The organism is Novosphingobium nitrogenifigens DSM 19370 (assembly GCF_000192575.1).
Lineage (GTDB): Bacteria > Pseudomonadota > Alphaproteobacteria > Sphingomonadales > Sphingomonadaceae > Novosphingobium > Novosphingobium nitrogenifigens.
The window spans coordinates 524,337-567,189 of record NZ_GL876926.1 but is presented as its reverse complement, the minus strand read 5'-3'; the positions used below and the strand labels follow the sequence as shown (position 1 = coordinate 567,189).

The window sequence follows — 42,853 nt, the reverse complement described above, 5'->3', positions numbered from 1 at the left end:
TGCGGTTCCCGAACCGGGCATGCTCGGCATGATGGGCCTCGGCTTCATCGGCATGGCGGTTGCCCGCCGTCGCCGTCGCTGAACCGGCGCCAGCCATCAGCGCCCCCATGCGGGGCATCATTCTCCAGGGACCGGCCGGCAGCTACGCGCTGTCGGCCGTTTTCCTGTCCGCGATCCGTTGCAGTCCGTTGCAGGTCGCTCAATTCATGGCACGCGCATAATCCGCCTTGAAAATCCGGTTCGACGGATCGAGCTCCAGCGCCTTGCGCATCAGGCTCTGCGCCATGTCGCGCTCGCGCCCGGCATTGAGCCGGACGAGCCCCGCCATATGCAGCATGTCGGGATTGCGCGGATCGAGCAAAAGAGCCTTGTCCGCAGTCGCAATCGCCTCGTCATGGCGCCCGAGACCGGTCTCGGCCTCAGCCATGCGCTTGAGCACTTCGGCATCATTGTCATAGCCGGGAATGGCACGATAAGCCTCGATCACCGCAGGCCAGTCACGACGGGCAAGGGCCGCCATGGCCCGCCCCGACAAAGCCGAATTGACGGCAAGCTGAGGCGAATGCAGCCGCGCCGCATAGGCACCCGCAACCGGATCGCTCGCCGCCTGCGCCGCCCGCACCGCCAGATCGAGTTCACGCTGCCCCGCCAGAACGCTGTCGGCGAGCGGACGCACCGTGCGCAGCGCATCGGCCGAAGCTCCGGCAGCCAATTGGGACTCGGCCAGCATCAGCCGGGCATAAGGGTTCTGCGGCGAGAGCAGCAAAGCCTTCGCATAGATCGCGCGGGCCTGTTCGGGCCGTCCGAGATTGAGCAATGCCTCGCCATAGGCCAGCCCTTCGAACGTGCGCACATCGAGCGAGTCTTCGCGAGGGGCAAGAATGTCGCGTACTTTCTGCCACTCGCCCTTTTCGGCCGCGACCCGCACCACCAGCGCCTCGACCTGTGGGTCGCCCGGCGCCCGCTCATTGGCCTTGGCCGCATATCCCGCCGCAACGTCGACATGCCCTTGCATGTCCGCAATGTCGGCCAGGGCCACGATGGGTTCCGGGCGTGTCCTGAAACGGTCTGCCGCCTGACGAAAAGCGGCTGAAGCCTGATCGAGCTGCCCCTTGTGCTGGGCGATCAGGCCCGCCGTCATCAGCGTGTCGAGCCGCCCCGGCCCTAGGCGCCGCATGATGGCCAAAACCCGGTCGGCCTCGTCGAGGTCACCTCCTTCGAGCAGGAAATGTGCATAGGCTGCCGCGAGCGCGTAATCGTCGCCCGCTTCCATCCCGTGGCGGAATGCCGCGAGTGCCCCTCCACTGTCGCCGTCTGCCTGGGCCACCGCCGCACGCAGACGCCATGCCTGAGGCCGCTGGTCACCAGCCAGAAGACGCAGGGCTTCGGGGCCCTGCCCCCGCAACAGCGCGGCTTCCGCAGTCATTTCGGTAAGGTCCTGCCCTTTTGCACCGGCATCGCGCAGGCGGCCGAGCGCCGTCTGCGCCCCATCGCCGTCATGAAGGGCAAGGTCCGTGCGAGCGAGCAAAAGCAACATGTCCCGATTGTTCTCATCGGCATCGAGCGCGGCCAGCACCGCCGTCCGGGCACGGCCGTAATCCTCGGCTGCGAAAGCCTGCCGGGCATCGGCGAAACGGGCGACCGGGTCGACGCGATGACATCCAGCGAGCGTCGACAGCGGCAGCGCCAGACACAGAACAAGGTTCACAGAGCGTTTCATCACGGGGCGGACAGTGTCAGCAAGCCTTGAACTTTCGATGAAGGAAGTCCGACCGGGCGGTTCAGGCGCCTGTCCCCCCTTGACCTCGGGGCAAAGGGACCCCATCGCGCGCCCAAAGTCAAACGGTCGCGCCCACCGGGCACAAGGCGACCCAGCAAGGATGAAACACTCATGGGTTTTCGCTGCGGGATCGTGGGCCTGCCCAATGTCGGCAAATCGACCCTGTTCAACGCGTTGACCGAAACGCAGGCGGCGCAGGCGGCCAATTACCCGTTCTGCACGATCGAACCGAACGTCGGCAACGTCGGCGTGCCCGACTCCCGGCTCGACAAGCTTGCCGAAATCGCGGGCAGCCAGAAGATCATTCCGACCCAGCTCGGCTTCGTCGACATCGCGGGTCTGGTACGCGGCGCGTCGAAGGGCGAAGGTCTGGGCAACCAGTTCCTCGGCAACATTCGCGAAGTGGACGCGATCGTCCACGTCCTGCGCTGCTTTGAAAACGACGACATCCAGCACGTCGACAATCGCGTCGACCCGATCTCGGACGCCGAAACCGTCGAGACCGAGCTGATGCTGGCCGATCTCGACAGCCTCGAAAAGCGCGTTCCGGCAGCCCAAAAGAAAGCGACCGGCGGCGACAAGGAAGCCAAGATCATGGCTTCCGTGCTGGGTCAGGCGCTCGAACTGCTCCGCGAAGGCAAGCCCGCGCGCCTGACCGAACCCAAGGACGAAGAAGAAGCGCGCGTGTTCCGTCAGGCCCAGCTGCTGACGGCAAAGCCCGTACTCTATGTCTGCAACGTCGAGGAAGAAAGCGCGTCGAACGGGAACGCCTTTTCCGCGCGCGTCTTTGAAAAGGCCAAGGCCGAAGGCGCCGAGGCCGTGATCGTCTCGGCCGCCATCGAAGCCGATCTCGTCGGCATGGACGGAGATGAACGCCTGGCTTTCCTCGAGGAAATGGGCCTTCACGAAACCGGTCTCAACCGCGTGATCCGCGCCGGTTACGAGTTGCTTCACCTGATCACGTTCTTCACCGTCGGCCCCAAGGAAGCGCGGGCCTGGACCGTACACAAGGGCGCGCGCGCGCCGCAGGCGGCGGGCGCGATCCACTCCGACTTTGAACGCGGCTTCATCCGCGCCGAAACCATCGCCTTTGACGACTACATCTCGCTCGGCGGCGAAACCGGCGCGCGCGACGCGGGCAAGTTGCGGCAGGAAGGCAAGGACTACGTCGTCAAGGACGGCGATGTCATGCATTTCAAGTTCAACGTTTAATCATCCAATTAAGATTCATTGACAGGGGTGTGTCCGCCGGGCACACCCCTTTCTCATGCAGTTCTACGAAGATCTGGTCGTGGGCGTCGTGTCCCATTTCGGCTCCTATCCGGTGACGCGGGAGGAAGTGGTCGCATTCGCGTCCAAATACGATCCCCAACCGTTTCACCTCGACGACGCCGCAGCCGCCCAGACCCATTTCGGACGCCTGTCGGCAAGCGGCTGGCACACTTGCGCCATGACCATGGCCATGCTGGTCGAGCAGCAGGAAAAGACCGGGCATCGCGGCCTTGGTTCGCCGGGAGTCGACGAACTTCGCTGGCACCGCCCGGTCTATCCCGGCGACACTCTTCGCGTCGAAACCGAGATCCTCGAAAAACGACGCAGCAAGACCAGGCCCGAACGCGGGATCTATCGCTCGACCACGCGCGTCTTCAATCAGGACGGGGTCATGGTCATGAGCATGACCAGCAATGCGATGGTGGAAACCCGCGACCCTACCGGTTCGGATTGACGCGGATCGGGCTCACTTTCGCCCGAACAGCTTCTCGATGTCGCCGTGGGCGAGCTTGACCCAGGTCGGGCGCCCGTGATTGCATTGCCCGGACCGCGGCGTCTCTTCCATCTCGCGCAGCAGAGCGTTCATTTCAGGGACCGACAACACGCGTCCGGCGCGCACCGAACCGTGGCAGGCCATCGTCGCCAGCACCAGATCAAGACGTTCGCCGACCAGCAGTGTCGCGCCGTTGCGGGCAAGATCGTCGGCAACGTCACGCACCAGAGCCTGCGGATCGCCCTTGCCCAGCATCGCGGGCACCGATCGGATGAGGACGGCACCGGGGCCAAAGCGTTCGAGAATGAGCCCGAACCGCGCGAGTTCATGCGCGGCTTCCTCCAGCCGGTCGCAATCGACCTCATCGAGTTCGACGACTTCGGGCAGCAGCAGCGCCTGCGCCGGTGCATCGCCCTCTCCGGCCCCCGCCGCGCGCAGGCGCTCGAGCACGAGTCGCTCGTGCGCGGCGTGCTGGTCGACGATAACCAGCCCGTCCGCCGCCTCAGCAACGATGTAGGTCTTGCCGATCTGCCCGCGCGCAACGCCCAGCGGATGTGCTTCGCCTTCGGGAACAGGCGCAGTTGCAGGCTCTGCACGCGCCTCGGGCAAGGCCATGACCTCGGCCTCATAGCCACGCCAGGCCACACCCGCCTCGCCCAGGCGCTGCGGCACATAAGCCGGACGAGAAGCGGGCCGTGCAAACAGGTTGCTCTGCACCGGGGGAACTGGGCTGAACACCGGTTCGGGCGCCGCGACGGGCTCGACCTGCCAAGCCTGCATCGCCGTCGCGTCCGGAGCCTGCGCCGAGCGGCGATCCCCTTCGGACAAGGCCTGTCGCAACCCGGAAACGATCATCCCCCGCACCAGCGCCGAATCGCGAAAGCGCACTTCGGTCTTGGCCGGGTGGACGTTGACGTCGACTTCCTCTGCCGGAAGCGTCAGGAACAGCGCGAGCACGGCATGGCGATCGCGCGCCAGCATGTCGGCATAGGCGCCGCGCACCGCCCCCAACAGCAGACGGTCCCGCACCGGACGGCCATTGACGAAAAGATACTGGTGATCGGCAACGCCGCGATTGTACGTCGGCAGGCCCGCAACCCCGATCAGGTGGTAATCGCCGCGTACCAGATCGACCGCAACCGAATTGGAAATCAGGTCACGCGAGACCAGTTGCGCGACGCGCATGTCGAGCCGTTCACCCGGCTGAACCTGCAAGGCCCGGCGGCCATCGTGTTCGAGCGTAAAACCGATGTCCGGTCGCGCCATCGCGAGGCGCCGCACCACGTCGAGCGCGGCGGCCCATTCCGACCGCGCCGAACGGAGAAACTTGCGCCGGGCCGGAACGCGCCCGAACAAGTCCTCCACCCGCACGCGAGTTCCGGGCGGCAAGGCAGCCGGACCGTCACCGACGAGATCGCCGTGATCGACCACCCGTTTCCACGCTTCACCCGTCTCGCGCGAACGGCTTTCGATCGTCAGCCGCGCGACGGACGCAATCGAGGGCAGTGCCTCGCCCCGGAACCCCAGCGTGATGACACGTTCGAGCGCACTTTCCTCGCCGATCAGGCTTTCGGGCAGCTTGGAGGTCGCATGGCGTTCGAGCGCAAGCGCCATTTCGTCGGCGCGCATGCCGCAACCGTCGTCCGTCACCTCGATCAGCGACAGCCCGCCTTCGGAAAGACGCACAGACACATGCGTGGCTCCCGCGTCGATAGCGTTTTCAACCAGTTCCTTGAGCGCGCTGGCGGGCCGTTCGACCACTTCACCCGCAGCGATGCGGTTAACCAGATGCTCGGGCAAACGGCGGATCAGGCGGGGTTCGCTGGCCATGAATTGACCCTAGCGATGAAACCCCTTGTTTTCGAGACGTATGGTGCAAGTTATCCCTGACGCAGTCGCACAATTCGGTGGGTTTTGCGCAAGGCTTGCGCTAATGAGCCGCCTTCGCTCCTGCATACCCTGTTTCGGGTGGGCGCGCCCTCGCGCGCAAACCCGCTGATTCGCGACGGATTTCCTGATGGCTTCGATGTTTTCCCGATTCTTCAAGTTCGGTTCCCAGAACATTGCGATCGACCTCGGCACGGCCAATACGCTGGTCTATGTCCAGGATCGCGGGATCGTGCTCAACGAACCCTCGGTCGTCGCCATCGAAACCATCAACGGGATCAAGAAAGTCAAGGCCGTCGGTGACGATGCCAAGATGATGATGGGCAAGACCCCGGACAACATCGAAGCGATCCGTCCGATGCGCGACGGCGTCATCGCCGACATCGAAGTCGCCGAGGAAATGATCAAGCACTTCATCCGCAAGGTGCAGGGTCGCAAGAGCGTGATGCGGTATCCCGAAATCGTGATCTGCGTGCCCTCGGGCTCCACCTCGGTCGAACGCCGCGCGATTCGCGACGCGGCCAGCAATGCCGGGGCCAGCCAGGTGTTCCTGATCCTCGAACCGATGGCCGCTGCAATCGGCGCCGACATGCCGGTGACCGAACCGGTCGGCTCGATGGTGGTCGACATCGGCGGCGGCACGACCGAAGTCGCCGTCCTCTCGCTGCGCGGCCTTGCCTATACGACCTCGGTCCGCGTCGGCGGGGACAAGATGGACGAAGCCATCGTCTCTTATGTCCGCCGCCACCATAACCTGCTGATCGGTGAAGCCACGGCCGAACGGATCAAGAAGGATTACGGCATCGCCACGATCCCGGCGGACGGGGGCGAAACGATCCACATCAAGGGTCGCGACCTCGTGAACGGCGTCCCCAAGGAAATCACGATTTCCCAGGCCAATGTCGCCGAAGCGCTGTCCGAACCGATCGGCGCGATCGTCGAAGGCGTGCGCATCGCGCTGGAAAACACCGCTCCCGAACTCGCCGCCGACATCGTTGACCAGGGCATCGTCCTGACCGGTGGCGGCGCGCTCATCCGTGGCCTTGACGAACACCTGCGCGAGGAAACCGGCCTGCCCGTTTCGGTGGCCGAAGATCCGCTGAGCTGCGTGGCGCTGGGCACCGGCCGTGCGATGGAAGACCCCATCTATCGCGGCGTGCTGATGACGGCCTGACCGAATACATGCGCCCTGATCCGACCGGCATTTCGGAACGGTCGGGCGCGCATTTTCGGCAGCATTTTTCCGTTCAGCAAGTTTTCATCGTCTCCGGCGCCTTGGACGATTAAGATCAGGCATCGGCAGCGATCAGAAAGGAAACGGTTTTATGGCGCGGTCGCGAGACTTGCGCCCGGGCTATTCGCGCAGGGCGCAGTACGGGATCTTCACCGGCTACGTAGTCGCCATCGTCGGCGTCGTGGCGGGACTGGTCGTGCTCGGCGTCTCGCTGATTCACCCGGAAGCCTTTTCCTTCCTGCGCAGCGCGGGCAGCGAGATCGCGGCTCCAGTTGGCGAAGCCTCTGCCACTGCACGGAATTCCGGGCGCGGCCTCCTTGCGACCATCGGCGCCTATTTCGACGCCGGGCACCAGAATCTGGAATTCACGCGTGAAATCGCGGCGGCCCGCGCGGATGCCGTCACCATGCGCGCCGTTCAGGAAGAAAACCGCCGCCTCAAGGCCCTGCTCGGCATCGTCGATCCGGCCGCTCCGCCGGTCGTGGCCGCTCGCCTGATCGGATCGACCGCCGCCAGCGCGCGCCGTTATGCGGTGCTCGACGCCGGTTCGGGCCATGGCGTTCACGAAGGGCAACCGGTGCGCGCAGCCGGAGGCCTTGTCGGGCGAGTCGTCGAAACCAGCCCCGACACCGCCCGCGTCCTGCTCATCAGCGACGCGGACAACGTGGTTCCGGTTCGCCGCGCGAGCGACGGCCTGCCCGGCTTCGTTCAAGGCAGCGCCAACGGCAAGATCGCGATCCGCCTGCTGACCATGGGGACCAACCCGCTCCACACGGGCGACATTTTCGTGACGTCCGGGTCCGGCGGGATCTATCCCCCCGGTATTCCGGTGGCGATCGTGTCCGTACCGCAGCGAGACGGTGCCGAAGGACGTCTCGCCGCCGACCCGGCAGCGACCGATTACGTGGTGGTCCTGCCCGTCTACAAGGCTCCGGCGGTCGCGGCGATGGCCGACAGCCTCAAGGCCGCCGGCCCGCCGCCCAAGGACGACAACTGAACCATGGCGCTTTCGCCGCGCATTTCCACGCAGCGCAATCCCGCCGGGACAGAGGCCGGTGCCAATGTCCCGATCAATCGCGCGCCGCTCCCCTGGCTTGCGAACGGATTGCCGTGGGCCTCAATCATGGCGATGTCGCTGGTCACGTTTTCGCCGGTCATCGCCTCGGCGCCGGTGATCCCGCCGCTTGCCTTCATGACCCTTCTGGCCTGGCGCATGTTGCGACCGAGCTTCCTGCCCGTCTGGGCCGGGCTCCCGCTCGGCGCATGGGACGACATGTTCAGCGGGCAGCCCTTCGGCTCGGCCATCGTGCTGTGGTCGGCGGCGATGCTCGCCATGGACGTGATCGACGAACGCTATCTCTGGCGCAGCTTCGTGCAGGACTGGCTCGTTGCTGTGGTTCTCGTTTCGGGCTATCTCCTGCTCCAGTCCGGGCTTGCCGGACTTGCTGCAGGCTACCCCCTTCCCCTGACCGTCGGGCCGCAATGGCTGCTCGCGATGGTCCTGTTCCCGGTGGTCAACAAGGCGGTCGCCATGGTCGATCGCGTCCGCCTGCTGCCGCTCAGAAGGCTTTGAGCCCGCCATGAAGCAGAAACTGCCCATGACTGCGGCTCGCCTGAGCCAGACGTTCGAGCGCCGCACGTTCATGCTCGGCGCAATTCAGGGGGGTGTCGGCCTCTTGCTGGCGACCCGGCTCGGCTATCTCGCTGTTGCCGAAAACGCCAAGTACAAGGCCGCCTCGGAAAGCAACCGGGTCAACCTGTCGCTGATCCCGCCCCGGCGCGGCTGGGTTCTCGACCGCAACGGCGCGGCACTCGCGTCCAATCGCGCCGATTTCCGCGTCGACCTCATCCCCGACCGCATCGTCGATGCGGATACGACGCTCGCAAAGCTTTCGGGACTGCTCGACCTGACGCCCGATCACATCGCGGACATCAAGGACAAGATCGGCAAGTCGCGCGGTTTCCAGCCGGTCGAAGTCGCGAGCAAGCTCGAATGGGACAAGTTCGCCGCAGTCAGCGTGCGCCTGCCCGAATTGCCCGGCGTGATCCCGCAGCGCGGCTATTCGCGCTTTTATCCTTCGGGCGCGGCAGTCGGGCATCTGGTAGGCTATGTCGGCCCGGCATCGGCCGACGACTATGTCCGCGAACACAATCCGCTCTTGATCACACCGGGCTTCAAGATCGGCAAGGACAGCCTTGAAAAGGCTTTCGAAGTTCGCCTGCGTGGCGTCCCCGGAGCCCGCCGGGTCGAAGCCACTGCAAGTGGTAAGGTGGTGCGCGATCTCGGCACCCGCGAGGACGTGCCCGGCCAGCCGATCCAGCTTACCATCCATGCCGGGCTGCAGGAATATGCCGCTCGCCGGATCGGCCTTGAAAGCGGCAGCGTCGTCGTCATGGACTGCCTTACCGGCGATCTTCTGGCGATGGTGTCGATGCCCTGTTTCGACCCCAATTCGTTTTCCGACGGCATCGGCCGTATCGAATGGAAAATGCTGTCCGAAGACGACCATGTTCCCTTGCGAAACAAGGTATTGCGCGGACTTTATCCGCCCGGATCGACGGTCAAGCCGATGGTTGCGCTCGCCTTTCTCGAGGCCGGGCTCGATCCCCATGCAGCCGTCAACTGCGCCGGCGGCCTGCGCGTCGGCAACCGCGTGTTCCACTGCTGGAACCATCATGGTCACGGCTCGACCGACATGATGAAGGGAATCTACCAGTCCTGCGACGTCTATTTCTATCACTTCGCGCAACAGATCGGCATGGACAAGATCGCCGCAATGATGCGGCGCATGGGCCTCGGACAGGAATTTCCGATGCCCTATCCGGGCCAGTCCTACGGCACGGTGCCCGACCCTGCATGGAAGCTGCGCAAGTACCACAAGGAATGGGCGGTCTATGACACCGTCAACGCGACGATCGGCCAGGGCTACATGCTGGTCAATCCGCTGCAGCAGGCAGTCTATGTCTCGCGCCTGGCGTCCGGGCTGAAACACATGCCGCGCCTCCTGCTCGACCGCCATGCACCACCGCCGCCCTCGATGGGATTCCGGCAAGAGCATCTCGACCTCATCCATGCGGCGATGAACGAAGTGGTCAACGGACGCGGCACTGCGGGCAAGGCACGCCTGCCCATTCCCGGCGTGCAGATGGCGGGCAAGACCGGCACCGCCCAGGTCGTCGGCCTCAACATCGGCAACGGCAAGGGCGGCCAGTGGAAGCACCGCGACCACGGCCACTTCATCTGCTTTGCCCCGTTCGACAAGCCGCGCTACGCCTGCGCGGTCGCGATCGAGCATGGTGGCGGCTCTCCGGCGGCCTATCCGATCGCCCGTGACGTCATGACCTATCTGTTCGACCAGACCAAGGCGATGGCGGCGCTCGACGAATACGAACGCCAGTGGGGCGGCAACCTGCAACAGCGCATGGCCGCCAAATATGCCGCCTATGCCGCGCAATACGGTGCCACGGCTCCCGCAGCCCCCGACGACGACGAGGCCAGCAAGGAAGTCGAGCAGGACAACAAGCCGGTTGCCGAGCCCGACAGCCCGGAAACCGACGCAGCCAGCCCCGCGCCCGAACCCGAGCCCGGCCCGGCACCGGCGCCGCCGTCGCCACCCCAACCGGCAGCCCAGCCGCAGACGCCGGGCGCTACCGCCAGCGGAGCCTCCGGCCAATGATGATGCCGCGCGCCTATGTCCCTCAGGCGCTTTCGCGCCAGCCGTGGCAAGTCATCATCCCTCTGACCCTGCTGACCCTGTTCGGCGGCGCAGTGCTCTATTCGGCCGCCGGGGGACGCTGGCAGCCGTGGGCGGCGATGCACATCATTCGCTTCTTCGGCTTTCTGACGATGGCCATGCTGATCGGGCGCGTGCCTCAGGAGTGGTTCAAGCGGATCGCCATGCCCGGCTATGTCGTGCTGTGCGTCCTGCTCGTTCTGGTCGAACTGATCGGCCGAATCGGCGGGGGGAGCCAGCGCTGGCTCAATCTCGGCTTCATGACGCTGCAGCCCTCGGAACTGATGAAGCCGGGAATCGTGCTCGTGCTGGCATGGTTCTATTCGATGCTGCCGCTCAACGAGATCCGGGCCTGGCGCGCGATCGTGCCACCGCTGGTCCTGCTCGGCATTCCGGCCGCACTCGTCATGCTGCAACCCGACCTCGGCACGGCCCTTGCGATCAGCTTCGGCGCGCTGGTCATGATGTTCCTTGCCGGACTGCCGATGTGGCTTTTCGTCGGCGGCGGACTTGCAGGCGCGATCGCTGCGCCGCTCGCGTTCTTTTTCCTCCTGCACGACTATCAGCGCAAACGGGTGCTCGTCTTCCTCGATCCGGAAAGCGATCCGCTCGGCTCGGGCTATCACATTACCCAATCGAAGATCGCGATCGGATCGGGCGGCTTTTTCGGCAAGGGCTTCGGCAACGGTTCGCAGAGCCACCTCGACTACCTGCCCGAATCGCACACCGACTTCGTCTTTGCCACGATGGCCGAGGAATGGGGCATGCTCGGCGGGCTGTTCGTGCTCGCCGTCTTTGCGGTCGTGTTCACCTGGGGCCTCAAAGTCGCGCTGCGGGCGCCGGATCGCTTTTCCCGCCTGCTCGCGGCCGGAATGGTGACGACGATCTTCTTTTACGTGTGCATCAACATGATGATGGTCATGGGACTTGCGCCGGTCGTGGGCATCCCCCTGCCCTTCCTCAGCCATGGCGGATCATCGATGATGACCAACATGATCTGCATCGGCACGATCATGGCGGTCGACCGCTGGTCGCGTCCCCAACGCGGCCGTCTTGCCTGAAACCCAGGCCTGACATCGATCTGAAATTTTTTATCCACAGCCGCAGATTCGGGCTTGGCAGGTCGTGAAAAATCGTTAGAGGGACGGCTCCCACGCTGATGAAGCGAAAGCGAAATCAGCCGGGTGATACAGTGGACGCATAGCTCAGTTGGTAGAGCAGCTGACTCTTAATCAGCGGGTCCTAGGTTCGAGCCCTAGTGCGTCCACCAATCACCACCTTGCCGCAAGGCATGTCGCCCACCGGCGATGGACGCATAGCTCAGTTGGTAGAGCAGCTGACTCTTAATCAGCGGGTCCTAGGTTCGAGCCCTAGTGCGTCCACCACCCTTTCCAAAATCGACATTCGAACCTGCCGTCACCCACATGACGTGATCGGCCCTTCCTCTTCGGATTCGATCGCCTCCGCAACCGTGCCTATGCCCTTGGTCAGTGCCGGAGGAACCTCGACGGCAAAGCCGCGCTCGACAAGGCCTTCGACGGCCCAGCGGACGCAATAGTCGGTGGCAACGCCCACGACCGTCACCGGGCCGATGCCGCGCTCGACCAGATCCTCGAAAAAGGCATCGCGATCGACCGTCACTGTCGCATCGGCAAACCGCGACAGGCGCGCATCGGGTTCCGCCCACATGTCGAATACCCCCTTTTCCAGCCGCCAGACCGGAATGGCCGGATTGATGACCGAGGGATCGAGCACACTGTCCCACCCCGTGCTTCCACGCACGCAATGGATCGGGAATTCTTCCGCTTCGGCCGAAGCCGGGTAGATTTCGGGATCATGGGTATCGAAGGTCATCAACACCCCGGCGACATGGGCCGGATCGAGTTCGGCCAGCCATTCCTGCATCGGCCTGACCAGGCTGTCCGCATCGGGTACCGACAAGGCACCGTCGGGCGCCACGAAATCGTACTGCATGTCGACCACGATCACGAAACCGATCATCCCGTTGTCTCCTGTGCCCCCGAATTCCACGCCGACGGCCTTCTACAAATGTCTGCTGTTGGCATGGACGGGACAAGACCATAAGCGGGAGAGGACGCGATTGCGATACCCGGCTCCGGTCAGCCGAGCCCGCCGGGACATCGCTTTCCACACCGTCACCGGCTGAACAGGGTCCCCATGGTCTTCACCGATATCGCCACGCGCACCTACAATCACAACTGGCGGCTCGACCCGATCGTACGCAGCCTGCTCGATACCGATTTCTACAAGCTGCTGATGTTGCAGATGGTCCGCCATCTCCATCCTGAAGTGCACGCCACGTTCAAGGTGATCAACCGCACCGCGTCGGTCCGTCTTGCCGACGTGATCGATGAGGCAGAACTGCGCGCCCAGCTCGACCATGCCCGCTCGCTGCGCTTCGGCAAGAAGGAACTGATCTGGCTCGCGGGCAACAGCTTCTATGGCCGGACCCAGATGTTCAGCCCGGACTTCATCGCCTGGCTCGCAGACTTCCGTCTGCCCGACTATGACTTGCGCAAGATCGACGGACAGTACGAACTGCTCTTCCACGGCCCATGGACCCACACGATGATGTGGGAAATCCCGGCACTGGCGATCATCAACGAATTGCGCTCGCGCGCCGCGATGAAGGGGCGCGCCCGTTTCGAACTCGACGTGCTCTATGCCCGCGCCAAGGCCAAGCTGTGGGACAAGGTCGAGCGACTGGCTCAATTGCCCGATCTCGTCATTTCCGATTTCGGTACGCGCCGCCGTCATGGCTTCCTGTGGCAACGCTGGTGCGTAGAGGCCCTCAAGGAAGGGCTGGGCCGCCGCTTCATCGGCTCGTCCAACGTGTTGCTCGCCATGGACGCCGATCTCGAGGCGATCGGCACCAATGCCCACGAATTGCCGATGGTCATGGCCGCCCTGGCACAGGACGACACCGACCTTGCGAGCGCGCCCTATCGCGTTCTTGAAGAGTGGCAGGGGCATTACGGCGGCAACCTGCGGATCGCCCTGCCCGATGCTTTCGGCACCGCCGCCTTCCTCAAGGACGCACCCGACTGGGTCGCGGACTGGACCGGCTTTCGCCCCGACAGCGCCCCGCCGATCGAGGCCGGGGAACAGATCATCGCCTGGTGGCAGGCCAGAGGCCGCGATCCCCGCAGCAAACTGCTGATCTTTTCCGACGGGATGGACGTCGACAGCATCGAGGCGACCTATCGCCATTTCCATGGCCGCGTCCGACTGAGCTTTGGCTGGGGCACAAATCTCACCAACGATTTCCGTGGCTGCGCCCCCTTCGACACCGACGGGCTCGATCCGATCTCTCTGGTGTGCAAGGTCATCGAGGCCAATGGGCGCCCGGCGGTCAAGCTGTCCGACAATCCTGCCAAGGCGACCGGTGATCCGACCGAGATCGAACGCTATCTGCGCGTATTCGGCACTTCGGGACGAAAGGCAACGCCGGTTTCGGTCTGACGCGGAAATCCGTGCATTCGTCGTCTTCGCGCGAAAGTACGTAGGCTTCTGAGGACGTCATGCAAACCACGATAAACTACCCCCTCGCGCCATAGAAACGGCGCGCATGCCCTTGCCCGCCTATAAAAGCGGTATGTCATGAAGGATCTTCTGCTTCACTCGATGGCCGAATTCCGCGACCTCATCGTCGAACTGCTCGAAGTGGCGGGCGCGCGGACCATCCTTGAAATCGGTGCGGAGCACGGTGGAACGACCCGTTTTCTCGCCGATTTCTGCACGCGCAAGGACGGCCAGCTCATCACGATCGAGCCGTCGCCCGGCCCCGAACTGCTCGCCTGGATCGACCGGACGCCACAAGTCCACCATGTCCCCGAACACAGCCTCGACGTCATCGACACGATCAGCGGCGTGGATGCCTGGCTGATCAACGGCGACCACAACTATTATACCGTTTTCAACGAACTGGCCGCTGCCGACGTCATCGCCCGACGGGACGGCAAGCCACTGCTGGTGATCCTGCACGATGTTGGCTGGCCGTGTTCCCGCCGGGACATGTACGATGTCCCCGAACGCATCCCCCGGGAATTCAGGCAGCCCTACAGCTTCAATGCGAGGGTCATGCTCGACGATCCCGGCCATCATATCGATCGCGGTTTTCGCCCCCCCCGCAACAGCGCTGTCGCCCTGCGGGCAGGCGGGCCCCGCAATGGGGTTCTGACGGCGATCGAGGACTTTATCAGCTTGTCCGAAGACGACGATCGCACCCTGCTCTATGCGCATGTGCCGGCGATCTTCGGCCTCGGCATCCTGTTCGACAGCAATGCCCCCTGGGCCGACGTCATGGCCGAGGTGGTCTCCCCCTTTCACGACAATCCGCTGCTCGAACGCATGGAACGCGACCGTCTCCACCACTATCAGCTCGCGACGGACCGGACATCGAACGCCCTGCGGCACTGAAGGAAAAAACGCCGGAGGCACAGGATGGCCTCCGGCGTTCCCTCTTGCCGGCCCGCAAGCGGACCGGCCCCCCAACGGGTCAGAACTTGAACCCGGCCGCGATTCCGTAGCGGCGCGGATCAAGCGTGAAGATATTGGTGTAATTCCCCGACGACTGATCCCCGACGTAGAGCCCGGTGATAGAATTGTTGTTGGTCAGGTTCTGCACGAAGGCGCGCAGGTACCACTTCTTGTCCGGGCCATCGAGCTGCACCTGGGCGTTGACCTGAATGTACGAGGGAATCTCGTTTACCGCCCCGTTGAACACGCTGCCCGTCGAATCCCCGGTCAGGGCAAAGTCGACGCGCGGCGTGATCGTGTACTTGCCGGAGAGGAACTCGTACTGGACCCCTGCCGCAACCTTGAACGTCGGGGCGCCGGGGAGCTGATTACCCCGCACATTGACCTTCACCCCATCGGTCAGGACGGTGATCCCGTTGGCGTCGAACGAGGTTCCTGACGCTGCGGCAACGCCCTGAAGCACGGCGCAAACGCTGTAGGCTCCGGTCGAGGCAATGCCGCTGCCACTGGGAAAAGCCGTGGTGTGCTGCAACCCTGCACCACCATTGACCCCCGACCCGGCAAACGATCCGGCATTGATCATATCATTGACCGTGTTGACGAAAGCATTGGCCCCCGCCGCATTGCCCGAGGTTCCGGGGACCACTGCGCAGTTCGACGCGTTGGTCAGGTCCTTGATGATGACCGCGTCCGACCGGCCGCCGCCAAAGTCACGCGGATTGGCAAGGTAGGTGTCGCTCGACACTTCGGTATGGAGGTAGCTGAACGAGACGTTGAGCGTGAGCGGTCGAACCGGCCGCACGATCGCTTCGGCCTCCACCCCATAGATATGGGCGCTGACGTTGTCGTTGACCGACGTGCGTGCAACGATCCGCGAGAGCTGGAGATCCTTGTAATCATAAAAGAAGCCGGTGAGGTTCAACTGAAGTTGGCCATGCCCGAAGGTGTTCTTGGAACCGATTTCGAAGGCATTGACGAACTCGGGCCGGAAGCTTTCGGGAACCGAGAAGACATTGGACAAAGGCGGATTTATCCCTCCCGACTTGTACCCCCGCGAATAGGAAAAATAGAGCAGGTTGTTGGGCGTGATCTGCCAATCGATCACCCCGCGCCCCGTCAGCGCACGATAGTGCCCGTCCCGCACCTGGTTCGCCTGATTGCCGGTACGCCCTGCGTCAGCGTCGAAAGAGCCGAAATAGGGTGAGCTATAGGCATTGGTCGATCCGAACGGCGTCAACCAGCTGAACACGGTCGTCCGCGCCGACAGCGTCTTGCGGTCGTCATTGTAGCGCAAACCGACCGTGAACTTCAGATTGTTCGTAGCCTTGTAGTAGGCTTCCCCGAAAATGCCGAAGGTCTTGAGCATCAAGTAGTTGGAATTGTTATCATAATAAGGCGTCGCAAGATAGGCAGGCGACAATCCCGCCCCCAGCGCCGAGAGCGTCCCGGCAATGCCCGAAAAGTAGTCGAGGCCAAACGTGTTGACGTAATAATCATTCACATTCAGCTTGTTACGACCATAAATTCCACCCAGAAGGAAGTTGAATCGACCATCGAACTTTGACGTCAGCACCGCCTCTGCGGTCCAGCTCACATTGGTCTGGCGCGAACGGTCGAACGCGAGCGGCGTGTCCGAACAGGCGCTGTGCCCACCAAAGACCCCCGTTCCACTTTCCTCCGGCAGCGAGGTGCAGATTGCGCCGGTCGGGCCATTGGGCATCAGTGCATTGGCGACCGGAGACAGATAAGTCGCAAGTCCCGCCCCTGCCGCACCGCTCGCCAGATAGGCAAGCGTGTTCAACGCAGGCTGGATCAGTGCGCGCGATTGCAGGGCATTGTTGTAATCCTGCATGGAATCGACGGTGACGCGCTCCCAGTTGCCCTCGACCCGCAGACTGAGCTTTTCGCCGATGTCCTGCTTGAGCGTGCCTTGCAGGATGACGTCGTTGGAATAGTATTTCGGCGTGAACGCGGTGTAGACCTGACGCGGATCGCTGGGATTGACCGCATTGGAATAGAGGTTGGCGCCATAGACGCTGCCCAGCGCCAAGGAGGTCGGTAACCCCTTGATCGCGAAAAGTTCCTTTGACGTCAAAACGCCGGCCAGCGTTGCATTGGCATTCGAGACCGAATTGTCGAGCCGCGAATTGAGACATCCGAGCACACCAGTCGGATCGGCCTGGCACAGCTGCTTCTGGATACGCATGCGGCTGTCGTTTTCATGAAAATACTGCACCATGAAATCGACCGTGGTGGTGGGCGACGGCTCCCACCGCAGTGAACCGCGCAGGCCGTACATGTTGCGCCCGTCGATCTTCGACCCGTCATAGAGATTGGTCGTGTACCCGTCGCGGCGGGTAAAGAACCCGGCGACACGCAGCCCGAGATTCTGCGTGACCGGCAGATTGAACATCCCCTTCACCTTGACCGAATTGTAATTCCCGTATTCGACGTCGCCTGACGCCTCGATCTTGTTGAGATTGGGAAGCGCTGTCCGGAAATTGATCACGCCCGACGTCGCGTTGCGCCCATAGAGCGTACCCTGCGGCCCGCGCAGCACTTCCACCTGGCGCAAGTCATAGAATTCGCCTTCGAACAGGCGAGTCTGGAACAGCGGCGCATCGTTGAGATGGATGGCGGTCGCGCTGTCGCAGCTCACCCCCACGCACAGGTCCCCGATCCCGCGAATGGTAAAGCTCGAAGAGGTGAAATTGGTCTTGGTGAACGTCACGCTGGGCAGTGACAGTTGCAGATCGCTTGCGGTCTTGATCTGCTGTCGCTCCAGCCCTTCGGCGGTGAAGGCGCTGACCGCGATCGGAACTTCCTGAAGGCGCTGCGACTGGCGCTGCGCGGTAACGATGATTTCCTGAACTCCCGTGGTTTCCGGTGCCCCTGCCGGTGTTGCGGATTGCGCATGGACAGGGTGTGACATGGCTGACGCGCACACGCCAACCATCAGGCAAAGCTTGCCCCTCATAGCCTCAGACCTCTCTCTCCAGCGGTGCCCGTCATTTTTCGCGCGAGCTACCGCGAGCACAGGACATAACGAGGCCGAATGTTTGTCAACCGATTATTTAAAACCCCAAGTGCCGAAATGGTTCTTGTTTGACGACTGTGTCTTCAAGGCCCACAAGAGTCCCCGACCAGCAAGCACGAAGCGCAAATTCACATCTCCATGTGATATTTCCACTTGCACATCACATCGCAGTGACATAGCCAACCCGCATGTCAACCGACCTCATCGATCGCATCCGCCGACTCGTCACCGAAGGCGGCATGTCCCGCTCCGGCCTCGCCCGCGCCGCAGGCCTTCACGCCAACACCCTGCGTGACCTGACCCAGGCGAACTGGAACCCCACCGCCGAAACGCTGGCAAAGCTCGAACGCGTCCTGAGCGAAAGCGACGAAACGCAGGTTCTGGTTCCCATCGAGGAAATCATCGACGAGGCCCGCAACGGCCGCATGTTCATTCTGGTCGATGACGAAGACCGCGAAAACGAAGGCGATCTGGTCATCCCGGCCCAGATGGCGACGCCCGATGCCATCAATTTCATGGCGACGCACGGGCGTGGCCTGATCTGCCTTACCCTGACCCGCGCGCGTTGCGAACAGCTCGGCCTCGAACTGATGAGCCGCAACAACCGCACCCGGCACGAAACCGCGTTCACCGTCTCGATCGAAGCCCGCGAAGGCGTCACCACCGGCATTTCGGCAGCCGATCGCGCGCGCACCGTGGCCGTCGCCATCGACGCTGCCAAGACGCAGGACGACATCGCCACCCCCGGCCATGTGTTCCCGCTGATTGCTCGCGACGGCGGCGCGCTGGTCCGCGCCGGACATACCGAAGCGGCCGTCGACATCTCGCGGCTTGCCGGGCTCAATCCGTCGGGCGTGATCTGCGAAATCATGCGCGAAGACGGCACCATGGCGCGCATGGACGACCTCATCCCCTTCGCCCGACGTCACAACCTCAAGATCGGGACGATCCGCGACCTCATCGAATATCGCCGCCGCCACGACAATCTGGTCGAATGCATTGCGCAGGAACCGTTCGAGTCCGATTATGGCGGTGACTGGACCATCCGCACCTATCGCAACAAGGTCGATGGATCGGTGCATCTCGTCCTGCAAAAGGGTGCCATCACGCCCGACGAGCCGACTCTGGTCCGGGTTCACACCATGTCGGTGATGTCCGACGTGCTCGGCCGCCCCGGCGACAGGAAGCGCGTGCTGCAGCGGGCCATGACCGAAGTCGGCAAGGCGGGCGCGGGCGTCATCGTCATGCTCATGCCCACCGACCCCGCCCAGCTCATCGCCGAAGTGGCGGGCAAGGGTGTGGCCGACATGGACTTGCGCAGCTATGGCATCGGCGCACAGATCCTCGCCGACCTCGGCATCCACGACATGATCCTGTTGACCAATTCACATCGCAATGTTGTCGCGATCGAGGGCTATGGCCTGAATATCGTCGGCGAACGTCCGATCACTGCGGAGTAAGCCCCTTGGCCCGGTTCCTGATTGTCGAAGCCCGTTTCTACGACCACCTCAACGACATGTTGATCAAGGGCGCGAAAGCCGCGCTCAAGGACGCAGGTCACAAGGCCGAGGTCATCACTGTCCCCGGCGCGCTGGAAATCCCGGCCGCCATCGCGCTGGCCGACCAGAGCGGCGAGTATGACGGCTATGTCGCCATCGGCGTCGTCATTCGCGGCGAAACCTATCACTTCGAAATCGTGGCGGGCGAAAGCGCGCGCGGCGTCATGGCACTGACCATGGATGGCCTTGCCATCGGCAACGGCATCCTGACGGTCGAAAACGAGGCGCAAGCCATCGTTCGCGCCGATCCCGAACAGAAGGACAAGGGCGGCGAAGCGGCCAAGGCAGCGATCGCCCTGCTCAAGCTCAAGGAGCGGTTCGCCTGACATTGCCGACGGCGCCCCTTTCGCCCTCGGCGCTCGCCGCGTTGATGATGGTGACATCGGGCGCCGCCCACGCGATCGTCAATGCGATCTTCAAGTCGGGCGGCGACAAGATGGCCGGACGCGCGATGATCGACGGATCGAGCGCGTGCCTCGTGCTGCCGCTCGCCTTTTTCGTCCCGCTTCCGGGGGCAGCGTGGCCTTGGCTCGCCGGATCACTCGCCACCCACCTCGTTTATCTCCTGTGCCTGATCCGGGCGTTCGAAGCCGCCGACATGAGCGCGGTTTACCCGGTCATGCGCGGCAGCGCCCCGGTCATCGCCGCTGTCGGCTCCGTCGCAGTACTGGGCGAACCAATGACATGGGCCATCGGCGCCGGGGTTCTGCTGGTCAGCCTCGGCACTTTGCTGGTCGCGCTACGCAATGCCCCGCCCCTGCACGCGCTGGGCTGGGCACTGCTCACCGGGGCCTCCATCGCGGCCTATACCGTCATCGACGCAAGCGGCGTTCGCGCCGCGCCCGAGACCTTGAGCTATATCGCGTGGAACTTCATGGCGACCGGGTTCGGTGTCGGTGGTTTCTTCGCCATCCGGCGCGGCTCGGCCTTCTTTCGCGAAGCGCGCGCCCAATGGCGTCCCGGCCTTGCCGCCGGATCGCTCTCGATCGTCTCCTATGGCTGCGCGCTCGGCGCCTATCGCCTCGGCAACGTCGCGCGCCTTGCGGGCCTTCGCGAAACCTCGATCGTCTTTGGCCTCGTCATCGCGGCCCTGTTCCTGCACGAACGCGTCAACCGCATGCGCGCCCTCGGCGGCGCCGTCATCGCGCTCGGCGCGGGTGTTCTCATCGTTCTTGGACAGTAGCGCCTCTCACCACCGACATCCCAGTCAAGGCACTTGGCCATTCCCTGCCGGCTTGATCGGGGCCGGAGGCATGACCATGACTGGCGGCTGGCCAGCCTTGGCCGGGCCTGCCGTCTTGGGCAGGGCGGCAAGATCCTTGAGCGCCAGTTGCACTTTTCCCATGCGATAATAGGCCGCTGCCCGTCCACGCAAGACAAGCGCATCGTTCGGCCGGTCACGCAGGATTTCAGTCAGAACTTCGACCAGTTCCGCATTCCGCCCGGCCTTTTCGAGCGCCCCCGCTTTGAAAAGCAGAACGGAGTATCGGCTCGGCCCATCGGCAGGTACGAAATTGATCTGACGCAGAGCCTCGTTCGCATTGCCCAGATGCAGCGCCGCTTCGGCAAGGCGTGCATGGATGAAAACCTCATCGGGTTCCCGCAACAGCGCCTGTTCATAGGCACGTTGCGTCCCTGCCCAATCGCCAGATACCCGCGCCAACTCGCCCCGTGTCTTGAAAGTCAGGCCCGCATTGGGATCGATCGCCTCACACCGCGCCAAGTCGGCGCGCGCGGCGATCTGATCATGCCTGTCCAATTGAGCCAGCGCGCGGTCACACCATGCAAAGGCATTATTGGAATCGAGCGCGATTGCCTTGTCGAGGTCCCTGATCGCCAGATCCGAAGCGCCACGTCGCAAGTTGACCGTTGCCCGGTTGACGTATTGATCGGCCGTGGTCGGTTCCGCCGCATTGACGCTCGCCACGTCTGCATTCGTCGACCGATAGGACAGCGGCATGTGCAGCACGGCATTGCGGACGGCCAGCGCACGTAGACGGGCCTGCGCCGCCACTGCGTCCGCAGCGGGAAATTCGGGCGAAACTGCACGCACCGTCTTTTCGATCGTGAACGTATCGCCCTGCAAAGCGGCGTGGCGATACAAGGCGAGACCGGCCACGGTCTCGTTCACTTCCATCTCGGTGCCGATATGGAATACGCCCAACCCCTTGGGCAACTGGATGGTTTCCTTGAATCCCCCATAGGCCGGATAAGGCACGGCATAGGGGATATTGGCGTCAGGCCCCGCATGGCGACTGAAATCGACATCGGCAAATCCGAATGAGGCCTGCTGCAGAGCGTATTCCCCGCCCTTACCCCAATCCATTTTGATGGCCCCCTGCATGGTCAGATGCAGGGACTCATCGGTCTGAACATAATGGGCTGCGGTCGATTTGACCTCGACGGTCGCTCCTAGCCGCTCTTTCCACAACTGCTCGAAAGCGCGTTGACGATTATCCCCGACCAGAGTGGCGATCGAGGCATTGGTAGACGCGCCGACGTCACCCGTCAGCACCAGTTCGGCTTCAACCGGAACGCTTGCCTGCACACCCGCAGATGCGTCGATGCGCACCGACATGTCATCCAGCTTCACCATGGACGGTGGAGGAACCATGCGGACAAGTGCATTGTTGCCGTCCACGAGCGGCAATCCCCACCCGAAATAGGGCACGTCGTCTGCCACCAGGCGATGGCGCGAACTGCGCGTCCCATCAAGCCAGTACACCTTGCCTGCGATCGTCGCACGCACCAGCACGTGATTGAACACGCCGACCATCGGCAGCCGCGCGTCCATCCCGTCCCCGGCCGCGACATTGACGATCACCGGCACAGCCTTGATGCCAAGACCGTGCAGCAACCCCAGCAGCAACGCGGTCTTCGCCTTGCAATCCCCGAACCGACGTGACCACGTCGTCGCGGCGTCGGCGGGAACATAGCCGCCGACGCCCATCTCGAGAGCCACATAACGCACCCGGTCCTGGACCAGTGCAAGGGCGGCTTCAGCACGGACATGGGCATCGGGCGATGCCGCCCTGATCTTTTCGAGTTCATCGTGCAAAGAGCCACTTACCGGCAAGGCCGACGCTGTCGCGTAAAGCGGTGCCATCAGATGAGCCAGATCCGCCCACCCGGCAAAATCGCTGAACTCGGCGACCCGTCCGAAACGGTACCGCACCGGCGCATAGGCAGGCACCACACCTGGATCGACATCGTCGATGGTCCATTCGACCACTTGCCTGCCGTCGGCATGAAACGGCTTGAACGGCGGCAAGGCCCCCATCTCGCGATAATGGACAGGAACGTCATCGGGCCAACTGACCCGCACATGGATCCGTGCCACCGGAGCGCCGTTCCAGGCCGACATCACGTCCTCGACATGCCCGTTCATGACCGGGTCGCGCGTCGCGATCGTATAGGCATATTCAACGACATCGCCCACTTGCAGCCCCTCAGGCTGAATATTGGCGGTGAGCACACCATCGAGCATGGCAAGGTCGAGATTTTGTTCCCGCCGCAAGACCGTGAAAGTCTGTCCTGACGCCAGAACGTCAATCGTGCGATCCCCCCGATGGATCACGATTTTATGCACGGTCAGGGACGAACGATCCGGACTCCATGCAAACGACAAGTTGCCGACGTTGAGACCTTCGGGAGTCAGGATGCGGAAAGCTACGTGCCGGAATTTATCGACTTCCCCGCGCTGGAAACGGATCTGCTCGTCCAAACCCAACAAGCGATAGGGCGCATCCGCCGTTCCCGAAGGAGGTGCTGCATCCTTGTATGCGGACGGTACGACCCAGGCAGGCACCGGAGCCATCAGAGGCGCGTCGGCCGCACGCACCGCCACCGGCGAAAACGCCGTCACCATCATCAACAGAAATTTACGCATTCGGCCCCCAACCGAAACACCTGCCCAGCCCGGACAATTGAGCGAGGATAGACCAAACGCGTCCCACGGCAAGCGTGCGGGCCCCTGTAATTCATTCCAAATACACAAAAAGGGACCGGATTTGATCCGATCCCTCTTTGCAATTTCGGAACCCGAGGCGATTGGACCTCAGGCATTTCCCGATGAGCTCTACTCATCGGGCTCCGTCATCAGACGCTCAGGCGGCCGAACGCGGCACGACCGGCGTACTTGGCCGAAGCGCCCAGTTCTTCCTCGATGCGGATGAGCTGGTTGTACTTGGCAAGCCGGTCCGAACGGGCGAGCGAGCCGGTCTTGATCTGGCCGCAGTTGGTCGCAACCGCGAGATCGGCAATCGTCGAGTCTTCGGTTTCGCCCGAACGGTGCGACATGACGGCGGTATAGCCGGCGCGCTGTGCGATGCTCACGGCTTCGAGCGTTTCAGTGAGCGTGCCGATCTGGTTCACCTTGACCAGCAGCGAGTTGGCAAGACCCTTGCCGATGCCCATGGTCAGGCGGCGCGGGTTGGTGACGAACAGGTCGTCGCCCACGAGCTGAACGCGGTTGCCGATCTTCGAGGTGAGCGCAGCCCAGCCTTCGAAGTCGTCTTCGCTCATGCCGTCCTCGATCGAAACGATCGGATAGGCTTCGGTCAGCGCGGCGAGATAGTCGGCAAAGGCTTCGGGGTTGAGCGAGAGCCCTTCACCGCTGATTTCGTACTTGCCGTTCTTGAAGAACTCGGTCGAAGCGCAGTCGAGCGCCAGGACGATGTCCTGCCCCGGCTTGAACCCGGCCTTTTCGACCGAAGCCAGGATGAAGTCGAGCGCGTCGCGAGTGCTCGAAAGATTGGGAGCAAAGCCGCCTTCGTCGCCGACCGCCGTCGCCAGACCCTTTTCATGCAGGCCCTTCTTCAGCGTGTGGAACACTTCCGCGCCCCAACGCACTGCTTCGGCCAATGTCGGCGCGCCGACCGGCATGATCATGAATTCCTGGAAATCGATCGGGTTGTCGGCGTGTTCGCCGCCGTTGATGATGTTCATCATCGGCACCGGCAGGACATGGGCCGAAACGCCGCCGACATAGCTGTAAAGCGGCAGGCCGCGCGCATCGGCAGCAGCCTTGGCCACCGCAAGGCTGGTACCCAGAATGGCGTTGGCGCCCAGACGAGCCTTGTTTTCGGTGCCGTCGAGCTCGATCAGGGCGAGGTCGATGTCGCGCTGGTCTTCTGCGTCAACGCCGACGAGCGCTTCGGCGATCTCGCTGTTGACGGCGGTCACCGCCTTCATCACGCCCTTGCCGAGATAACGGGCCTTGTCCCCGTCACGCAGTTCGACAGCCTCGTGCGCACCGGTCGAAGCGCCCGACGGCACAGCCGCGCGGCCGAACGAGCCGTCTTCGAGCAGGACATCGACCTCGACGGTCGGGTTGCCGCGGCTGTCGAGAATCTCGCGCGCGTGGATATCGATGATGGCGGTCATGGTCGGGCCTCTCCTCAACAAGAGCCTAATGAACAGGGCCGGCCAGCACCGGATAGGGCGCCGGCGGGAAAAACTGCATAAAGAAGCGCTGGACAACGCCCCGTGCGCGGCTCCTATCGGTTGAGTCGGAGACAGGCAAGCCCGGAACACCGCAAGTCGCGCCGCAAATCCAGCCACGGCTCCCATTCGTGCATGTGAAGCAGATCTTATCCCCACGATCCGAGGAAAGGCGATTTTTGCTCGCGCATTCGACGCAAGGCTGGGCTAGGATCACACGACACTTGCCGGATTCCCTCTCCGGCGCCACAGGAAGGGCCCACGCCCTTGTCCAAGGAGGATTTTGCCATGGCCGAAACCACGCCTGAACAGGACGTGCCACTGGCCGAGCCGACCGCCCTTCCCCTCGCGGATAGTGACGAGTCGCCATCGCGTTTTGCCCGGGCTGTCGAAGATGCCACCGGTTTCACGGCCTCGGCACGCGAAAAGGTCGGCGCCACCGCCACCGAATGGGGCGAAGCGGCAGGACTTGTCGCTGGCCAGGCCAAGGACAAGGGACTCGAACTTGTTCGCCAGGGCCAGTCGATGACCAGCGGGGCGATTGCCGTCGTCGGACGCACGCTGGGCGACACGGCCCCGACCATCGATGAAAAGCTGGGCGTCCAGTACGGCGATTTTGCCCGCACTGCGGCCCAGGCCCTGCAGACCACGGCTGAAAAGATCGAAGCCAAGGACCTGACCGAGATTGGCGGCGACGTGAAAGACTTTGTTCGCCAGAATCCGATGGTTGCAGTAGGAATCGCGGCCGTTGCAGGCTACGCGCTGGCGCGGATGGTTCGCGGTTCGGACCGTGAAGCGTGATTTCTTGGGCCCGTTCGTTCGGGCCTGATGTTTGCGAATATAGAGGCTGACCGACAACCCGTGACAGCAATTCTCGAAGACACCGACACGCCGTCGGCCGAAAACGCGCATGACCACGACGCAACGACACAGCCCCCGGGCACCCCGCCCGGCACGGACGCGTCGCTGTCCTCGATTCTGGGCGCGCTGCTCCAGAACGGCCAGACGCTGTTCGAAGCGGAAACAGGCTATCTCAAGGCCATGCTGGGCTTCGCGTTCAAGCGCCTGCCCTTCATCGTTGCCCTGGTTATTCTGGGCCTCTTCTTCCTGTTCTTCCTGTTGATGGCGATCGTGGTCGGGCTGCTGCTCGCGCTGGCGCCGATGATCGGCCCCTGGGGCGCGCTCGCCCTTGTCTCGGTCACGCTCGCCATTCTGACCGGCGCGAGCCTGTTTGCCGCATTCAAGCGCGCGCGCAGGATGATCGGAGTTTTGACGGGATCGAAATCATGAGCCGTAGCAGCGACGAAACCCGGATCGATCAGGCGCGCGTAGCACGCGACGAGGCCCGTGCGCTCTTCCGCGCCGACATGACTGTCCTGCGTGAAAGCCTGGCCGAACGTCCGTTGACGCAGCGCCTGCGCGACCGCGTAATCCATGCCGCAGCCGATGCTTTCGAGGCGGGCCTTGGCCTTGCCCGCGAAAACATCGTCGCAATTGGCCTTACGGCAAGCGGGATCGCAGGATGGGTGTTCAGGAAGCCGTTAGGTAGGCTGGCACAGACTGTGCGCAACCGCCTCGGACGGGTCTTTGCCCGCAAGAGCCGGTAATCGCCCGCGAGAAAGGAGTGCGTAGCGTGAACGAAGAGAGCAAGACCAACACCGGTGCCAATCTCGGCGGACGCCTTGAGGTCGCCTGCACCCGCGGCAAGGAGATTGCCGAAACCACCTCGACCCGCGCCCGCCAGTTCGTGCACGATCACCCGGTGGCAGCCGCTGCCGGAGGCATCGTTGCCGGCGCGATCGTCGCCGGGCTGCTGGCGCGTCGTCGCCACGCCAAGGCCGCCGACCTCATTCCCAAGCTGCCCCGGATCGAAGCGGCTGTCGAAGCGGGCACCTCTCGCCTCGGCCACATCGCCACGATCGGTGCGGAACTGGCCCTTGCCTATGCCGCCCGCGCCACCGAAGCCGGCAAGGAAAGCGTCCACAAGATCGAGGAAAGCGTCGGAACATTGGGCGAAGCCGTCGGCGAGAAAAGCGCCGAAGCGGGCAAGCGCGTCGCCGACCTCGCCGATGTTGCGATCGAGGCCACCCGCGACGCAGGCAAGGCTCTGCTCAAGCGTCTGGGCGAGCGGACAGAGACCAAGGGCGAATAACGGTCGAGCGCGCCGAGCCCAATAACAACTTTTATCGGACTTGCGCTCGGCGCCCGCTTTTGTCAGGGGCTGGGGCTCCCAGTTCCCCAACGGAAAGTAACCCATGGATAAGCTCCACCTCGTTATGGGCGGTCGGGTCAAGGATCCTCAGGGCCTTGATTTCGTCGATCTCAAGGCGATCGATGTCGTCGGCGTGTTCCCTGACTACGCGAGCGCCGAAGAAGCGTGGCGCGGCGCGGCCCAGCGTACGGTCGACGACGCTGAAATGCGCTATGTGATCGTGCACCTGCACCGCCTGCTCGAGCCTGAACTTCCCAAGGAATAACAAGGCTCAGCACTCTCGGTGAGTGACGAAAAAGGCCCCGGAACCTGCGCGGTCCCGGGGCCTTTTCGTTATGGAGTCGATCGATTTGCCGCAGGGCCCAGGCCCTGCTGCGCAATCAGATGAACTCGATCTTCTCGACCACGTAGAACTTGTCGCCCGACGGCACGGTCACTTCGACCTCGTCATCGACCTTGCGCCCGATGAGCGCACGTCCCAGGGGCGAGTTATAGCTGATTCGGCCACGCTTCACGTCCGCTTCGGCCAAACCGACAATCTGGTACCGCACCGGTTTGTCGGCATCGTCCAGCAAGGTCACAGTCGCGCCGAACACGATCCGGTCGCCCGACAGCGTGGTCGGGTCAATGATCTGCGCGCGGCTGATCTTGTCCTCAAGATCGCCGATCGAGGCTTCGACCTGCCCCTGACGCTCCTTGGCCGCATGATATTCTGCATTTTCCGAAAGATCGCCGTGAGCACGGGCTTCCTCGATGGCGTCGACAATCTTCGGGCGTTCCTCACGCAGCGCTTTCAGCTCCGCCGTCAGCTTTTCATAGCCTTCCTGGAGCATCGGCAGCTTTTCCACAGTCGCCATCCGTATTCCTTCTCGTCAAACCCTGTCGCGCCTGGGGCCACTTACCGCCCGGGCGAAGGGAAAACATCTCCCCTCCGGGTCCATAGCATGGACCCGGACGGAATTGTCGCTTGTTCAGGGAAAACCTGTGAAAGCTTATCGATAATAGTCTTGCAGCGACCGCACATCAAGTTCGGCACTGCGAAGCTCCTCGATCGCTTCTGCCGCGGCCACCGACGCGGCTGCCGTGGTGAAGTAGCAGACCTTGCCGGTAAGCGCGGATCGACGGATCGATTGCGAGTCCTTGTGGCTCTGCCAGCCTTCGGTCGTGTTGAAAATAAGGTCGATCCCGCCATCGATGATAAGATCGACGATATGGGGGCGCCCCTCGGCCACCTTGTTCACGCGTTCGACCGCGATGCCTTCGGCTTCGAGGAAACGCGCGGTACCACCGGTTGCCACGACCTTGAAGCCCAGCCCGGCCAGCTTGCGAACCGCAGGCAGGACCACCGGCTTGTCGGTATCCTTGACCGAAACGAACAGCGTGCCTTCGGACGGCAAACGCGTTCCCGCACCAAGCTGCGACTTGGCAAAGGCAATCGGGAAATTCGCATCGATTCCCATGACTTCACCGGTGGACTTCATTTCCGGCGAGAGCACCGGATCGACGCCCGGGAAGCGCGCGAACGGGAACACCGCTTCCTTGACCGCCATATAGTCGATGTCGCGACGGATCGGCGGCAGATCGGCAAGCTTTTCACCGGCCATGATGCGGGCGGCATACTTGGCGATCGGCTGTCCGATGGCCTTGGCGACGAAAGGCACCGTACGGCTGGCACGCGGGTTGACTTCGATGAGGTAGACGTTGCCGTCCTTCACCGCGAACTGGATGTTCATGAGACCGCGAACGTTGAGGCCCTTGGCCAGAAGCACGGCCTGGCGTTCCATTTCCGCAATGATTTCCGGCGGCAGGCTGTAAGGCGGCAGGGTGCAGGCGCTGTCGCCCGAGTGAATGCCCGCTTCCTCGATATGCTGGAGCACACCCGCGATGACCACATCGGTACCGTCCGACAACGCGTCGACGTCGCATTCGACCGCATCGCGCAGATACTGGTCGATCAGCACCGGGCTCTCGCCCGAGACCTTGACCGCCGTCGCGATGTAGTCGTCGAGCTGCGCCTGGCTGTCGACGATTTCCATGGCGCGCCCACCCAGCACATAGCTCGGACGGATCAGCACCGGATACCCGATGCGGGCAGCCACTGCGACCGCTTCGTCGCGGCTGCGGGCCAGCCCGTTGGCCGGTTGCAGCAGCTTCAGCTTTTCAACGAGATCGGCGAAACGCTCACGGTCTTCGGCAAGGTCGATCGAGTCGGGCGACGTCCCGAGAATGGGAATGCCTGCATTCTGCAGCGCCTGTGCAAGCTTGAGCGGGGTCTGCCCGCCGAACTGCACGATAACGCCGACCAGTTCGCCCTTCGAGCGTTCGACTTCGAGGATTTCAAGAACATCCTCACCCGTCAGCGGTTCGAAATAGAGACGATCCGACGTGTCGTAGTCAGTCGAAACCGTTTCCGGGTTGCAGTTGATCATGATCGTCTCGAACCCGGCATCCTCGAGCGCGAAACAGGCATGGCAGCAGCAATAGTCGAATTCGATCCCCTGCCCGATCCGGTTCGGACCGCCGCCGAGAATGACGATCTTGCGACGGTCAGACGGCATCGATTCGCCTTCCGGCGCACCGAACAGGCCGCCCTCGTAGGTCGAATACATGTAAGGCGTGATCGCCTCGAATTCGGCCGCGCAGCTGTCGATCCGCTTGAACACCGGACGCACGCCGAGCTTGTGACGCAGCTTGCGCACTTCGGCCTCGCTGGTCGCACCCGCCATCGCCTCGACCACGTCGTGAACGAGCCCGGCACGGGCCATGTTGGCGCTTCCCGCCAAGCGTGCCGAACGCACCGCCAGCTTGGCCAGGCGCTTGTCCGAAAAGCCCATGGCCTTCAGGCGACGCAGACCGGTGGCATCGCGCGGCAGGCCATGCTCGATGACCTTTTCTTCCTCGGCGACGATCTCGGCGATGTGACGCAGGAACCACGGCTCGTACTTGGTAACCGCGTGGACGTCCTCGACGGTGAAGCCCTCGCGGAACGCCTGTCCGATCACCAGCAGGCGGTCGGGTGTTGCCCTCGACAGGGCCGCGTTGATCTCGTCGCGGCTTGCGCCTTCGAGTTCATCGACGCGGTTGAAGCCGTCCAGCCCAGTCTCGAGACCGCGCAGCGCCTTCTGCATCGATTCCTTGAGATTGCGTCCGATCGCCATGACTTCGCCGACCGACTTCATTGCGGTCGAAAGCAGCGGCTCGGAGCCCTTGAACTTTTCGAAGGCAAACCGCGGAATCTTGGTCACGACATAGTCGATGGTCGGTTCGAACGCGGCAGGCGTCGCACCGGTGATGTCGTTGGTGATCTCGTCGAGCGTGTAGCCGACCGCGAGCTTGGCCGCGACTTTGGCGATCGGGAAGCCGGTCGCCTTCGACGCCAGCGCCGAGGAGCGCGACACGCGCGGGTTCATCTCGATGACGATCAGGCGGCCATCCTTGGGATTGACCGCGAACTGCACGTTCGAACCGCCGGTTTCGACCCCGATCTCGCGCAGCACAGCGATCGAGGCGCTGCGCATGATCTGGTATTCCTTGTCCGTCAGCGTCAGCGCCGGCGCGACCGTGATCGAGTCGCCGGTGTGGACACCCATCGGATCGACGTTCTCGATCGAACAGATGATGATGCAGTTGTCGTTCCGGTCACGGACGACTTCCATCTCGTACTCTTTCCACCCGAGCAGCGATTCCTCGATGAGGACTTCAGTGGTCGGAGAGGCTTCGAGACCGCCACGGACGATGCGGATGAACTCGTCCTTGTTGTACGCGATGCCGCCGCCGGTCCCGCCCAGGGTGAAGGAAGGACGGATGATCGAGGGAAGACCGGTGTGCTCGAGCACCGCCAGCGCTTCCTCGACCGTGTGCGCCACGCCCGAACGCGCGCTTTCCAGGCCGATCTTGTCCATCGCGTCGCGGAACTTCTGCCGATCCTCGGCCTTGTCGATGGCCTCGGCATTGGCGCCGATCATCGTCACGCCGAACTTGTCGAGCGTGCCATCGCGGAACAGCGCAAGCGCGGTGTTGAGCGCGGTCTGCCCACCCATCGTCGGCAGAAGCGCGTCGGGGCGCTCCTTCTCGATGATCTTCGCGACGATTTCCGGCGTAATCGGCTCGACATAGGTCGCGTCGGCCATTTCCGGGTCGGTCATGATCGTCGCCGGGTTGGAATTGACGAGGACGATGCGATAGCCCTCTTCCTTCAGCGCCTTGATCGCCTGCGTTCCGGAATAGTCGAATTCGCAAGCCTGGCCGATGACGATCGGCCCGGCGCCGATGATCAGGATCGAGGAAATGTCAGTGCGTTTGGGCATGGCCGCTCTCGTATCAGGTCACCCGGTCCGCGTCGGTCGACGCGCCGGGCCAGACTATCTCAAAACCGTCGCTCAACCGAGCGACTGGACGAACTTCTCGAACAGATAGAAACTGTCCTGCGGGCCGGGGCTGGCTTCCGGGTGATATTGCACACCGAACGCCTTCTTGCCCGCAATGGCAATGCCGCAATTCGATCCGTCGAACAGCGAAACGTGGGTTTCGATCACGTTCTCGGGCAGCGCACCGGGCGTGTTGTCGACCGCGAAGCCGTGATTCATGCTGGTGATCTCGACCACGCCGTCTTCCAGTCGCTTGACCGGGTGATTGGCGCCGCGATGCCCCTGGTGCATCTTGATCGTCTTGGCCCCGGCGGCCAGCGCCAGCATCTGGTGCCCAAGACAGATCCCGAAGACCGGCACGTCGCGTTCGAGCAGGCCACGAATGACCGGCACCGCATATTCTCCGGTCGCCGCCGGATCGCCCGGCCCGTTCGACAGGAAAACCCCGGCGGGCTTGAGATCGAGAATAGTTTCCAGCGAAGTTTCGGCCGGAACGATGGTCACGTCCGCACCGGCTTCGACCAGGCTGCGGAAAATGTTGTCCTTCGCCCCGAAATCCATCGCCACGACATGCGGACGATTGCCGGGTTCGGGCAGAGTATAGCCCTCGCCCAGATGCCAGATCGAGCCTTCCCACTCCTCACGGCCTTCGCGGCTGACCTTGCGGGCAAGGTCGAGACCCTTGAGGCCGGGGAACGAACGGGCCCGTTCAAGCAGGGCCGGGATGTCGAACTGCCCCTTGGGATCGTGGGCGATCACCGCGTTGGGCGCACCACTCAGGCGGATGCGGCGAGTGAGCGCGCGGGTGTCGATCCCGGCGAGGCCGATCTTGCCCTGCACTTCCAGCCAGCGCTGGAACGTGCCTTCGGCGCGGAAATTGGCGGGCTCGGTGACATCCTCGCGGACGATACAGCCCACGGCGCCGGGGACGCCGTGGCTTTCCATGTCCTCGGCATTCGTGCCGACGTTGCCGATGTGCGGGAACGTGAAGGTAACGATCTGTCCGGCATAGGACGGATCGGTCATCACTTCCTGGTATCCGGTCATCGCGGTGTTGAAGCAGACTTCGCCGACGGCATTGCCGACTGCGCCGAAGCCGCGGCCCCAGGCCACATGACCGTCCGCGAGAACGAGGACTCCCGTAGCACCCTCGGGTTGAGGCGCGTGCGAAAGTGCGGGGTCGGCCATGATCTGGGGCGCTCCGTTGACAAGGGGTTCTGACGATGTTGCTAAGGTTCGCCCGCTAGGCCCAAGCCGTCGCAGCGTCAACCTAGCGATCTCAGAAAACTTCGCCTAAGGGTTGGCATTCAGCCTTCGCAACCGTTCCGACCGACTCCGCCAAAGGAGACCAGCGCCTTGAATTTGCTGGATTCCTTGCGCGAGCGACGGATGTGTGGCGAAAGCAGATTTCATTTCGCATGTGCGAATACGATCCACAGGAACACACTGCATCATGATCCGCGATACCATCAAGGCCGCCCAGGTTTCCGCCATGAAGGCAGGCGACAAGCCGCGCCTGGCCGCCGTTCGCCTGATCCTGGCCAAGCTCAAGGACAAGGATATCGAGCTTCGCACCGCAGCAACGCTGCCCGATGACGATGCGCTCGTCATCGACGTGCTGCAAAAGATGGCCAAGCAGCGCCGCGAATCGATCACGCTCTACGAACAGGGCGGACGCCAGGAACTCGCCGACGCCGAACGCGGCGAACTGGCCGTGATCGAGGAATTCCTTCCCGCCCGCATGACCGAGGACGAAGTGAAGGCCGTGATCGCCGCGATCATCGCCGAAACCGGGGCTGCGGGCATGAAGGACATGGGCCGCGTCGTCGGCGCGCTCAAGGCGAGCCACGGCACGCAAGTCGACATGGCTGCGGCAAGCGGCCTCGTGAAGGCGGCGCTTTCGGCCTGATCGCGCGAACCGCGAACAACAGGATCATCGGGCATTCGGCATGAGTCTTTCCCCGCAATGGCTTGACGAACTGCGCTCCCGCATCAGCCTGTCCGGGCTGATCGGGCGCACGGTGCGCGTCCAGAAGGCGGGGCGGGAATTCAAGGCCTGCTGCCCGTTCCACAACGAAAAATCACCCAGCTTCACGATCAACGACGAAAAGGGCTTCTACCACTGCTTCGGCTGTGGCGCCCACGGTGACGCGATCCGCTGGATGACAGATCACCAGGGCCTGCCTTTTCTCGAAGCGGTGAAGGAACTGGCGAGCCTTGCGGGGATGGAAGTCCCCGCCCCCGATCCGCGCGCCGCACGCAAGGCCGAAAAAGCGAAAACGCTGCACGATGCCATGGCCGGCGCGCAGGATTTCTTCCGCCGCAACCTTGCCGGGGACGGCGGGGGAGCGGCGCGTTCCTATCTCGCCACGCGCGGCTTTCCCGCAGCGATCATCGAGACTTTCGGATTTGGCTATGCCCCCGATTCGCGCGGCGCACTCAAATCGGCTCTGGCCGGATTCGGCGAAGCGCAGCTGATCGAGGCCGGGCTCCTGATCGCGGTCGAGGGGAAGGAACCCTACGACCGGTTTCGCGGACGCCTGATGCTGCCGATCCACGATGTGCGCGGACGCGTGATCGCGTTCGGCGGACGCATCCTCTCGGCGGAAAAGACTGACGCCCCCAAATACCTGAATTCACCCGATACCCCCCTCTTCGACAAAGGGCGCACGCTCTACAACCTGCACCGCGCAGCCCCCGCCGCGCGCAGCAGCGGCCGCATGGTCGTCGTCGAAGGGTACATGGACGTCGTTGCCCTTGCGGCGGCCGGAATTGCCGAAGCAGTCGCCCCACTCGGCACGGCCTTGACCGAAGAGCAGATCGAACGGCTGTGGCAAGTGGTGCCCTGCCCCGTGCTCTGCTTCGACGGGGACGCGGCCGGACAACGGGCCGCACGCCGGGCCATGACCCGCGCCCTGCCCCTGCTCAAGCCCGGCCACAGCCTGTCGATCGTGACGCTTCCGGGCGGCATGGACCCCGACGACATCGTCAAGAAACAGGGGGCTGCCGCTATGGAAGCCCTGCTGTCGGCAGGGACTCCGCTGATCGAGGCGGTGTGGCAGGCGGAAAGGGATGCGGCCCCTCTCGACACGCCCGAAGCCAAGGCAGGCCTGAAAGCCCGCCTGATCGAACAGACGGAAACGATCGCCCACCCCGACATCCGGGCACTCTATCGTCGCGATCTGCTCGACCGATTCGGCGCACTTGCCTACCCTTCGCGCGAGCGTTCGCAGTTCACGCCGAGACAGGCCGCACCGAGACAGGCGCAACAAGGCCAGAAGCGCGGCGGCGGACGCTGGCAGCCGCCCGAGCCGCCCCTGCCGCCCGAAGAAGCCGAGCGCCTGCGCCGGTACGGACAGAGCGAGGCCTTGCTAGCGGCCGTCCTTGCCGGTCTCGCCACGCGACCGAGCGAAATCGCGCGCCATGCCGAGGCGCTCGCGCATCTCGCGCCGAGCGATCCCGACCTTGCCCGATTGCTCGACGCGCTGCTCGATCTTGCCGACTCGCCCGAATCCGGCGAATCGGAAGACGAGGATCAGGAAGGCCTTGAATCCCGGTCCATTGCTCCCATATTGCGGGAGCGGAACGTGCGGCTCCCCACGGCGGAAGACTACCCAGATCTGCCGTTCGGCGCGATTGTCGGCGGAGACGCCTCAGTCCTTGCCGAAGCAGTTGATCTTCTTGTAGAATTTCCCCGCGTCGAAGCGGCCTTGGCGCAAGCGAACGCACGCTGCGAACATGACCTGAGCGAAGAAAGTTTCGCCGAACAGCAGCGTCTGGTGCAACGAAGACTGGCATTGCGCGCGCGCTTGGGGCAAATGGGTCGTGCTCGTGCTGCGTTATAATTATACCGGCGTCCGGATGGGGGCGCGGCTCGAACAGGTGGTATCGGGGTTCAATGGCATCGAATGACAAGACCGACAGCGGCGATGCACCGCTGATCGACCTCAACGACGCTTCCATCAAGAAGCTGATCGCGCGGGCAAAACGCCGCGGCATCATCACCTACGACGAGCTGAACGAAGCCCTTCCGCAAGACCAGATGTCCTCCGAGCAGATCGAGGACATCATGGCCGCGATTTCGGAAATGGGCGTCAACATCGTCGAAAGCGATGAAGACGCAGTCGATCCCGAAGAGCGCGACGTCGAAGAGACGGAAGACACCGACACCGGCATGGACGACCGTCCGGTCGTCGAAAAGCGCAAGGAAACGATCGAGCGCACCGATGACCCGGTGCGCATGTACCTGCGCGAAATGGGCGCGGTCGAACTGCTGAGCCGCGAAGGCGAAATCGCCATCGCCAAGCGCATCGAAGCCGGTCGCGACACCATGATCATGGGCCTGTGCGAAAGCCCGATCACATTCCACGCCATCATCCAGTGGTCCGAGGCACTCAACGCGGGCGAGATGCAGCTGCGCGAGATCCTCGACCTCGACGCCATGCTGTCGAAGGAGCCGCAGCCTGAAAACCTGTCCGAAGACGGTGAAGGCGACGGTGAAATCAGCGAGGCGACTGCCGGTCCGACCTTCAAGGAAGAAGAGGACATCGAGGAAGAGGCCTCTGAAGAGGACGAGGACGACGAACTGCGTGAACGGCGCACTCCCCGTCCGGCCGAGGAAGACGAAGAGGACAACACCCTCTCGCTCGCCCAGATGGAAGCCGCGCTCAAGCCGCAGGCCCTCGAAAAGTTCGCCGAGATCACCGCGTCGTTCCGCGCATTCGAACGCGTGCAGGCCGAACGCCTCGACGCGATTGGTCTGGGCATCGATTTCCCGGCCGACAAGGAAGCGCTGTACCACAAGCTGCGCGAGGAACTGACCGCGCATGTGGAATCAGTGCAGTTCCACGCGACCAAGATCGAATACCTCGTCGACAACCTCTACACCTTCAACCGGCGCCTGACGACGCTGGGTGGGCAGATGCTGCGCCTTGCCGAGCGGCACAAGGTTTCGCGCAAGGACTTCCTCGACGGCTATCTGGGTCGCGAGCTCGACGAAAACTGGCTGCAGAGCATGTCCGGCAAGGACAAGCGCTGGGGCGCCTTTGCCGCCAACGAAGCCGACGCGGTCGAACGCATCCGCAGCGAAATCTCCGACATCGCCTCGGCGACCGGTATGTCGCTCAGCGAATTCCGTCGCATCGTCAACATGGTGCAGAAGGGCGAACGCGAAGCCCGTATCGCCAAGAAGGAAATGGTCGAAGCCAACCTGCGCCTCGTCATCTCCATCGCCAAGAAGTACACCAACCGCGGCCTGCAGTTCCTTGACCTCATCCAGGAAGGGAACATCGGCCTGATGAAGGCGGTCGACAAGTTCGAGTACCGCCGCGGCTACAAGTTCTCGACGTATGCGACCTGGTGGATCCGGCAGGCGATCACCCGCTCGATCGCCGATCAGGCGCGCACCATCCGTATCCCGGTGCACATGATCGAGACGATCAACAAGCTGGTGCGCACGAGCCGCCAGTTCCTGCACGAGCAGGGTCGCGAGCCGACGCCCGAGGAAATGGCCGAGCGTCTGTCGATGCCGCTCGAAAAGGTTCGCAAGGTGATGAAGATCGCCAAGGAACCGATCAGCCTCGAAACGCCGATCGGCGACGAAGAGGATTCGCACCTCGGCGACTTCATCGAAGACAAGAACGCGATCATCCCGGTCGATGCCGCGATCCAGTCGAACCTCAAGGAAACGGTCACCCGCGTCCTTGCCAGCCTGACCCCGCGCGAAGAACGCGTTCTGCGCATGCGTTTCGGCATCGGCATGAACACCGACCACACGCTCGAGGAAGTCGGGCAGCAGTTCTCGGTGACGCGCGAACGTATCCGTCAGATCGAGGCCAAGGCGCTGCGCAAGCTCAAGCACCCGAGCCGCAGCCGCAAGATGCGCTCGTTCCTCGACCAGTAATACCAACCTGTGATGAGTTCATCTCATTGCAGGTCCGAATAAGGCCCTCCCGGCCTTCGGGAACAAACCCAAAGGCCCCACCCCACCCGGCGGGGCCTTTTTCGTATCCGCCTAGGGAAGCGGTCGGGTCGTCAGACTGTAGGCGGGAATGGTGTCGGCAATCGGCGTTGCCCGAACCACCAGGGCCACTGCAAAGCCCAGGAGACCGAACGCCAGAACGGCCGTTCGCCGCCCCGGGCGCGACAGCGGCTGCCACCTCGGCAACAGGGCAAGGGCTGCCAGCACAAGCGGCAGGGCAACGACGAGCGGCATGTCGCTCCCTACGGCCTGCAGCATCTCGTGGACGAGCTGGAACTGGTAACCGACCACCAGTCCTGCAAGGATAATCGCCACGACGCTGCCCACGCCGCGCTCGGGAAGAAGCGTGATGAGACTGGCGACCAGGACCGGAACCACCACCACATAAGCAGCAACCGGCGCGAAGAATTGGAGAAGCATCCCGGCGATCCAGAGCGGCACGAAGGCACCGGCCAAAGCCGCACGCCCCGGTCGCCAGCGTCCGATCACCACGAAGAACGCGGCAATCGCGCTGGCCGACGCCATGACTTCGAGCCGGGGCGTTGCCGCGAGTCGGTCGTAATAGTTCGGCCCGCCGACATGGAATGAGACCAGGTTGGAACCCATGGTGAGCAAGGCGGCAAGGCCAGCGAGCCCCAACATCCGCCCCGCCCCCGCAAGCCCCGCGCGCAAATGCCCGCGGCCCCGACCGCGCTCCCGCCACAAGGCCGCCACCGCGCCTGCCGATACCCCGAGCATGACCCACCCCGTCCAAAGCGGGAGCATGACCATGATGAGGCCGAACAGGTCGAAGAACACCAGATCGTGCGTCGGTCCGGGCAAACGCGGCGCATCGAGCAGCGCCCGGGTCAGATCGAGCACTTGCCCGCCCATATCCTGCAACGACCCCTGATCGAGTCGCTCAGGCGTCGCCTTGGGCGAATGGTAGAGCCCGGGGCGGCCGATGAAGGCGAAATTGTAGGCCGCGACACCATGCGTCCCGGCCCAGGGCAGAGCCATGGTCAGATCGGTGTCATTGGGCAGGATACGATAGAGAAAGACCGCAAGCGACGACCCGGCCGGATGATGGATCGACCGCGAGGCCAACGCCACGGCGGCACCATTGTCTGCGCTGGTCTGGAACAATGTGGCGCGACCGCCACCGCCGCGTGCCTCGAGATTGATGAGCGCACCGATATGGTCGCGCAAGGGATCGCCCCCACCCGCTTCCCTACCGAAAAAGGCGCGCGCACCGTCGAGCCCGATCTCCTCTCCATCGGTCAATATGACGACGAGATCACGCGGAGGCAGTCCCGCCGCCGCGATCGCCCGCACCGTCTCGATGATCGAGGCCATGCCTGCACCGTCATCGGCCGCCCCCGGCGATCCCGAAACGGTATCGTGATGTGCCATCAATGCGACAGCAGAAAGGCGACGATCCCGTCCCGGCAGAACCGCGACGAGATTGACCATTCGCTGGGGCCGGTCGGCAACGCCGCCCCAATCGATATAACGGGCAACCCGGACCGGGTCGGGCGTGAAGGCCTGTTCGTGCACCTCCATTCCGAGGCCGCGCAACCGTTGCGCGAGCCATCCGCACAGCTGCGCATCGGCCATCGATCCGGCGGGATGGGGTTCGCGACCGATGACGCGGACGTCGGCCATCGCGCGGCTGGCGGAAAAATGGTCCGGCAAAGTGTCGACCGGCGCCGGCCACGGAGTCGTGGTTCCGATCACCGCCAGAAACAGGCCCAGCACGAGTGCCACGAGCGTGGGGACATGCCTTCGCATCATGATCTTTTCGTCCCGTCCGACTGGAGATTGCGATCCCGGGAAGCATGCCGCGACAACGACCCGTCTTCATCAACGTCCATAAAGGCAAATTATGTGGTGCCCAAGCCCGTATGGCCTTATGGGCGCTCCGACACGAATCCCGTCAATCGTCAGTCAGGAACCTGCATTTGCGCATCGCCATTGCCTCTGACCACGCAGCATTCGCGCTCAAGGCCGAACTTGCCGCAACGCTTGCCGAATGGGGGCACGACGTGCTCGATCTCGGCCCGGACAGCGACGCACGCGTCGACTATCCCGATTTCGGTTACAAGCTGGCCGAAGCCGTGGCGAGCGGTGCTGCCGAACGGGGTGTTGCCCTGTGCGGTTCGGGCATCGGCATCTCGATCGCGGTCAACCGCAATCCGGCCTGCCGCTGCGCGCTGGTTTCCGACCCCTATTCCGCCACGCTCTCGCGTCAGCACAACAATGCCAACGTAATCGCGATGGGCGCGCGCCTGACGGGCATCGACATGGCCAAGGCCTGTCTCGAAGCCTTTCTTTCCGGCGAATTCGAAGGCGGCCGCCACGAAGGTCGCGTCGCCAAGCTTTCCAACCCCACCATCTGATCATAAGGAGCCCAGACGATGACCGCAGCCACTGCCACCGCGCCGGACATCCGCAAAGCGGGTTTCTTCACGGAACACCTCGCAAGCGCCGATCCGGAAGTCTTTGATGCGATCCGCAAGGAACTGCATCGCCAGCAGACCAAGATCGAGCTGATCGCCTCGGAAAACGTGACCAGCCTCGCCGTGCTGGAAGCCACCGGCTCGATCTTCACCAACAAGTATGCCGAAGGCTATCCGGGCAAGCGCTACTATGGCGGCTGCGAATATGCCGACGTCGTCGAAACGCTGGCGATCGAACGCGCCAAGCAGCTGTTCGGCTGCGCCTATGCCAACGTGCAGCCCAACTCGGGCAGCCAGATGAACCAGGCCGTGTTCCTCGCGCTGCTGCAGCCGGGCGATACCTTCATGGGCCTCGACCTCAACTCGGGCGGCCACCTCACCCACGGTTCGCCGGTCAACATGAGCGGCAAGTGGTTCAAGCCGGTCGCCTATGGCGTGCGTCCTGACGACCACCTGATCGACATGGACGAAGTCGCGCGCATCGCTCGAGAACACAAGCCCAAGCTGATCATCGCTGGCGGCACTGCCTATTCGCGCGTGTGGGATTTCGAAGCGTTCCGCGCGATCGCCGATGAAGTCGGTGCGTATCTCATGGTCGACATGTCGCACTTCTCGGGCCTCGTCGCCGGTGGCGCGCACCCCTCGCCGTTCCCGCATGCCCACGTCGTCACCTCGACCACGCACAAATCGCTGCGCGGTCCGCGTTCGGGCATCATCCTGACCAACGACGAAGATCTCGCCAAGAAGTTCAACTCGGCGGTCTTCCCCGGGCTTCAGGGCGGCCCGCTCGTCCACGTCATCGCCGCCAAGGCGGTTGCGTTCGGCGAAGCGCTGCGTCCCGAATTCAAGGCCTATGCCAACCAGGTTGTCGCCAACGCCCGCGCGCTGGCCGAAAGCCTGAAGGAACAGGGTCTCGCCATCGTTTCGGGCGGCACCGACAATCACCTCATGCTGGTCGATCTCTCGGCCAAGGACGTGACTGGCAAGGCTGCTGAAAAGGGCCTCGATCGCGCATGGCTGACCTGCAACAAGAACGGCGTGCCGTTCGACAAGCGTTCGCCCTTCGTGACCTCGGGCATCCGCCTCGGCACCCCGGCCGCGACCACCCGCGGCTTCCGCGAGGAAGAATTCCGCGTCGTCGGCCAGCTCATTGCCGAAGTGGTCGAAGGCCTTGCCCGCAACGGTGAAGCCGGTGATGGCCAGATCGAACAGCGCGTTCGCGATCGCGTTGCCGAACTGTGCTCGGCCTTCCCCATCTACCCGGAGATGTGATCTTTTGCGCTGCCCGTTCTGTGCCCACGACAGCAGCCAGGTAAAGGACAGCCGGCCGAGCGAGGATAACACCTCGATCCGCCGGCGCCGGCAGTGCGAAGGATGCGGCGCGCGGTTCACCACGTTCGAACGGGTGCAACTGCGCGAGATCATGGTGATCAAGTCCAACGACCGGCGCGAGCCGTTTGACCGGGCCAAGATCGAACAGTCGGTGGCGCTTGCCTGTCGCAAGCGCCCCGTCGACCAGGAACGCATCGACCGCCTGATCACCGGAATCCAGCGCCAGATCGAAACGCTGGGCGATAATGAAGTGCCGTCCAAGCAAATCGGCGAAATGGTGATCGACGGCCTGCGTCAGCTTGACAGCGTCGCCTACATCCGTTTCGCCAGCGTCTATCGCGACTTTACCGAAGCTCGCGATTTCGAGGAATTCGCGAGCACCGTGCGCGAGGTCGGCCAAAATTGAATACTTCCGTTAAAGCCCCGGCCCACGCGCCGGTGATCGTTCTTGTCCGCCCGCAACTGGGCGAGAACATCGGCAAGGCTGCGCGCGCCATGCTCAATTTCGGGCTGACGCGGCTGCGGATCGTCGCCCCGCGCGATGGCTGGCCCAATCCATCGGCAGGCCCGGCCGCAGCAGGGGCCGACATCGTCCTTGAACAGGCCGAAGTGTTCGATACCCTGGCCGATGCGGTTGCCGACTGTGCGCATGTCTATGCAACCACTGTCCGCAAGCGCGGCGTGACCAAGCCGGTCGTGACACCCGAAGCCGCCGCTCGGGAAATCATCGCGGCTCCCGGCCAGTGCGCGATCGTCTTCGGCCCGGAACGCTCCGGGCTGGAAACCGACGATGTCGCACTTGCCCGCACGATCATCACCGTGCCGATCAATCCGGAATTTGCTTCGCTCAACCTCGCCCAGGCCGTGATCCTGTGCGCCTATGAGTGGTCGAAGCACGCCGATCTGGTCCAGCCCACTGCCGAAGAGCTGCTCCCCCCTGCCCCCCAGGAAGAATTCGAAGGCATGTTCGCCCAATTGACGACCATGCTCGAACCGCTCGGCTATTTCGAACCGGAAATCCGCGCCCCCGTCACACGCCGCACCTTGCGGACAATGTTCACCAAGGCGGCGTGGAACCATCTTGAGGTACGCACCATGCGCGGCATCCTGACCACGCTCGCGCGCAAACCTCGCACCTAGCCCCGCTCTCCTGCTCGACATCCGGCAGGCCAAAATGTGCCGCCGGATTTCCGAATAAAGTGAACGGGCAAGCAAAAGAAGCCTTTTCAACAAGCTGACACATGCAGCTGCGTGAGCATCCCTTGACGCAAACATCCCTTGCCGACAAGGGACGGACACTATCGATTCAGCTAATCCATAGCTACAGCTACGCAGGACAATAATCGGGCCGGATGTGATGTACGGGACGCTCTGCAGCTCCATTTCCCGGGCGCAGGCTGACCGGGCAACGCAAGAACATCATACGCCTAAAGATCCTCAATGGGAAAGCGACTGCACACGCTCTTTCATGAAGGCACCGACGTGACGATCGACGTCAGTATTCGCCTCTACATCACGTTCTCGATTCTGCGCTCGCAGAGAGAAAATCACAGAATAGAGCGATTCAATTTTTTCAGAAGCGAGAA

The 42,853-nt window shown here is 63.3% G+C and carries 35 protein-coding genes and 2 tRNA genes; 27 read left to right on the top strand and 10 right to left on the bottom strand.

All coding sequences use genetic code 11. The features are described from left to right. A partial coding sequence (locus Y88_RS19775) for a PEP-CTERM sorting domain-containing protein (RefSeq protein ID WP_157132599.1) occupies positions 1 to 82 on the top strand: 82 nt, incomplete at its 5' end. Positions 83 to 199: 117 nt separating this feature from the next. On the opposite strand, the gene Y88_RS02900 is transcribed toward Y88_RS19775, so the two are convergent. Then, positions 200 to 1,720: a tetratricopeptide repeat protein gene (locus Y88_RS02900; RefSeq protein WP_232280950.1), complete on the bottom strand. Its 1,521-nt coding sequence runs from the start codon at positions 1,718 to 1,720 to the stop codon at positions 200 to 202. 171 nt (positions 1,721 to 1,891) lie between these two features. On the opposite strand from Y88_RS02900, the gene ychF reads away from it, so the two are divergent. Both ychF and Y88_RS02890 read left to right on the top strand, forming a co-directional pair. Continuing rightward, the gene (ychF, locus tag Y88_RS02895) at positions 1,892 to 2,992 is read left to right on the top strand and encodes a redox-regulated ATPase YchF (protein WP_008066124.1); all 1,101 of its coding nucleotides are present in this window, start codon (positions 1,892 to 1,894) and stop codon (positions 2,990 to 2,992) included. A 55-nt stretch (positions 2,993 to 3,047) separates the two neighbouring features. Continuing rightward, positions 3,048 to 3,506 (top strand): MaoC family dehydratase, encoded by a 459-nt coding sequence (locus Y88_RS02890; protein ID WP_008066118.1) that lies wholly within the window; start codon positions 3,048 to 3,050, stop codon positions 3,504 to 3,506. 12 nt (positions 3,507 to 3,518) lie between these two features. On the opposite strand, the gene mutL is transcribed toward Y88_RS02890, so the two are convergent. Next, positions 3,519 to 5,375, bottom strand: coding sequence for a DNA mismatch repair endonuclease MutL (mutL, locus tag Y88_RS02885; protein WP_008066117.1), 1,857 nt, complete (start codon positions 5,373 to 5,375; stop codon positions 3,519 to 3,521). Between the two features lie 187 nt (positions 5,376 to 5,562). On the opposite strand from mutL, the gene Y88_RS02880 reads away from it, so the two are divergent. From Y88_RS02880 to Y88_RS02850, 7 genes are all read left to right on the top strand, one after another. Beyond that, positions 5,563 to 6,606, top strand: coding sequence for a rod shape-determining protein (locus Y88_RS02880; RefSeq protein ID WP_008066115.1), 1,044 nt, complete (start codon positions 5,563 to 5,565; stop codon positions 6,604 to 6,606). 151 nt (positions 6,607 to 6,757) lie between these two features. Next, complete coding sequence (mreC, locus tag Y88_RS02875) at positions 6,758 to 7,663, top strand: rod shape-determining protein MreC (protein WP_008066111.1); 906 nt, start codon at positions 6,758 to 6,760, stop codon at positions 7,661 to 7,663. A 3-nt stretch (positions 7,664 to 7,666) separates the two neighbouring features. Further along, positions 7,667 to 8,239 (top strand): hypothetical protein, encoded by a 573-nt coding sequence (locus Y88_RS02870; protein WP_008066105.1) that lies wholly within the window; start codon positions 7,667 to 7,669, stop codon positions 8,237 to 8,239. A gap of 7 nt (positions 8,240 to 8,246) precedes the next feature. Continuing rightward, positions 8,247 to 10,343: a penicillin-binding protein 2 gene (mrdA, locus tag Y88_RS02865; RefSeq protein ID WP_008066104.1), complete on the top strand. Its 2,097-nt coding sequence runs from the start codon at positions 8,247 to 8,249 to the stop codon at positions 10,341 to 10,343. A 2-nt stretch (positions 10,344 to 10,345) separates the two neighbouring features. Next, positions 10,346 to 11,461, top strand: a complete 1,116-nt coding sequence (gene rodA / locus Y88_RS02860; RefSeq protein WP_018075205.1) for a rod shape-determining protein RodA — start codon at positions 10,346 to 10,348, stop codon at positions 11,459 to 11,461. Positions 11,462 to 11,594: 133 nt separating this feature from the next. Beyond that, a tRNA-Lys gene (locus tag Y88_RS02855) sits at positions 11,595 to 11,670 on the top strand. Between the two features lie 39 nt (positions 11,671 to 11,709). Beyond that, positions 11,710 to 11,785, top strand: a tRNA-Lys gene (locus tag Y88_RS02850). A gap of 31 nt (positions 11,786 to 11,816) precedes the next feature. Here Y88_RS02850 and Y88_RS02845 read toward each other — a convergent pair. Further along, positions 11,817 to 12,401, bottom strand: coding sequence for a cysteine hydrolase family protein (locus tag Y88_RS02845; RefSeq protein ID WP_008066102.1), 585 nt, complete (start codon positions 12,399 to 12,401; stop codon positions 11,817 to 11,819). A gap of 177 nt (positions 12,402 to 12,578) precedes the next feature. On the opposite strand from Y88_RS02845, the gene pncB reads away from it, so the two are divergent. After that, positions 12,579 to 13,883, top strand: coding sequence for a nicotinate phosphoribosyltransferase (gene pncB, locus Y88_RS02840; protein WP_008066095.1), 1,305 nt, complete (start codon positions 12,579 to 12,581; stop codon positions 13,881 to 13,883). A 138-nt stretch (positions 13,884 to 14,021) separates the two neighbouring features. After that, a complete protein-coding gene (locus Y88_RS02835; RefSeq protein WP_008066093.1) occupies positions 14,022 to 14,840 on the top strand; it encodes a class I SAM-dependent methyltransferase in 819 nt (272 codons plus the stop codon). Between the two features lie 79 nt (positions 14,841 to 14,919). On the opposite strand, the gene Y88_RS02830 is transcribed toward Y88_RS02835, so the two are convergent. After that, positions 14,920 to 17,832, bottom strand: coding sequence for a TonB-dependent receptor (locus Y88_RS02830; protein ID WP_008066091.1), 2,913 nt, complete (start codon positions 17,830 to 17,832; stop codon positions 14,920 to 14,922). Positions 17,833 to 18,125: 293 nt separating this feature from the next. Here Y88_RS02830 and ribB point away from each other — a divergent pair, with 293 nt between their 5' ends. From ribB to Y88_RS02815, 3 genes are read left to right on the top strand one after another with little or no spacing between them, the layout of a single operon-like run. After that, positions 18,126 to 19,397 carry a 3,4-dihydroxy-2-butanone-4-phosphate synthase gene (gene ribB, locus Y88_RS02825; RefSeq protein WP_008066089.1) on the top strand — a complete coding sequence of 424 codons (1,272 nt, stop codon included), beginning with the start codon at positions 18,126 to 18,128 and terminating at the stop codon, positions 19,395 to 19,397. Between the two features lie 5 nt (positions 19,398 to 19,402). Further along, a complete protein-coding gene (ribH, locus tag Y88_RS02820; protein ID WP_008066087.1) occupies positions 19,403 to 19,822 on the top strand; it encodes a 6,7-dimethyl-8-ribityllumazine synthase in 420 nt (139 codons plus the stop codon). Between the two features lie 2 nt (positions 19,823 to 19,824). Continuing rightward, positions 19,825 to 20,679, top strand: coding sequence for a DMT family transporter (locus tag Y88_RS02815; protein WP_008066086.1), 855 nt, complete (start codon positions 19,825 to 19,827; stop codon positions 20,677 to 20,679). A 24-nt stretch (positions 20,680 to 20,703) separates the two neighbouring features. Here the strand turns inward: Y88_RS02815 and Y88_RS02810 are convergent, their stop codons facing one another. After that, positions 20,704 to 23,385, bottom strand: a complete 2,682-nt coding sequence (locus Y88_RS02810) for a DUF3857 domain-containing protein (protein ID WP_232280891.1) — start codon at positions 23,383 to 23,385, stop codon at positions 20,704 to 20,706. A 209-nt stretch (positions 23,386 to 23,594) separates the two neighbouring features. Then, positions 23,595 to 24,881: a phosphopyruvate hydratase gene (eno, locus tag Y88_RS02805; RefSeq protein ID WP_008066084.1), complete on the bottom strand. Its 1,287-nt coding sequence runs from the start codon at positions 24,879 to 24,881 to the stop codon at positions 23,595 to 23,597. A 345-nt stretch (positions 24,882 to 25,226) separates the two neighbouring features. Here eno and Y88_RS02800 point away from each other — a divergent pair, with 345 nt between their 5' ends. From Y88_RS02800 to Y88_RS02780, 5 genes are all read left to right on the top strand, one after another. Continuing rightward, a complete protein-coding gene (locus Y88_RS02800) occupies positions 25,227 to 25,739 on the top strand; it encodes a hypothetical protein (protein ID WP_232280890.1) in 513 nt (170 codons plus the stop codon). Positions 25,740 to 25,799: 60 nt separating this feature from the next. After that, positions 25,800 to 26,228 (top strand): phage holin family protein, encoded by a 429-nt coding sequence (locus Y88_RS02795; protein WP_008066082.1) that lies wholly within the window; start codon positions 25,800 to 25,802, stop codon positions 26,226 to 26,228. Next, complete coding sequence (locus Y88_RS02790) at positions 26,225 to 26,545, top strand: hypothetical protein (protein ID WP_008066074.1); 321 nt, start codon at positions 26,225 to 26,227, stop codon at positions 26,543 to 26,545. Before Y88_RS02795 ends, Y88_RS02790 begins: the two co-directional genes overlap by 4 nt. A 26-nt stretch (positions 26,546 to 26,571) precedes the next feature. Next, positions 26,572 to 27,090, top strand: coding sequence for a hypothetical protein (locus tag Y88_RS02785; protein WP_008066073.1), 519 nt, complete (start codon positions 26,572 to 26,574; stop codon positions 27,088 to 27,090). A 103-nt stretch (positions 27,091 to 27,193) separates the two neighbouring features. Next, entirely contained in the window at positions 27,194 to 27,415 is a 222-nt protein-coding gene (locus Y88_RS02780; RefSeq protein ID WP_026166749.1) for a DUF4170 domain-containing protein, read from the top strand. A 115-nt stretch (positions 27,416 to 27,530) separates the two neighbouring features. Here Y88_RS02780 and greA read toward each other — a convergent pair whose 3' ends face one another. From greA to carA, 3 genes are all read right to left on the bottom strand, one after another. Then, positions 27,531 to 28,007 (bottom strand): transcription elongation factor GreA, encoded by a 477-nt coding sequence (greA, locus tag Y88_RS02775; RefSeq protein ID WP_008066071.1) that lies wholly within the window; start codon positions 28,005 to 28,007, stop codon positions 27,531 to 27,533. A gap of 135 nt (positions 28,008 to 28,142) precedes the next feature. Further along, positions 28,143 to 31,457, bottom strand: a complete 3,315-nt coding sequence (gene carB, locus Y88_RS02770; protein WP_008066070.1) for a carbamoyl-phosphate synthase large subunit — start codon at positions 31,455 to 31,457, stop codon at positions 28,143 to 28,145. A gap of 72 nt (positions 31,458 to 31,529) precedes the next feature. Then, positions 31,530 to 32,705: a glutamine-hydrolyzing carbamoyl-phosphate synthase small subunit gene (gene carA, locus Y88_RS02765; RefSeq protein WP_026166750.1), complete on the bottom strand. Its 1,176-nt coding sequence runs from the start codon at positions 32,703 to 32,705 to the stop codon at positions 31,530 to 31,532. 265 nt (positions 32,706 to 32,970) lie between these two features. Here carA and Y88_RS02760 point away from each other — a divergent pair, with 265 nt between their 5' ends. Genes Y88_RS02760 through rpoD form a run of 3 tightly spaced genes read left to right on the top strand, consistent with a single transcriptional unit; the run spans position 32,971 to position 37,419 of the window. Next, positions 32,971 to 33,426, top strand: coding sequence for a GatB/YqeY domain-containing protein (locus tag Y88_RS02760; RefSeq protein ID WP_008066067.1), 456 nt, complete (start codon positions 32,971 to 32,973; stop codon positions 33,424 to 33,426). Between the two features lie 40 nt (positions 33,427 to 33,466). After that, entirely contained in the window at positions 33,467 to 35,362 is a 1,896-nt protein-coding gene (gene dnaG / locus Y88_RS02755) for a DNA primase (RefSeq protein WP_008066065.1), read from the top strand. Positions 35,363 to 35,415: 53 nt separating this feature from the next. Next, a complete protein-coding gene (gene rpoD / locus Y88_RS02750) occupies positions 35,416 to 37,419 on the top strand; it encodes an RNA polymerase sigma factor RpoD (RefSeq protein ID WP_008066063.1) in 2,004 nt (667 codons plus the stop codon). Positions 37,420 to 37,530: 111 nt separating this feature from the next. On the opposite strand, the gene Y88_RS02745 is transcribed toward rpoD, so the two are convergent. Beyond that, positions 37,531 to 39,270 (bottom strand): M20/M25/M40 family metallo-hydrolase, encoded by a 1,740-nt coding sequence (locus Y88_RS02745; RefSeq protein WP_232280889.1) that lies wholly within the window; start codon positions 39,268 to 39,270, stop codon positions 37,531 to 37,533. Between the two features lie 167 nt (positions 39,271 to 39,437). On the opposite strand from Y88_RS02745, the gene rpiB reads away from it, so the two are divergent. From rpiB to Y88_RS02725, 4 genes are read left to right on the top strand one after another with little or no spacing between them, the layout of a single operon-like run. Then, positions 39,438 to 39,875, top strand: coding sequence for a ribose 5-phosphate isomerase B (gene rpiB, locus Y88_RS02740; protein ID WP_008066060.1), 438 nt, complete (start codon positions 39,438 to 39,440; stop codon positions 39,873 to 39,875). Positions 39,876 to 39,893: 18 nt separating this feature from the next. Beyond that, entirely contained in the window at positions 39,894 to 41,207 is a 1,314-nt protein-coding gene (gene glyA, locus Y88_RS02735; protein ID WP_008066058.1) for a serine hydroxymethyltransferase, read from the top strand. 4 nt (positions 41,208 to 41,211) lie between these two features. Continuing rightward, positions 41,212 to 41,673: a transcriptional regulator NrdR gene (gene nrdR / locus Y88_RS02730; protein ID WP_008066056.1), complete on the top strand. Its 462-nt coding sequence runs from the start codon at positions 41,212 to 41,214 to the stop codon at positions 41,671 to 41,673. A gap of 32 nt (positions 41,674 to 41,705) precedes the next feature. Then, positions 41,706 to 42,407 carry an RNA methyltransferase gene (locus Y88_RS02725; RefSeq protein WP_008066053.1) on the top strand — a complete coding sequence of 234 codons (702 nt, stop codon included), beginning with the start codon at positions 41,706 to 41,708 and terminating at the stop codon, positions 42,405 to 42,407. Positions 42,408 to 42,853: the final 446 nt, after the last annotated feature.

Excerpts from the sequence above, each read along its gene's own strand:
- Y88_RS02800 (WP_232280890.1), top strand. The coding sequence starts at position 25,227 with ATGGCCGAAACCACGCCTGAACAGGACGTGCCACTGGCCGAGCCGACC.
- mrdA (WP_008066104.1), top strand. The coding sequence starts at position 8,247 with ATGAAGCAGAAACTGCCCATGACTGCGGCTCGCCTGAGCCAGACGTTC.
- mutL (WP_008066117.1), bottom strand. The coding sequence starts at position 5,375 with ATGGCCAGCGAACCCCGCCTGATCCGCCGTTTGCCCGAGCATCTGGTT.
- Y88_RS02780 (WP_026166749.1), top strand. The coding sequence starts at position 27,194 with ATGGATAAGCTCCACCTCGTTATGGGCGGTCGGGTCAAGGATCCTCAG.
- eno (WP_008066084.1), bottom strand. The coding sequence starts at position 24,881 with ATGACCGCCATCATCGATATCCACGCGCGCGAGATTCTCGACAGCCGC.
- pncB (WP_008066095.1), top strand. The coding sequence starts at position 12,579 with ATGGTCTTCACCGATATCGCCACGCGCACCTACAATCACAACTGGCGG.
- Y88_RS02745 (WP_232280889.1), bottom strand. The coding sequence starts at position 39,270 with ATGATGCGAAGGCATGTCCCCACGCTCGTGGCACTCGTGCTGGGCCTG.
- Y88_RS02880 (WP_008066115.1), top strand. The coding sequence starts at position 5,563 with ATGGCTTCGATGTTTTCCCGATTCTTCAAGTTCGGTTCCCAGAACATT.
- Y88_RS02900 (WP_232280950.1), bottom strand. The coding sequence starts at position 1,720 with ATGAAACGCTCTGTGAACCTTGTTCTGTGTCTGGCGCTGCCGCTGTCG.
- Y88_RS02870 (WP_008066105.1), top strand. The coding sequence starts at position 7,667 with ATGGCGCTTTCGCCGCGCATTTCCACGCAGCGCAATCCCGCCGGGACA.
- Y88_RS02760 (WP_008066067.1), top strand. The coding sequence starts at position 32,971 with ATGATCCGCGATACCATCAAGGCCGCCCAGGTTTCCGCCATGAAGGCA.
- greA (WP_008066071.1), bottom strand. The coding sequence starts at position 28,007 with ATGGCGACTGTGGAAAAGCTGCCGATGCTCCAGGAAGGCTATGAAAAG.
- glyA (WP_008066058.1), top strand. The coding sequence starts at position 39,894 with ATGACCGCAGCCACTGCCACCGCGCCGGACATCCGCAAAGCGGGTTTC.
- Y88_RS02835 (WP_008066093.1), top strand. The coding sequence starts at position 14,022 with ATGAAGGATCTTCTGCTTCACTCGATGGCCGAATTCCGCGACCTCATC.
- carA (WP_026166750.1), bottom strand. The coding sequence starts at position 32,705 with ATGGCCGACCCCGCACTTTCGCACGCGCCTCAACCCGAGGGTGCTACG.
- Y88_RS02790 (WP_008066074.1), top strand. The coding sequence starts at position 26,225 with ATGAGCCGTAGCAGCGACGAAACCCGGATCGATCAGGCGCGCGTAGCA.
- mreC (WP_008066111.1), top strand. The coding sequence starts at position 6,758 with ATGGCGCGGTCGCGAGACTTGCGCCCGGGCTATTCGCGCAGGGCGCAG.
- Y88_RS02830 (WP_008066091.1), bottom strand. The coding sequence starts at position 17,832 with ATGTCACACCCTGTCCATGCGCAATCCGCAACACCGGCAGGGGCACCG.
- rpoD (WP_008066063.1), top strand. The coding sequence starts at position 35,416 with ATGGCATCGAATGACAAGACCGACAGCGGCGATGCACCGCTGATCGAC.
- Y88_RS02810 (WP_232280891.1), bottom strand. The coding sequence starts at position 23,385 with ATGCGTAAATTTCTGTTGATGATGGTGACGGCGTTTTCGCCGGTGGCG.
- carB (WP_008066070.1), bottom strand. The coding sequence starts at position 31,457 with ATGCCCAAACGCACTGACATTTCCTCGATCCTGATCATCGGCGCCGGG.
- dnaG (WP_008066065.1), top strand. The coding sequence starts at position 33,467 with ATGAGTCTTTCCCCGCAATGGCTTGACGAACTGCGCTCCCGCATCAGC.
- Y88_RS02890 (WP_008066118.1), top strand. The coding sequence starts at position 3,048 with ATGCAGTTCTACGAAGATCTGGTCGTGGGCGTCGTGTCCCATTTCGGC.
- ychF (WP_008066124.1), top strand. The coding sequence starts at position 1,892 with ATGGGTTTTCGCTGCGGGATCGTGGGCCTGCCCAATGTCGGCAAATCG.
- rodA (WP_018075205.1), top strand. The coding sequence starts at position 10,346 with ATGCCGCGCGCCTATGTCCCTCAGGCGCTTTCGCGCCAGCCGTGGCAA.
- ribB (WP_008066089.1), top strand. The coding sequence starts at position 18,126 with ATGTCAACCGACCTCATCGATCGCATCCGCCGACTCGTCACCGAAGGC.
- Y88_RS02845 (WP_008066102.1), bottom strand. The coding sequence starts at position 12,401 with ATGATCGGTTTCGTGATCGTGGTCGACATGCAGTACGATTTCGTGGCG.